The sequence below is a fragment of the Streptomyces sp. NPDC004732 genome (assembly GCF_040609235.1).
Lineage (GTDB): Bacteria > Actinomycetota > Actinomycetes > Streptomycetales > Streptomycetaceae > Streptomyces.
The window spans coordinates 1-53990 of the sequence record NZ_JBEXJR010000025.1; the positions used below are offsets into that span (position 1 = coordinate 1).

Annotated in this window: 56 protein-coding genes and 1 pseudogene; 25 read left to right on the top strand and 32 right to left on the bottom strand. The window is 73.2% G+C overall.

Features of this window, described 5'->3' with window-relative positions; translation table 11 throughout:
* The 7 genes from ABZV77_RS41295 to ABZV77_RS41325 form a co-directional block, all read right to left on the bottom strand.
* Window positions 1–113 (bottom strand): SDR family NAD(P)-dependent oxidoreductase (locus ABZV77_RS41295; protein WP_356268450.1); only part of this gene is annotated, 113 nt, incomplete at its 3' end.
* A gap of 13 nt (window positions 114–126) precedes the next feature.
* Window positions 127–414, bottom strand: a complete 288-nt coding sequence (locus tag ABZV77_RS41300) for an acyl carrier protein (RefSeq protein ID WP_356268318.1) — start codon at window positions 412–414, stop codon at window positions 127–129.
* Window positions 415–480: 66 nt separating this feature from the next.
* Window positions 481–1692, bottom strand: a complete 1212-nt coding sequence (locus tag ABZV77_RS41305) for a ketosynthase chain-length factor (RefSeq protein WP_356268320.1) — start codon at window positions 1690–1692, stop codon at window positions 481–483.
* Window positions 1689–2960, bottom strand: a complete 1272-nt coding sequence (locus tag ABZV77_RS41310) for a beta-ketoacyl-[acyl-carrier-protein] synthase family protein (RefSeq protein WP_356268322.1) — start codon at window positions 2958–2960, stop codon at window positions 1689–1691. Before ABZV77_RS41310 ends, ABZV77_RS41305 begins: the two co-directional genes overlap by 4 nt.
* Entirely contained in the window at window positions 2957–3286 is a 330-nt protein-coding gene (locus ABZV77_RS41315; protein ID WP_356268324.1) for a TcmI family type II polyketide cyclase, read from the bottom strand. The genes ABZV77_RS41310 and ABZV77_RS41315 overlap by 4 nt, the downstream gene beginning before the upstream one ends.
* Window positions 3287–3441: 155 nt before the next feature.
* Window positions 3442–4137: an antibiotic biosynthesis monooxygenase gene (locus ABZV77_RS41320; protein ID WP_356268326.1), complete on the bottom strand. Its 696-nt coding sequence runs from the start codon at window positions 4135–4137 to the stop codon at window positions 3442–3444.
* Window positions 4138–4188: 51 nt separating this feature from the next.
* A complete protein-coding gene (locus ABZV77_RS41325) occupies window positions 4189–5655 on the bottom strand; it encodes an FAD-dependent monooxygenase (RefSeq protein ID WP_356268328.1) in 1467 nt (488 codons plus the stop codon).
* Window positions 5656–5830: 175 nt separating this feature from the next.
* Here ABZV77_RS41325 and ABZV77_RS41330 point away from each other — a divergent pair, with 175 nt between their 5' ends.
* On the top strand, window positions 5831–6298 hold the full coding sequence (locus ABZV77_RS41330; RefSeq protein WP_356268330.1) for a nuclear transport factor 2 family protein: 468 nt from the start codon (window positions 5831–5833) through the stop codon (window positions 6296–6298).
* A gap of 20 nt (window positions 6299–6318) precedes the next feature.
* Here ABZV77_RS41330 and ABZV77_RS41335 read toward each other — a convergent pair whose 3' ends face one another.
* Together ABZV77_RS41335 and ABZV77_RS41340 are read right to left on the bottom strand one after the other, a co-directional pair.
* Window positions 6319–6735 carry a PPOX class F420-dependent oxidoreductase gene (locus ABZV77_RS41335; protein ID WP_356268332.1) on the bottom strand — a complete coding sequence of 139 codons (417 nt, stop codon included), beginning with the start codon at window positions 6733–6735 and terminating at the stop codon, window positions 6319–6321.
* Window positions 6736–6841: 106 nt separating this feature from the next.
* Window positions 6842–6970 (bottom strand): hypothetical protein, encoded by a 129-nt coding sequence (locus ABZV77_RS41340; RefSeq protein WP_356268334.1) that lies wholly within the window; start codon window positions 6968–6970, stop codon window positions 6842–6844.
* Window positions 6971–7233: 263 nt separating this feature from the next.
* On the opposite strand from ABZV77_RS41340, the gene ABZV77_RS41345 reads away from it, so the two are divergent.
* Window positions 7234–7473: a DUF6059 family protein gene (locus tag ABZV77_RS41345; RefSeq protein ID WP_356268336.1), complete on the top strand. Its 240-nt coding sequence runs from the start codon at window positions 7234–7236 to the stop codon at window positions 7471–7473.
* 18 nt (window positions 7474–7491) lie between these two features.
* Here the strand turns inward: ABZV77_RS41345 and ABZV77_RS41350 are convergent, their stop codons facing one another.
* The 12 genes and pseudogenes from ABZV77_RS41350 to ABZV77_RS41405 all read right to left on the bottom strand — a co-directional run bounded on the left by ABZV77_RS41350 (window position 7492) and on the right by ABZV77_RS41405 (window position 20684).
* The gene (locus tag ABZV77_RS41350) at window positions 7492–8475 is read right to left on the bottom strand and encodes a ParB N-terminal domain-containing protein (protein ID WP_356268338.1); all 984 of its coding nucleotides are present in this window, start codon (window positions 8473–8475) and stop codon (window positions 7492–7494) included.
* A gap of 287 nt (window positions 8476–8762) precedes the next feature.
* Complete coding sequence (locus ABZV77_RS41355) at window positions 8763–9644, bottom strand: ABC transporter permease (protein WP_356268340.1); 882 nt, start codon at window positions 9642–9644, stop codon at window positions 8763–8765.
* Window positions 9631–10419: an ABC transporter ATP-binding protein gene (locus ABZV77_RS41360; RefSeq protein WP_356268342.1), complete on the bottom strand. Its 789-nt coding sequence runs from the start codon at window positions 10417–10419 to the stop codon at window positions 9631–9633. The genes ABZV77_RS41355 and ABZV77_RS41360 overlap by 14 nt, the downstream gene beginning before the upstream one ends.
* 45 nt (window positions 10420–10464) lie before the next feature.
* Window positions 10465–11580 (bottom strand): aliphatic sulfonate ABC transporter substrate-binding protein, encoded by a 1116-nt coding sequence (locus ABZV77_RS41365; RefSeq protein ID WP_356268344.1) that lies wholly within the window; start codon window positions 11578–11580, stop codon window positions 10465–10467.
* Window positions 11568–12893, bottom strand: coding sequence for a GTP-binding protein (locus ABZV77_RS41370; protein WP_356268346.1), 1326 nt, complete (start codon window positions 12891–12893; stop codon window positions 11568–11570). Before ABZV77_RS41370 ends, ABZV77_RS41365 begins: the two co-directional genes overlap by 13 nt.
* Window positions 12893–13840: a sulfate adenylyltransferase subunit CysD gene (gene cysD, locus ABZV77_RS41375; protein ID WP_356268348.1), complete on the bottom strand. Its 948-nt coding sequence runs from the start codon at window positions 13838–13840 to the stop codon at window positions 12893–12895. The genes ABZV77_RS41370 and cysD overlap by 1 nt, the downstream gene beginning before the upstream one ends.
* A pseudogene (gene cysC / locus ABZV77_RS41380) lies at window positions 13837–14394 on the bottom strand (adenylyl-sulfate kinase); the annotation flags it as partial. The gene cysD and the pseudogene cysC, both read right to left, overlap by 4 nt.
* A 30-nt stretch (window positions 14395–14424) precedes the next feature.
* A complete protein-coding gene (locus tag ABZV77_RS41385) occupies window positions 14425–15933 on the bottom strand; it encodes an FAD-dependent monooxygenase (RefSeq protein WP_356268350.1) in 1509 nt (502 codons plus the stop codon).
* 2 nt (window positions 15934–15935) lie between these two features.
* Window positions 15936–17456: an FAD-dependent monooxygenase gene (locus ABZV77_RS41390; protein ID WP_356268351.1), complete on the bottom strand. Its 1521-nt coding sequence runs from the start codon at window positions 17454–17456 to the stop codon at window positions 15936–15938.
* Window positions 17457–17627: 171 nt separating this feature from the next.
* On the bottom strand, window positions 17628–19166 hold the full coding sequence (locus ABZV77_RS41395; protein WP_356268353.1) for an alpha/beta fold hydrolase: 1539 nt from the start codon (window positions 19164–19166) through the stop codon (window positions 17628–17630).
* 281 nt (window positions 19167–19447) lie between these two features.
* A complete protein-coding gene (locus tag ABZV77_RS41400; RefSeq protein WP_356268355.1) occupies window positions 19448–20155 on the bottom strand; it encodes a sulfotransferase family protein in 708 nt (235 codons plus the stop codon).
* Between the two features lie 82 nt (window positions 20156–20237).
* Window positions 20238–20684: a carboxymuconolactone decarboxylase family protein gene (locus ABZV77_RS41405; RefSeq protein WP_356268356.1), complete on the bottom strand. Its 447-nt coding sequence runs from the start codon at window positions 20682–20684 to the stop codon at window positions 20238–20240.
* 320 nt (window positions 20685–21004) lie between these two features.
* Here ABZV77_RS41405 and ABZV77_RS41410 point away from each other — a divergent pair, with 320 nt between their 5' ends.
* The 5 genes from ABZV77_RS41410 (at window position 21005) to ABZV77_RS41430 (ending at window position 25911) form a co-directional block, all read left to right on the top strand.
* Window positions 21005–21733: an SDR family NAD(P)-dependent oxidoreductase gene (locus tag ABZV77_RS41410; protein WP_356268358.1), complete on the top strand. Its 729-nt coding sequence runs from the start codon at window positions 21005–21007 to the stop codon at window positions 21731–21733.
* A gap of 119 nt (window positions 21734–21852) precedes the next feature.
* Window positions 21853–22179 carry a non-heme iron oxygenase ferredoxin subunit gene (locus ABZV77_RS41415; protein ID WP_356268360.1) on the top strand — a complete coding sequence of 109 codons (327 nt, stop codon included), beginning with the start codon at window positions 21853–21855 and terminating at the stop codon, window positions 22177–22179.
* Window positions 22180–22191: 12 nt separating this feature from the next.
* The gene (locus tag ABZV77_RS41420; RefSeq protein ID WP_356268362.1) at window positions 22192–22935 is read left to right on the top strand and encodes a gamma-glutamyl-gamma-aminobutyrate hydrolase family protein; all 744 of its coding nucleotides are present in this window, start codon (window positions 22192–22194) and stop codon (window positions 22933–22935) included.
* 176 nt (window positions 22936–23111) lie between these two features.
* Window positions 23112–24890: an FAD-dependent monooxygenase gene (locus tag ABZV77_RS41425; RefSeq protein WP_356268363.1), complete on the top strand. Its 1779-nt coding sequence runs from the start codon at window positions 23112–23114 to the stop codon at window positions 24888–24890.
* A 154-nt stretch (window positions 24891–25044) separates the two neighbouring features.
* Window positions 25045–25911, top strand: a complete 867-nt coding sequence (locus ABZV77_RS41430) for an NmrA/HSCARG family protein (RefSeq protein WP_356268365.1) — start codon at window positions 25045–25047, stop codon at window positions 25909–25911.
* Window positions 25912–25991: 80 nt separating this feature from the next.
* On the opposite strand, the gene ABZV77_RS41435 is transcribed toward ABZV77_RS41430, so the two are convergent.
* A complete protein-coding gene (locus ABZV77_RS41435; RefSeq protein WP_356268366.1) occupies window positions 25992–26768 on the bottom strand; it encodes an alpha/beta fold hydrolase in 777 nt (258 codons plus the stop codon).
* A gap of 313 nt (window positions 26769–27081) precedes the next feature.
* Between ABZV77_RS41435 and hemG the strand changes: the two genes are divergently transcribed.
* From hemG to ABZV77_RS41450, 3 genes are all read left to right on the top strand, one after another.
* On the top strand, window positions 27082–28545 hold the full coding sequence (gene hemG / locus ABZV77_RS41440) for a protoporphyrinogen oxidase (protein WP_356268367.1): 1464 nt from the start codon (window positions 27082–27084) through the stop codon (window positions 28543–28545).
* A 47-nt stretch (window positions 28546–28592) separates the two neighbouring features.
* On the top strand, window positions 28593–29201 hold the full coding sequence (locus tag ABZV77_RS41445; RefSeq protein WP_356268369.1) for a DsbA family protein: 609 nt from the start codon (window positions 28593–28595) through the stop codon (window positions 29199–29201).
* A 135-nt stretch (window positions 29202–29336) separates the two neighbouring features.
* Window positions 29337–29783 (top strand): YdeI/OmpD-associated family protein, encoded by a 447-nt coding sequence (locus ABZV77_RS41450; protein ID WP_356268371.1) that lies wholly within the window; start codon window positions 29337–29339, stop codon window positions 29781–29783.
* Between the two features lie 134 nt (window positions 29784–29917).
* Here the strand turns inward: ABZV77_RS41450 and ABZV77_RS41455 are convergent, their stop codons facing one another.
* A complete protein-coding gene (locus ABZV77_RS41455; RefSeq protein WP_356268373.1) occupies window positions 29918–30664 on the bottom strand; it encodes an SDR family NAD(P)-dependent oxidoreductase in 747 nt (248 codons plus the stop codon).
* A 142-nt stretch (window positions 30665–30806) separates the two neighbouring features.
* Between ABZV77_RS41455 and ABZV77_RS41460 the strand changes: the two genes are divergently transcribed.
* A complete protein-coding gene (locus ABZV77_RS41460; RefSeq protein ID WP_356268374.1) occupies window positions 30807–31406 on the top strand; it encodes a TetR/AcrR family transcriptional regulator in 600 nt (199 codons plus the stop codon).
* Between the two features lie 272 nt (window positions 31407–31678).
* Here the strand turns inward: ABZV77_RS41460 and ABZV77_RS41465 are convergent, their stop codons facing one another.
* The 3 genes from ABZV77_RS41465 to ABZV77_RS41475 are packed head-to-tail and all read right to left on the bottom strand — an operon-like array spanning window position 31679 to window position 34128.
* Window positions 31679–32455 carry an ABC transporter permease gene (locus ABZV77_RS41465; protein ID WP_356268376.1) on the bottom strand — a complete coding sequence of 259 codons (777 nt, stop codon included), beginning with the start codon at window positions 32453–32455 and terminating at the stop codon, window positions 31679–31681.
* On the bottom strand, window positions 32452–33429 hold the full coding sequence (locus tag ABZV77_RS41470; protein ID WP_356268378.1) for an ATP-binding cassette domain-containing protein: 978 nt from the start codon (window positions 33427–33429) through the stop codon (window positions 32452–32454). The genes ABZV77_RS41465 and ABZV77_RS41470 overlap by 4 nt, the downstream gene beginning before the upstream one ends.
* A 30-nt stretch (window positions 33430–33459) precedes the next feature.
* On the bottom strand, window positions 33460–34128 hold the full coding sequence (locus ABZV77_RS41475) for a DUF4097 family beta strand repeat-containing protein (RefSeq protein WP_356268380.1): 669 nt from the start codon (window positions 34126–34128) through the stop codon (window positions 33460–33462).
* A gap of 268 nt (window positions 34129–34396) precedes the next feature.
* Between ABZV77_RS41475 and ABZV77_RS41480 the strand changes: the two genes are divergently transcribed.
* From ABZV77_RS41480 to ABZV77_RS41505, 6 genes are all read left to right on the top strand, one after another.
* On the top strand, window positions 34397–35158 hold the full coding sequence (locus tag ABZV77_RS41480; protein ID WP_356268382.1) for a helix-turn-helix domain-containing protein: 762 nt from the start codon (window positions 34397–34399) through the stop codon (window positions 35156–35158).
* Between the two features lie 89 nt (window positions 35159–35247).
* Entirely contained in the window at window positions 35248–35403 is a 156-nt protein-coding gene (locus ABZV77_RS41485; RefSeq protein ID WP_356268384.1) for a hypothetical protein, read from the top strand.
* A 58-nt stretch (window positions 35404–35461) separates the two neighbouring features.
* Complete coding sequence (locus tag ABZV77_RS41490) at window positions 35462–36121, top strand: DUF6629 family protein (RefSeq protein ID WP_356268386.1); 660 nt, start codon at window positions 35462–35464, stop codon at window positions 36119–36121.
* Between the two features lie 71 nt (window positions 36122–36192).
* Window positions 36193–36357 (top strand): DUF5993 family protein, encoded by a 165-nt coding sequence (locus ABZV77_RS41495; protein WP_356268388.1) that lies wholly within the window; start codon window positions 36193–36195, stop codon window positions 36355–36357.
* A complete protein-coding gene (locus tag ABZV77_RS41500) occupies window positions 36357–36995 on the top strand; it encodes a disulfide bond formation protein B (protein WP_356268389.1) in 639 nt (212 codons plus the stop codon). The genes ABZV77_RS41495 and ABZV77_RS41500 overlap by 1 nt, the downstream gene beginning before the upstream one ends.
* Window positions 36996–37056: 61 nt before the next feature.
* Window positions 37057–38043, top strand: a complete 987-nt coding sequence (locus ABZV77_RS41505; RefSeq protein ID WP_356268391.1) for an MBL fold metallo-hydrolase — start codon at window positions 37057–37059, stop codon at window positions 38041–38043.
* Window positions 38044–38064: 21 nt separating this feature from the next.
* On the opposite strand, the gene ABZV77_RS41510 is transcribed toward ABZV77_RS41505, so the two are convergent.
* The gene (locus tag ABZV77_RS41510) at window positions 38065–38808 is read right to left on the bottom strand and encodes a class I SAM-dependent methyltransferase (RefSeq protein WP_356268393.1); all 744 of its coding nucleotides are present in this window, start codon (window positions 38806–38808) and stop codon (window positions 38065–38067) included.
* Window positions 38809–39111: 303 nt separating this feature from the next.
* On the opposite strand from ABZV77_RS41510, the gene ABZV77_RS41515 reads away from it, so the two are divergent.
* The gene (locus tag ABZV77_RS41515) at window positions 39112–40020 is read left to right on the top strand and encodes an ANTAR domain-containing protein (protein ID WP_356268395.1); all 909 of its coding nucleotides are present in this window, start codon (window positions 39112–39114) and stop codon (window positions 40018–40020) included.
* On the opposite strand, the gene ABZV77_RS41520 is transcribed toward ABZV77_RS41515, so the two are convergent.
* Complete coding sequence (locus tag ABZV77_RS41520; protein WP_356268396.1) at window positions 40017–40556, bottom strand: cupin domain-containing protein; 540 nt, start codon at window positions 40554–40556, stop codon at window positions 40017–40019. The genes ABZV77_RS41515 and ABZV77_RS41520 overlap by 4 nt on opposite strands.
* An 81-nt stretch (window positions 40557–40637) precedes the next feature.
* Here ABZV77_RS41520 and ABZV77_RS41525 point away from each other — a divergent pair, with 81 nt between their 5' ends.
* From ABZV77_RS41525 to ABZV77_RS41545, 5 genes are all read left to right on the top strand, one after another.
* Window positions 40638–41516: a LysR substrate-binding domain-containing protein gene (locus ABZV77_RS41525; RefSeq protein ID WP_356268398.1), complete on the top strand. Its 879-nt coding sequence runs from the start codon at window positions 40638–40640 to the stop codon at window positions 41514–41516.
* Between the two features lie 97 nt (window positions 41517–41613).
* Window positions 41614–41862, top strand: a complete 249-nt coding sequence (locus ABZV77_RS41530; protein WP_356268400.1) for a DUF6332 family protein — start codon at window positions 41614–41616, stop codon at window positions 41860–41862.
* Between the two features lie 107 nt (window positions 41863–41969).
* A complete protein-coding gene (locus tag ABZV77_RS41535) occupies window positions 41970–42536 on the top strand; it encodes a 2Fe-2S iron-sulfur cluster-binding protein (RefSeq protein WP_356268402.1) in 567 nt (188 codons plus the stop codon).
* Window positions 42533–43540, top strand: coding sequence for a xanthine dehydrogenase family protein subunit M (locus tag ABZV77_RS41540; protein ID WP_356268406.1), 1008 nt, complete (start codon window positions 42533–42535; stop codon window positions 43538–43540). The genes ABZV77_RS41535 and ABZV77_RS41540 overlap by 4 nt, the downstream gene beginning before the upstream one ends.
* Window positions 43541–43602: 62 nt before the next feature.
* Complete coding sequence (locus tag ABZV77_RS41545; RefSeq protein WP_356268408.1) at window positions 43603–45699, top strand: xanthine dehydrogenase family protein molybdopterin-binding subunit; 2097 nt, start codon at window positions 43603–43605, stop codon at window positions 45697–45699.
* Window positions 45700–45704: 5 nt separating this feature from the next.
* Here ABZV77_RS41545 and ABZV77_RS41550 read toward each other — a convergent pair whose 3' ends face one another.
* Window positions 45705–46733 (bottom strand): PHP domain-containing protein, encoded by a 1029-nt coding sequence (locus tag ABZV77_RS41550; protein ID WP_356268410.1) that lies wholly within the window; start codon window positions 46731–46733, stop codon window positions 45705–45707.
* Between the two features lie 193 nt (window positions 46734–46926).
* On the opposite strand from ABZV77_RS41550, the gene ABZV77_RS41555 reads away from it, so the two are divergent.
* Complete coding sequence (locus ABZV77_RS41555; protein ID WP_356268412.1) at window positions 46927–48435, top strand: SDR family oxidoreductase; 1509 nt, start codon at window positions 46927–46929, stop codon at window positions 48433–48435.
* A 258-nt stretch (window positions 48436–48693) separates the two neighbouring features.
* On the opposite strand, the gene ABZV77_RS41560 is transcribed toward ABZV77_RS41555, so the two are convergent.
* Window positions 48694–50022, bottom strand: coding sequence for an aspartate aminotransferase family protein (locus tag ABZV77_RS41560; RefSeq protein WP_356268414.1), 1329 nt, complete (start codon window positions 50020–50022; stop codon window positions 48694–48696).
* Between the two features lie 88 nt (window positions 50023–50110).
* On the opposite strand from ABZV77_RS41560, the gene ABZV77_RS41565 reads away from it, so the two are divergent.
* Window positions 50111–51061, top strand: a complete 951-nt coding sequence (locus ABZV77_RS41565) for a LysR family transcriptional regulator (RefSeq protein WP_356268416.1) — start codon at window positions 50111–50113, stop codon at window positions 51059–51061.
* A 210-nt stretch (window positions 51062–51271) separates the two neighbouring features.
* Here the strand turns inward: ABZV77_RS41565 and ABZV77_RS41570 are convergent, their stop codons facing one another.
* Window positions 51272–52111 (bottom strand): response regulator transcription factor, encoded by an 840-nt coding sequence (locus ABZV77_RS41570; RefSeq protein ID WP_356268418.1) that lies wholly within the window; start codon window positions 52109–52111, stop codon window positions 51272–51274.
* 235 nt (window positions 52112–52346) lie between these two features.
* Window positions 52347–53654 (bottom strand): KR domain-containing protein, encoded by a 1308-nt coding sequence (locus tag ABZV77_RS41575; RefSeq protein ID WP_356268420.1) that lies wholly within the window; start codon window positions 53652–53654, stop codon window positions 52347–52349.
* Window positions 53655–53990 lie beyond the last annotated feature (336 nt).

The following is a 53990-nucleotide window of genomic DNA, read 5'->3' on the forward strand; positions in this document are numbered from 1 at the left end:
CGGGCACCGAGGAACACCCGGTGGCCCTGCCCGGCCAGCAGCCGGGCGGTAGCCAGACCGATACCACTGGTCGCACCGGTGACGAGTGCGACGCGGGGGGTGGGCTGTGTCATGTCGGATGTCCTTTCAGGCCACGTGGGCGGCGGCCAGCCGCTCGTTGACGGTGTGGATCAGTTCCCGGGGGGTCAGGGCGTCGGTCAGCGTGTCGTCGTCCAGCGAGATGCCGTACTCGCGCTCGATGCAGCCGCCGGTCTCCAGCAGCGCCAGCGACTCGTAGCCCAGCAGGCCGAACGTGGTGTCCAGGATGTCGCCGTCCAGGGCGGCGGCCTCATCCGCGCCCGCGGCCTCGATGAGGATGCGCCGCAGGTCGGCGAGGGTGAAACGGTGCTCCGTGAGGTCGGCCGTATCAGTCATGTCGGTCTGCTTCCTTCGTCTCGGGCGTCTCGGGCTCGGTCGGCGCTGCGGTGCGGCGCGGGCGGTTCACTGCCCGGCGCGCACGACCAGCGCGGAGTTGAACCCGCCGTGGCCCCGGGCCAGCACCAGCGCGCTGCGCAGCGTGGCCGGGCGCACCTGGTAGAGCACCAGGTCCAGGTCGTACTCGGGGCAGGGGTCGATGTGGACGGTGGGCGGGATGACGCCGGCCCGCATCGACAGCAGCGCGCAGGCCACGTCCAGCGGTGCGGCGCCGGAGTGCAGGCGGCCGGTCATCGTCTTGGGCACGGTCACCGGGACCCGGCCGGAACCGAAGACCTCACTGATCGCCTCGGCCTCGGCGCGGTCCAGTTCGGGCACGCCCGCGCCGTCGGCGAAGACCACGTCGATGTCGCCGGGGGCGGCGCCCGCGTCGTCCAGAGCGATGCGGATGGCGGTGCGCAGGGTGGAGCCGCGGCCGCTGGCGGGCGGCGGGTCGAACGTCGCCCCGTACCCGGCCAGTTCGCCGTAGACCGTGGCGCCGCGGGCGCGGGCCGCATCCGCGGACTCCATGATGAAGATCGCCCCGCCCTCGCCGGGCACATAGCCGCGGGCGTCGCGGTCGAAGGGCAGGTAGGCGCGGGCCGGTTCGTCGCTGTCGCTCATCCGGCCGCCCGCGAGCTGGGCCACCCAGCCCCACGGGCAGACCGAGGCGTCCACCGCGCCGCCCACGATCAGCGGCGTGCCCTTGCGCACCAGCCGCCTGGCCTGCGCCAGCGCGTCCAGGCCGCCGGCCTGGTCGCTGACGACGACACCGCTGGGCCCCTTCATGCCGTGCCGGATGGAGATCTGGCCGCTGTTGACCGCGTAGAACCAGGCGAAGGACTGGTAGGCGGAGACGAACTGGCTGCCCTTGGCCCACAGTTTCTGCAGCTCGTCCTGGCCGAACTCGAAGCCGCCCGCGTGGCTGGCGGTGACGACGCCCATGTCCAGCGGGTCGAACGTCTGCGGGTCCACACCGGCGTCCGCGAGCGCCCAGTCCGCCGCGGCCAGCGACAGCCGGGTGACCCGGTCCGTCTGCGGCAGCAGCCGCCCGGGCAGGTGCTCCGCGGCCTCGAAGCCGGGGATCTCCCCCGCCAGTTGGGCCGGGTAGCCGGAGGGGTCGAAGCGGGTGATGCGGCCGATGCCGCTCTTGGCGCCGAGGGTCGCCGCCCAGTAGTCGGCCGTGCCCAGGCCGTTCGGGGCGGCGATGCCCATGCCGGTGACCGCGACCGGGGTCATACGGTGCTCCTTTGCGCGCAGGTGAGCACCATGGCGCTCTGGAATCCGCCGAAGCCGCTGCCGACCGTCAGCACGGAGTCGACCCGCTGGTCACGGGCCGTCAGCGGGACGTAGTCCAGGTCGCATTCGGGGTCCGGCGTGTGGAGGTTGGCGGTGGGCGGCACGACGTCGTACTCCATCGCCAGGGCGGAGGCGGCGATCTCGATGGAGCCGATGGCGCCCAGCGAGTGCCCCACCATCGACTTGATCGAGCTGACCGGGGTGCGGTAGGCGTGCTCGCCCAGCGCCCGTTTGAACGCGGCCGTCTCGTGCCGGTCGTTCTGCTTGGTGCCCGAGCCGTGGGCGTTGATGTAGTCGATCGCCTCGGGGTTCAGCCGGGCCTCGTCCAGGGCCAGCCGGATGGCCTCGGCCATCTCCGCGCCGTCCCGGCGCAGTCCGGTCATGTGGTAGGCGTTGGAGCGGGTGGCGTAGCCGGCGATCTCGGCGTAGATGTGCGCGCCCCGGCGCCGGGCGCTCTCCAGTTCCTCCAGGACGAAGAAGGCGGCGCCCTCGCCGAGCACGAAGCCGTTGCGGGTGCTGTCGAAGGGCCGTGAGGCCTGCTCGGGCGCGTCGTGGCGCGGCGTGGTCGCCTTGATCGCGTCGAAGCACGCCATGGTGATCGGTGAGATCGGCGCGTCCGACGCCCCGGCGACCATGACGTCGACGGAGCCCTCCCGCACCAGCTCGACGGCGTAGCCGACCGCGTCGATGCCGGAGGTGCAGCCGGTGGAGACGACCGTGGCGGGTCCCTCGGCGCCGACCGCCCAGGCCACCTCCGCCGCGAACGAGCTGGGCACCAGGTAGTTGTACAGGTGCGGCACGGCGTAGCGGTGGTCGACCAGGTCGAGGCGGCCGCCGTCGCTGACGACGCGGTACTCGTTGTCCAGGCCCATGGTGGCGCCCACCGCGCTGCCGACGACCACACCGATCCGGTGGCGCTCGTAGGCGTCCAGTTCGGCGCCGCTGTCCTGGACCGCGCTGCGCGCCGTGACCACGGCGAACTGCGCGGCCCGGTCCATGCGCCGCACCTCCTGCGGGCTGAGCCCGTGCTCCAGGCCGCAGAAGTCGGCCTCGGCCGCCACCTTGGAGCGGAACGGAGCGGGGTCGAAGAAGGTGATGCCCCGGGTCGCGGTGCGGCCCTCGCTGATGAGCTGCCAGAACTCCTTGCGGCCCAGGCCGCCGGGGGCGAGGACCTCCAGGCCGGTGATGGCGACGCGGCGCTGCGTCATGCGCCGGCCTCCCAGGAGTAGAAGCGCTTGGCCATGGCGTCGGCCGGGGAGCGCCAGGTCGCCGGGTCGTAGGCCTCGATGTGCGGCTTGAGGTCCTCGCTGATCCGGACGAAGCGCGGGTCGTCCTTGGCCAGCTCGATCCGGGCGCCTCCGTCGTCGGAGTCGAAGTCCTGGAGGTGGAAGTACAGGCCGCGGTAGGCGAAGAGTTGACGGCGCCGGGTGCCCATCCGGTGGGGCATGTCGGTGGCGTCGAAGTCGGTGAACAGGTCGGCGACGCTGGCGCTGGAGTCGATCGCCATCCGGGCCACGATCAGCGTGCTGTGCATACCTCGCTCCTTGCGGTGGGCGCCGGGTGCTGGGCACGACGGGGTCGGGACCGGCGGGCCGGTGTCGGGCGTGCCGGGGCCGGGCGGGGCGCCCGGCCCCGGCAGAAGTCCGGGCGCTGTGGGTGCCCGGCGGGGTGCGTGCGGCCGGGCAGGGATCACACAGCGGCGGCGCGGCTGTGGATCACCCGGTAGGAGTTCCAGTCGCTCTCGGTCTTCAGGGCGTTGATGCGCGCCTCGGACTTCTGGCGGGTCTCGGACTGCTGCGCGGCGGGCTGGTTGCGGTGGGCGTCGTACTGCTCCTTGCTCGCCCACTGCGAGTAGACGACGGCGAAGGGGCCGTCCAGGAAGCGGGCGCGCAGTCCCTTGAAGACGCTGTGCGAGCGGTAGCCGGGCACGTCCACGAGCCAGGACTGGCCCTCGCCCAGCTCCGCGATCAGTTCGTCCTGGTTGCTTTCGGAGACCTTGAAGATCTCGATGACGGTGTGGTCGTCGCGGTCGGGCGAGACCTCGGTCGACTCGCCCTGGGAGGGGTGGCGCTGGGTGTGGACGATCTCGCTCTGCAGCAGCCGGATCGAGGTGGTGATGTCCTGGAAGACCGGCAGCGTGCGGTGCTTGAACTCCTCGCCCGCATACCGCTTCTCCAGGTCCTCGCCGCTGCGCCACTGGATGAAGTTGGCGGTGCCGGGGCTGTCCTGGCCGGCGTGCACGGTGGAGGAGATCCAGCCGTCGAAGGCCGCGGTGTCGACGATCTTCCGCATCTCCTGGATCAGCTGGTCCTGCTTCTCCGGCCGGTCGGTGGTGAACAGGTTGAGGACGGTCAGGTGCTTGTCCTGGGTGGAGATGTAGGGCATGGCGTGGTTTCACTTCCTGTCAGGAGTGGATGCGCGGCGTGCGGTGCGGGTTCAGGCGGCGGGGCCGAACCAGCGCTCCAGGGCCCGGGGCAGGGTGCCGGCGCCCGGGTCGGGCGAGATCCAGGCGATGTAGCCGTCGGGGCGCAGCAGGATCGCGTCGGCGTCGGGCAGGTCCTGGCCGCGCTGTGCCTCGACGATGTCGACGCGGTCCGACCAGGCCTTGGCGGTCTCCAGCAGCGGGTGTTCGCCGCCGAAGTCGAGCAGGACGCCCCGGCCGCCGGCCAGCAGGGTGTAGAGGGTGGTGGGCTGCCCGTCGCGGGTCAGCGGGCCGTCCTCAAGGCGGCGGCCGAGCAGGGGGTGCTCCCCCGGTCCGACGTCGTGGCGGATGTCGAGTCCGGTGACCATGCCGACGAGGTGGCGCTGCACCGGCTCGTACTGCGTGAGCTCGGTGAAGACGTCGAGCAGCGGGGTGATCTCGTCGCCGCCGAGGTAGAGGATGCGCTGGGCCAGGGTGTTGGTGAGGATGCGGGCGCCGACCGGGTGCCGCTCGGCGTGGTAGGTGTCGAGCAGCCCGTCGGGGGCCAGTCCTTGCAGGGTGAGGGCCAGTTTCCAGCCGAGGTTGACCGCGTCCTGCACGCCGGCGCTCATGCCCTGGGCGCCGATGGGCAGGTGGATGTGGGCGGCGTCGCCCGCCAGGAACACCCGGCCGTGCCGGTACTGGGCGGCCTGCCGGCTCACATCGGTGGTGGAGCTCACCCACAGCGGGGTGGCCGCGTGGATGTCCTCGCCCGACAGCTTCTGGAAGGTGTCGGCGACCTCGTCGAAGGTGATCGGGTCGGTGCTCTCGCGCAGCGGCTCGGTGCGGTCGTAGTAGATGATGCGGCAGCGGTCCGGGCCCAGCGGCAGCACCATGATCATGCCGTCGGGCACCCGTTCCCCGGCGAACCGGGGCCGCAGCCGCACCCCGGCGATGTCGGCGAAGCGCAGCTCGATGGCCGGGTCGGTGCCGGGGAAGTCGATCCCGGCGGCGGAGCGCACCGCGCTGCGGGCGCCGTCGCACCCGATGACGTAGCGCCCGCGCAGCTGTTCGCCGCCGTCCGGCCCCGCGACCTGCAGCGTCACCCCGTCCGCGGCCTGGACCAGGCCGGTGACCTCGACGGGGCGGCGGATGCGGGCGCCCTGTTCGGCGGCCCAGCCGGCCAGCATCGCCTCGGTGCGGGACTGGGGGATGCCGCGGGCGCCGTAGGAACCGCCGCTGAGCACCCGGTAGTCCAGCGGCACCCCGCCGAAGTGCCCGGCGGGGATGACGTCGACCTCGCCGAGGCGGGACAGCAGGCCGCGCTGCCCGAATTCCTCGATGGTGCGCGCGGAGAATCCAAGAGCGCGTGACTGCTGCATCGGCTCGGCAAGCCGGTCGACCACGAGAACGGAAATTCCGTGCAGGCCCAACTCCCCGGCCAGCATGAGTCCTGTGGGGCCCGCACCTACGATGATCACGTCCGCGTCATAATTGTCCATCGTCGCCCATCCGCCCTCTTCTGGTTGATGTTTTACGAGTATGGACAGCGCCGGACCGGGCGGTAAAGAGACATCGGTACAGGGCTTCTACAGCCCACTACAGAAACGTGCGGAGAACGTCAGATCTTCTACAGGCGGGGTTGGTCGGGGCGTCTTTGTGGGCGCATTCTCAAGCATGACCTCGACTGAAGCTGAATCCTTCACTCCGGACACGGCCATGGCGGACGCCTTTACCGTGCGCGGGCTACTGGACCGCTATCTCCTGGCGTTGGACACCGAAAAGCTGGACGACGTGTGGGCGCGCAGTCTCTTCACCCGGGACGCCGTCGTCGCGTTCCCGCTGAGCCGGTACGAGGGAATACACGGGCTCGCGGAATGGCACCGCAACGCGCTGGAGAATTTCGCCCGCACCCAGCATCTGAATTCGCCCGCGGTGGTGGACTGCGCGGGCGACGAGGCGACGCTGCGCGCCAACCTCGTCTCCACCCACGTGCATCATCCCGGCGGTGCGGGGCCCGAGTTGTTCACCACCGGCACCTCGGTGAGCGGTGCGGCGCGCCGCACTCCGGACGGCTGGCGCCTCACCCGGCTCTCGTTCGGGCTGATCTGGGTGGACGGGGTGCCGCCCGGCGCCCGCGGCTGATGCCCGCCAGGCCCGCGGCCTCAGCAGTTGAGGCTCAGCACCCGGTCGACCGTGATCTCCACGACCACGCGGCCCGGCGGGTTCGGCGGCCCGGAGAAGTAGCGCTCGGTGTAGCGGCGGACCCCTTCGGCGACGCGTTCGGGGCTCTCGAAGACGCGGGCGGTGCCCTCCAGGACGACCCAGGAGAAGCCGTCCACCTGGCAGAGCGCGACGCGTGCCTGCGGCGCGGCCAGCACGTTCTTGACCTTGCGTGTGGTGTTCACGGTCAGGACGCGGGCGAGGTGTGCCTGGGCGTCCCAGGTGAACCGCACCGGTGTCAGGTGGGGCGAGCCGTCGGGTCTGAGCGTGGTCAGCACGGCGGTGAAGGGCGCTTGCAGGAACTTGCCGGCCGAGGGGGACAGCGCCGTCGTGCCGGCGCGCTGCGGGGAGAGCGTCATCTCTTGGATTCCTCTTTCGGTCACCGGCGCAACGCGCCCTGGCACCCCACCGTCGCGGCTCGCGGGCCGAAAGGGCAGGGGTGCTCGGTCAGTCGGTCCCGCTCGGTCAGTCGATCCCACGGACCACGTTCGGCTCGCCGGGGTCGTCCTCGTCGTCGTCCACCCCGGCGAGATGGAGCACCGGCGCGGCTCCTTCGGCGCCGCGTGCCTGCCGCTCACGTTCGGCCTCGTCCATGGGCCTGTCCTCCCGTGACCGTGCGCCCCGCGGGGCTGCGGAGCCCGGTTGCTCCACCCGGACACGTTGGCAAGGCGTTCTTGAGGCCGGGCGGAGGGGCGGCTCGAGTCCGCCTCGACACCGCGTCGACCGCGTCGGCGGGAGGTTCCCGTGCCGCTTGAGTCAGTTTCGAATCCGGTTCGACCAGTGGCCCGCACAGTGACGGCTTCCGGCGCACCCGCAGCCACCGCAGCCCCCGCGGCCACGCCATCGGAGGGATCCCCATGGCCAGCTTGATCAGGCGTTTCTGGCGCGAGGTGTACGCAGCCCTGCAGGCCTACGGCGCCATCTACGTGTCGGGGGCCTGGGTGCCCCCGGGTGCCCCGCCGCAGGCCCCGCCCCGCGCCAGCACGCCGCCGGGGCTGGCGGGTCCGCCCACGGCCCATCCGGAGCGGCTGTGCCCGGAGGTCGCCCTGACCCCGGTGGAGCGCGCGCTCAACCGGCAGCTGAAGGCCGGGTCCTGACGGCCCGGCCCGGCGGCCTCACACCGCTTCCTGGCGGCTGCGGAGCCGCTCGGCGAACAGGCTCCATTCCTTGCTGACGCTCTCCGCGATGGGGGCGATGACGCCCAGCCAGTGCGCCGGGACGGCGCCGACGAGGTCCTGCCAGCCGTCCGGGTCGCTCGCGTGCAGCGCCATCCACTGCAGGAACTCCTTGCCGCCCGCGGTGTAGCGCACGCACGGGTCGTTGGCGACCTTGGCGGCGACCGTCTCCCAGGCGGGCGGCGTCTCGGCCGGGCCGGTGCGCCGCAGGGGCGTGCCCTCGGCCTCCGGCGCCGGGGGGTGGCCGGTGTCCTGCGGGGCGTCCGCGGGCCGCTCGGCGGGGTGCAGGGCCAGCCGGGCGCCGGGCCCGCGCAGCCCGTTGCGCTCGGGGCTGACACCGCGGCGCAGCCGGGCGCTGACGTCGTGGACCGTGCCCAGGGACACCTCGGTCTCCCGGGCGACTTCCCGCAGCGTGGCGTCGGGGTGGGCGGTGAGGTAGGCGGCGGCGCGGCGGCGGCCCTCGCCCGCGCCGACCGTGCGCAGTTTGCCGTCCAGGCCCAGGCGTTGGCCGCCGGGCGGGGTGGTGCACGCGGAGCGGTCGCGCAGGGACGCGATCGTCTTGGCGCTCAGTCCGGTGACGCTCGCGATGGCGCGGTCGGACCATTCGGGATGGGCCACCAGCACGCGTTCGGCGCCGCCCATGCGGTCGGCCCTCGACAGCGGCAGGCCGTGCGAACTGTTGGCCTTCATCGCGATGACGAGAGCTTCGGCGTCCGTGCAGTCGATGAGGCGCGCTTTTATGCTGTGGTCGCCGCAGAGCTTTGCGGCCTCCAGTCTGTGCAGCCCGTCGATAATCCGCCAGCCGTCTTTCTGGACGAGTACGGGCGGCAATTGTGAACGGCCCGAGGCGTCGATGAGCAGTTGGAGGTACGCGGCGTTGATGCCGCCCTGGCGCAGATGCAGTCCGGGCGACAGTGCATGCACCGGGAGTTCCTGCGCCGGTGTCTTCTCGATGTTTTCGGGACCGATTCCGGGACCGATTCCGGGACCAATTCCTGGGCCGGTTCCCGGGCCGCTCGGGTCACCGGCCGCTGATTCTTTGCACGTTGTTTTGGCGGAGCTCAAACCGTCTGCGATCACCGTAGCCCGCCCGTCATTGAAAGCCATCCGGTGTGCCCTTTCTGCTGCCATTCCGGATGAGCGTCGCAGCGGTGTCTCTAGCCGCAGTCGAGGGTGAGTTGACGGTCATCGGACCGCGGATGTGCGGGGTTTCAGTGCTTGATCAGCAGGCCGCGGCTGCGCAGGACCCAGCGCTCCAGGGGGCTGAAGATGAGCAGGTCGATGGCGATGCCGACCAGGAGGATGAGCAGGATGGCCTCGAAGACCATGGCCATGTCGCTGGCGTTGCGGCCGTTCTCCAGGAGCTGGCCCAGGCCCAGGCCGAGGTCGGGGAAGGACGCGATGATCTCGGCGGCCATCAGCGAGCGCCAGGAGAACGCCCAGCCCTGTTTGAGGCCGGCGACGTAGCCGGGCAGGGCGGCGGGGAGCACGATGTGCCAGGTGTGCCGCAGGCCCGTTGCGCCGAGCGTGCGGCCCGCGCGCAGGAACAGCGGCGGCACCTGGTCGACGCCGGAGACCAGGCCGTTGGCGATGGAGGGCACGGCGCCGAGCAGGATCACCGCGTACATCATCTGGTTGTTCAGGCCCAGCCAGATCACCGCGGGCGGCACCCAGGCCACCGAGGGCAGCGACTGCAGGCCGGACAGGATCGGGCCGATCGCCGCGCGCAGGAACTTCAGCCGGGCCACGAGCAGGCCCAGCGGGGTGCCGATGAGCAGCGCCAGGCAGAAGCCGAGCAGGCCGCGCGAGGCGGACGTCCAGATGTAGCCGAGGAGTTCGCCCTCCAGCCACGCCTGGTGCGCCACGTCCCACACCGCGCCCGGGGAGGGCAGTTTGCTGGGGTCGTCGACGATCTCGAAGGAGACCAGTGCCTGCCACACCGCCAGGACGAGCGCGATGGCGGTGACGGGCGGCAGGACCTTCTCCCGCAGGGTCAGCGTGAGCGGCTTGCGGATGTGCTGCGGTGTCTCCAGGGCGTCGAGGCCCGCGAGGTCGTTGCCGTCCTTGGCGGCGGGCGTCTCAGTACTGGCCATGCCGGCGGATCTCCCCCCGTAGTTGTTCGGTGATCTCGATGGACAGTTCCGCCACGGCGGTGTCCTCGATGCGGCGCGGCTGCGGGATGTCCACGGCCCACTCGCGGGCGATGCGCCCGGGGCGGGAGGACAGCAGGATGACGCGCTGGGCCAGGCGCGCGGCCTCGCGCACGTTGTGGGTGACGAACAGCACCGACAGCTGGGTCTCGCGCCAGATGCGGGTCAGCTCGTCGTGCAGCACGTCCCGGGTGATGGCGTCCAGGGCGGCGAAGGGCTCGTCCATCAGCAGCAGGCGGCTCTCCTGGGCCAGGGCGCGGGCCAGGGCGACCCGCTGGCGCATGCCGCCGGACAGCTCGTGCACCCGTTTGCCGTGGGCGCCTTTGAGGCGGACGAGTTCCAGGAGTTCCTCGGCGCGTTCGCGGCGCCCCTGGGGGGCGATGCCGCGGAGCCTGAGGGCGAGTTCGATGTTCTTGCCCGCGGTCAGCCAGGGGAACAGGGCGTGTTCCTGGAACATCAGCGCGGGCCGGCCGTCGGTGGTGATGTCGCCGCCGGTGGGCTCGTCGAGTCCGGCGACGAGGTTGAGCAGGGTGGATTTGCCGCAGCCCGAGGCCCCCAGGAGGGTGACGAACTCGCCGGGTGCGACGTCGAGGCTGATGTCGTCCAGGACGAGCTGGGGACCGGCGGGGCCCGGGAACGACTTGGAGACGTGCTCGATGCGCACGGCGTGGCGGGCCGTCGCGGTGCCCTCACCGCTCTGGGCGCGGGTCGTGGTCATGGTCGTCACCTCCGGGGAACGCAGCGGGGAACGCAGCGGGGCGGGTCACCTGACACCGAGCTTCGCGTCGTCGGCCGGCGGGCGCCCTGCCGCTTTGAGGACCTTGTTGAGCAGGGTCAGGTCGTAGATGCCGCTCAGGTCGGGCGCATCGAGCAGCCCGGCCTTGACGGCGTGCGTCGCCTCGGCGCGCAGGGTGGCGGCCAGCGGGTCGTCGGTGAAGTCGATCGACCGCCATGCCGGGTCCAGCACCTGCTCGGGCAGGGCCTTGCCCGCGTCGGCCGCCAGCTGCTGGTTGGCGGCCGCCTTGGCGCGGGCGGGGTGGGCGCGGATCCACCCGTTGGTGTCCACCGATGCCTTCAGCACGGCCTGGACGACCTGGGGGTGGGCGGTCAGGAACTTCTGCGACACGATGATGTTCGTGATGACGAAGGTGCCGCCGGGCCACAGCGTCTTCTCGTCCAGCAGGACCCTGCCGCCCTCGGCGACGATCTTGGAGGCGGTCGGCTCGGGCACCCAGGCGCCGTCGAGGGAACCGGCCTTGTAGGCGTCCGGGGTGACCTTGTTGTCGCTGCGCACCACCGAGACGTCACCCTTGCCGCTCTGCGCGTCGACCTTCCAGCCCTGCTCGGCGATCCAGTTGAGGAAGGCCACGTCCTGGGTGTTGCCGAGCTGCGGGGTCGCGATCTTCTTGCCCTTGACGTCCTTCAGGGACTTGATCTTCTCCGGGTTCACCACGAGCTTCACGCCGCCGGAGGCCGAACCGCCGATGATCCGCAGGTTCTTGCCCCGGGACTTGGTGAACCCGTTGATCGCCGGTGACGGGCCGATCCAGCCGATGTCGAGGGAGCCGGAGTTCAGCGCCTCGATCTCGGAGGGGCCCGCGTTGAACGTCGCGTACGTCGCCTTGGTGGCGCCCAGCGCCTTCTGGAAGAACGCCTGGTGGCGGCCCACCAGCGCGGTGGCGTGGGTCAGGTTGGCGAAGTAGCCGATCCGCACGGAGTCCAGGCCCTCGATCTTCTGTGCGCCGGGCGCGACCCGCGCGGTGTCCGCATCCTTGGCGGCCTTGGCCTGGGAGCCGTAGCCGCAGGCGGCGGGGGCCAGCAGGCACAGTGCCGCCAGCGCCAGGGCCGGTGCGCGGCGGCGCGGGCTCAAAAGTCCCACCCCTCGTCCTTGGCCCCGGTCCCGGCCGGGTCCGGGGAGGCGAACGACTCGCCGACCATGCCCGCGGTGAGCGTGGTGCCGTCCGCCGGGTCGATGAGGATGAACGAGCCGGTGCGCCGGGAGTCGGCGTAGGAGTCGATGGGCAGCGGCTCGGCGGTGCGGATCCGCACCCGGCCGATGTCGTTGGCGACGAGGCGGCCGGGGTGCGGGTACGGGGAGAGGTCCTCGAGCGTGAGGCGGGAGGGGATGTCCGTGACGATCGCCTTGACCGTGCGGGTGCCGTGCTTGAGCAGCACCCGGTGTCCGGCGGTCAGCGGCTGGTCGGCGACGTGGCACACGGTCGCCTCCACCTCCCGGGTGGCGGCCGGGGCGTCCTTGCTCGGCACGATCAGGTCGCCGCGCGCGATGTCGATGTCGTCGGCCAGCAGCACGGTCACCGACTGCAGGGCCCAGGCCGTGTCCACGGGGCGGCCCAGCCGTTCGATCCCGGTGATCGTGGAGGTGCGGCCGGAGGGCAGCACGCGTACCTGCTGTCCGGTGCGGAAGGTGCCCTCCGCGATGCGGCCCGCGTAGCCGCGGTAGTCGGGCTGTTCGGGGGTCTGCGGGCGGATCACGTACTGCACGGGCAGCCGGGCGGAGCAGGGCGCCAGGTGGTGGCTGACCGGCACGGTCTCCAGGTGTTCCAGGACGGTCGGGCCGCCGTACCAGCCCATGTGCGCGGAGGGCTCCACGACGTTGTCCCCGGCGAGCGCGGAGATCGGGATGACGGTGACCTCCGGGCCGCCCAACTCCTTGACGTAGGCGGTGTATTCCTCGGCGACGGCGGCGAAGACGGACTCCTCGTAGCCGACGAGGTCCATCTTGTTGACCGCCAGGACGACGTGCGGGACGCGCAGCAGCGCGGCGATGGCGGTGTGGCGGCGGGTCTGCTCGACGACGCCGTTGCGGGCGTCGACCAGGATCACCGTCAGCTCGGCGGTGGAGGCACCCGTCACCATGTTGCGGGTGTACTGCACATGGCCCGGGGTGTCGGCCAGGATGAACCGGCGCCGGGGCGTGGCGAAGTAGCGGTAGGCGACGTCGATGGTGATGCCCTGCTCGCGTTCGGCCCGCAGGCCGTCGGTGAGCAGCGCCAGGTCGGGGGTGGCCTGGCCGCGGTTGCGGGAGGCCTGTGCGACGGCCTCCAGCTGGTCGGCGAGGACCGACTTGGAGTCGTGCAGCAGGCGGCCCACCAGGGTGGACTTGCCGTCGTCCACGGAACCGGCGGTGGCGAAGCGCAGTGTGCCCACGGTGCTGTCGCTCAGAACGGTCATCAGAAGTACCCCTCGCGCTTGCGGTCTTCCATGGCGGCCTCGGAGAGCTTGTCGTCGGCCCGGGTCGCGCCGCGTTCGGTCAGCCGGGACGCGGCGATCTCCGTGATGACCCGCTCGATGGTGTCGGCGTCGGAGTCCACGGCGCCGGTGCAGGACATGTCGCCGACGGTGCGGTAGCGCACCCGGCGCTTCTCGGTTCGCTCGCCGCCCCCCGGGCCGCCCCACTGGCCGGCGGTCAGCCACATGTGGTTGCGGCGGAACACCTCGCGTTCGTGGGCGTAGTAGATCTCGGGCAGTTCGATGCCCTCGCGGGCGATGTACAGCCACACGTCCAGCTCGGTCCAGTTGGACAGCGGGAAGACACGGACGTGCTCGCGGGGCAGGTGGCGGCCGTTGTACAGGTTCCACAGCTCGGGGCGCTGGCGGCGCGGGTCCCACTGGGAGAACTCGTCGCGCAGCGAGAAGACGCGTTCCTTGGCACGCGCCTTCTCCTCGTCCCGGCGCCCGCCGCCGAACACGGCGTCGAAGCGCTGCTGCTGGATGGTGTCGGTCAGCGGCCGGGTCTGCAGCGGGTTGCGGGTGCCGTCCGGGCGTTCCTTGAGAATGCCGCGGTCGATGTAGTCCTGCACCGAGGCGACGTGCAGGCGCAGCCCGTGCCGGGCCACCGTGCGGTCCCGGAACTCCAGGACCTCGGGGAAGTTGTGCCCGGTGTCCACGTGCAGCAGTGCGAAGGGCACCGGCGCGGGCGCGAACGCCTTGAGCGCCAGGTGCAGCATGACGATGGAGTCCTTGCCGCCGGAGAAGAGCACCACCGGGTTGTCGAACTCGCCCGCCACCTCGCGGAAGATGTGCACCGCCTCCGACTCCAGCGCGTCGGGGTGCGAGAGGGCGTACGGGGTGTCCCTGCCCCCGTCGCCCCCCGTCACCGGGTCGGCGGTCGGCGTCATAACAGGCCCCTTTCGGTGAGCACGGCGTACACCGCGGCGGCGGACTCCTGGACGGTCTGGTGCTGCGACTCGATGCGCAGGTCCGGTGCGGCGGGCGCCTGGTAGGGGTCGTCGACCCCGGTGAGGCCGGTCAGCTCTCCGGCGGCCTGCTTGGCGTAGAGGCCCTTGACGTCGCGGGCGCTGCACACCTCGAGGGGGGTGGCGACGTGCACCTCGAGGTAGGGGGTGTGGTTGCTGTCGTGGCGTTTGCGCACCGCCTCCCGGCTGTCGGTGTACGGCGCGATCACCGGGACCAGCGCCAGCATGCCGTTGCGGGCCAGGAGTTCGGCGACGAAGCCGATGCGCTGCACGTTGGTGTCGCGGTCGGTGCGGGAGAAGCCGAGGCCGGCCGAGAGCGCCTCGCGGATCTCGTCGCCGTCCAGGACTTCCACGCGGTGGCCGTCCGCGCGGAGCCGGGCGGCCAGCTCATAGGCGATGGTGGTCTTCCCGGCGCTCGGCAGGCCGGTGAGCCAGACGGTGACTCCGGTCCTCACGTGTGTCTCCTGGGGGTTGGTGGTCGTCGTCCGGGCGGCGGCGGGTGCGCGTCAGACGGTCCGGGCGGTGGCGTGGCCGGTGGCCTGGGGGGTGCCGAACCAGTGGCCCAGGACGTCGGTCAGGTCGCTGTCGCTGCCCGGGGAGGTCCAGGCCACGTAGCCGTCGGGGCGGATGAGGACCGCCTCGAGGCCGTCGTCCGGGCCGTCCGTCCAGGTGCCGGTGACGATGTCGATGCGGTCGGCCCAGTCCTCGGCGAGCCGGGCGGCCTTGGCCGCGCCGTCGGTGGCGTCGGTGGCTTCGGTGGCGATGAGCACGCCGCGGGCGGGGTGCAGCAGGTCGGCGACGCGGGTGCGGCCGCCGCCGGGCAGATCCAGCTGGCGGGCGGGCGGCATGCGGCGGCCCAGCAGGGGGTGCTCCCCCGGCCCCAGGTCGTAGCGGATACCCAGGCCGCTGAGGACGCCCGCCAGGTGTTCGGCGGCGTCCTTGTGTGTCAGGAGTTCGCCCAGGACCGCGCGCAGCGGGGCCATCTCCTGGCCGGTGAGGCGCAGTTCGATGGCGGCGCGGGCGTTGCGCGCCAGTTGCTGTCCGATCGGGTGGCGTTCGGCGTGGTAGGTGTCGAGCAGGCGCTCGGGGGCCCGCCCGGCCAGCACGGCGGCGAGCTTCCAGCCGAGGTTGACCGCGTCCTGCACGCCCACGCTCAGGCCCTGTGCCATCGCCGGGGGCTGGACGTGGGTGGCATCGCCCGCCAGGAACACCCGGCCGCGCCGGTATTCGGCGGCCACCCGGGAGGCGTCGGTGAAGCAGCTGATCCAGCGGCACTGTCCGTGGTGGATGGACTCGCCGGTCAGGCGCTGCCAGGCGTCGGCGAGTTCGGCGTACGACAGGGCGTCGCGGTCCTTGGGCCGCATGCCCCGCTCGTAGGCGACGACGCGGGTGACGCCGTTCTCCAGGTCCATCGCCATGACCATGCTGCCGTCGGGGAGGTTCTCGCCGATGCGCCGGCGGCGGGTCTCGATGCCGGTCACGTCCGCCGTGTAGAAGCCGCGGGTGGGCTCGGGGCCGGGGAAGTCGATGCCGACCAGCTTGCGGACGGTGCTGCGGCCGCCGTCGCAGCCGATGAGGTAGCGGGCGCGTTCGCGGCCGGGTCCCTGGGGCCCGGTGAAGTCCACGGCGACGCCGTCGGGTTCCTCGCGCACGCCGGTGACCTCGTATCCGCGGCGCACCGGCACCCCGAGTTCGCCCGCCCAGTCCTCCAGCATCCGTTCGGTGCGGAACTGGGAGACGCCCCGGGCGCCGCTGTGGTCCTGCGCCAGCGGGCCGAGGTCGATCGGTACGCCGCCGAAGTGGCTGTCGGCGGGTTCGGTCGGGCCGAGCCGGCCCAGCAGGCCCCGCTGGTCGAAGCTTTCGGCCGCGCGCCGGGTGAGGCTGGCGCCGCGGGATTCCCGTGCCGGGGCGGGCAGCTTCTCGTAGACGACGACGTCGACGCCGCCCAGGCGCAGTTCGCCGGCCATCATCAGCCCGACGGGACCGGCGCCGACGACTATCACGTCCCTGGTCATGCTCACGCTCCTGTTCGGTGGGTGGCGCCGCGTGCGGGCGGGGCGGTGGTGCGGGGGGCGCCGAACCAGTCGCCCAGGACGTCGGTCAGGTCGCTGTCGCTGCCCGGCAAGGTCCAGGCCACGTAGCCGTCGGGGCGGATCAGGACCGCCTCGGGGCCGTCGTCCGGGCCGTCCGTCCAGGTGCCGGTGACGATGTCGATGCGGTCCGTCCACGCCTCGGCGAGCCGGGCCGCCTTGTCAGCGCCGTCGGTGGCGTCGGTGGCGATGAGCACGCCGCGGGCGGGGTGCAGCAGGTCGGCGACGCGGGTGCGGCCGCCGCCGGGCAGGGCAAGGCGGCGGTCCAGCGGCATGCGGCGGCCCAGCAGGGGGTGCTCCCCCGGGCCCAGGTCGTAGCGGATGCCCAGGCCGCTGACGATGCCCGCCAGGTGTCCGGCGGCGTCCTTGTGCTCCATCAGCTCGCCCAGCACGCCGCGCAGCGGGTCCATGTCGGCGTCGCCGAGGTAGAGCATCGACGCCGCCTGGGCGTTGCGGATCAACTGCTGTCCGACCGGGTGGCGTTCGCCGTGGTAGGTGTCGAGCAGGTGCGCGGGCGCCCAGCCGGCCAGGACCGCGGCGAGCTTCCAGCCGAGGTTGGCGGCGTCCTGTAGGCCTGCGCTGAGGCCCCAGGCGGCCAGCGGCGGCATGGCGTGTGCGGCGTCGCCCGCAAGGAGCACCCGGCCGCGCCGGTACTCCTGGGCCAGGCCTGCCGCGTTGCCGCAGGCCCACATCCACTGGGCCTCGGCCTGGTGGATGGACTCGCCGGTGAGCCGCTGCCAGGCGTCGGCGATCTGCGGGAACGTCAGTGCACCGGGGTCCTGTTGCGGGGGCAGGCCCTTGTCGTGGACGACGATGCGGAAGCGGCCCTCGCCCAGCGGGGTGCACACCACCATGTGGCCGCCGGGCAGGCGTTCGCCGATGGGCCGCGGGCGCAGCTTCACCCCGGTGATCTCCGCGGTGTACATGCCGCGGGTGGCCTCCCACTGCCGGGCGGGGATGCCGGCCGCGGTGCGGACGGTGCTCTGCGGGCCGTCGCAGCCGACCACGTACCGGGCGCGTTCCTCGCCGGGGCCCTGAGGCCCGGCGAAGTGCACGACGACGCCGTCGGGTTCCTCGCGCACGCCGGTGACCTCGTATCCGCGGCGCACCGGCACCCCGAGTTCGGCCAGTCGGGCGCCCAGCATGTCCTCGGTGCGGGCCTGGGACAGTCCCAGGACGCCGCTGTGGTCCTCGTCCAGCATGCCGAGGTCGAAACGGACCCCGCCGAAGTGCCCCATCGGGCCCCACCGGAATTCACCGAGCCGGGGCAGCAGTCCGCGCTGGTCCAGTGATTCGGCGGCCCGCCGGTTGAAGCCGAGTGCGCGGGATTCTCCGGACGGGGCGGGGAGCTTGTCGAAGACGGTGACATTCACACCGCCCAAGTGGAGTTCGCCGGCCAGCATCAATCCGACCGGCCCGGCACCGACAATTATTACGTCAGTTTCCATTGTTGACCTTCCACGCGGGACGGCTGAGGAATTGTCGATGTCAAACTACACATCGCCATGTTCGGCTGCAATGACGGTCCTGAATTCATAAGTCGGGCCGCTCGCCCGGGCGTTCAACCGCGGATTTCATGCGGTTGAACGCGGCGGGCAACGGCATAAATCCGGCGGCTGCTACGGGGTGGGCACCGGCGCCGGGTTGGCGTCGCAGGCGGCGTCGGCGCCCTTGCCCGCGGCCGGGCGGCTGCCGTCCTTGAGGTAGGCGCCGACATGGCCGTTGATGCACGTGTTGGCGTTGCGGGACAGCGACGTCTCGTGCTCGTAGCCGTTCCGCTCCACCAGCAGCCGGGAGTTGGGGAAGCGCCGGTGGATGTCGTAGGCGCCCGCCAGCGGGGAGCCGGCGACGTGCTCGCCCTGCACCACCAGGACGTTCACGTTCTTGGCGCCGACCTTCTGCGGGCTGCCCGCGGGGGCCGGCCAGAACGCGCACGGCGCGTTATACCAGGCGTTGTACCAGGTCAGGAAGGTGTTGCCGGTGCGGTACTGGCGGGTGTAGTCGTCGTGCCAGCGCTGCCAGTTGCGCGGCCAGGGCGCGTCGGTGCACTGGACCGCGTTGTACATGGCCTGCTTGTTCTGCGTCGGGTAGCCCGGGTCGTTGAAGTTGGCCTTCAGGCCCGCGGGGTCCCCCCGCAGCACCCAGTCGGCCAGCGCCTTGCTGTGGCCCACCCAGGAGGAGCGGCGGTAGAGGTTGACCAGGAACACCTCGGTGTATTCGGCCGGTCCGATGCGGCCCTCGACCGGCGCCTTGCGGAGCATCTCCATGCCTTCGTAGTACTTGGCCTCGACCGCGGCCCGGGTGGTGCCCAGGTGGTAGGTCGCATCGTTGCGGGCGATCCAGGCGAAGTAGTTCTCGGCGCTCTTCTCGAAGGTCACGTTCTGTTCGAGGACGTCCTTGTACCAGCCGTCGGCGGGGTGCACCACGGTGTCCAGGACCATCCGGCGCACCCGGTGCGGGTACATCGAGGCGTAGACGGAGCCGAGGTAGGTGCCGTAGTCCCAGCCGAAGTAGGTGAGCTGCTCCTGGCCGAGGGCCTGGCGGATGCGGTCCAGGTCGCGGGCGGTGTCCTTGGTGCTCAGGTGGTTGAGGGTGTCGCCGTGGGTGCGGCCGCAGCTGTCGGCGAAGGTGCGGGCCCTGTCGCGCCAGGCGCGTTCCTCGGTGGCGGTGGCGGGCACCAGGTCGGCGCGGGCCTTGCCGGGCCAGACGTAGGTGGGCTCGCAGGTGATCCGGGGTTCGCTGGCGCCGGTGCCGCGCGGGTCGAAGCCGATCCAGTCGTAGGTGGCGCCGACGGCCGGGGAGAGCCCGGAGGTGCCCTTGGCGAACCGGGTGGGCAGGTCGCGGCCGAACTGGCCGGGCCACTGGCCGCGGTTGAGCAGCACGATGCCCTGGTACTGCTCGTCGGGTGCGGTGTGTCTGGCGCGGGTGAGCGCCAGTTCTATCGTCCGGCCGTCGGGCCGGGCGTGGTCGAGCGGGACGTCGAGCGTGCCGCACTCCAGCCCTTTCAGCAGGCCCCCGACGACGGGGTCGTTGTCCGGGCAGGGCGACCAGGCGATGCCGGTTGCCGGCCGGTCGGCCGAGGCCTTCGCCGGTACCGCGGCGATCGTTCCCGCCAGGGCGGTGGCGGCCGCCGCCGTAATTGCCAGAAACTTCCTCACGTATTCCCCTTCTTGAGGCAGGTCCGCCGCCGGGCCGGTATTTCGGGCAGGCCGGCGAAGCCGATTTTCACGGGCAGGTCCAGGGGGCGGCGCGAGACTATCGGGTGAGGGAAGTGGCGTGAAAACAACTACGGTTGAACAATGACCGCCGGTGGAGCGGGCCTTGAATTGCGGTATCGGGGTACGGCATCGGGCCGGTTCCGTAAACGCAAAAACCCCCGCGGAGCAGCCGTCAATTCGGCTGTCCGCGGGGGGAAATGAAGGAAAAAGAGCGGGCGGTGTTACTGCGCCCCGCCGGGGGCCCCGCCGGGCGCTGCGCCGGGTGCGCCGCCGGGTCCGGGCGGGCCGCCGGCGGCCATCTGCTGCATCCGCTCGCGCATGTTCGCGGTGGTGTTGGCGTGCGGGAATGCGGTGGTCGGCGCGTCGGCGCCCAGGAACGCGCACAGCGGTTCCCAGCCCTGCTGCACGTCGTAGACCAGGAGGTTGTCCGCGGGAACGGCGTCGATGATCTCCTGGTTGCGGCGGCGGTAGACCTCGATGGCGTGGTCCTTGTCGGAGAACCGCCCCTTGAACAGCCCCTCCCAGGTCATGACGTTGGTCATGCGGTAGACCCGGGCCTGCCTGGTCCCCTCCTCGGGCGGGGTCTCCTTGTTCTTCAGGACGAACTGGTACAGCGTGTTGTACGTGCTCTCGTACCAGCCGTCGGCGTCGCGCACCGTGAGGACGACCTTGGCGTCGGGGAACGCCTGCAGGATCCGGTCGTAGTAGAAGGAGGGCGGGCCGTCCACCGCGGAGTTGTACCCCTCGAACACCGCCTTCCAGTCGGGCTGCCGGCCCTCGCAGACGATGCGTTCCCACTGCTCCAGACGCTTCTCATCGCCGACGATGTCGAACATGTGGTAGCAGGGGCCGTAACCCAGCTGTTCCAGCGCCACCTGCAGTGACGTGGTCCCGGTCCTGCCTAAACCGGCGTTGATGAGCTTCAACACAGTGCGGTTCCTTCCCTGCGGCTGGGTGTGGTCCCGGTCGTCACTGCTATGACGCCCGGCGGCGCAAAGATGTGACAGGCGCTCAGCGCCAGGCCGCCGGGACCTGCCGGGTGGCGACGTTGATGCGGTTCCAGAGGTTGACCAGGCCGATGTGGATGACCAGCGAGGCGAGTTCCTCCTCGGTGTAGAGCCCGGCCGCCTCCTGCCAGACCTCGTCGGGCACCGCGTCCTCCCGGCCGGTGAGCTCGGTGGCGTCCTCGGCCAGCGCCAGGGCGGCGCGCTCGGCGGGGCTGAAGCAGGTCGCCTCGCGCCACTCGGCCACCTGGGGCAGGCGCTGGTCCGCCTCGGCGGCCTGCCCCAGGTCGTCGGGGATCGTGTAGATGCGGCCGTTGATCTGGCTCACCCGCAGCCGGATGAGGTCGAGTGTCTGCTGCGGGACGCCGACCTTGCCGATGACCTTGGTCAGGTCGAGCAGCGGCTGCAGGGCGTCGGGCACGACCAGCGAGGGGTTGTTCATCCGGGGTGGCATCGGGGCGTCTCCTGTGAGTCGGGCCCGCACCGACGTCGCTCGGCGCCGCCCGGCACGGAGCACGGGGGCGGGCGGGAGCGCGGGGGCGGGCAGCGGCGATTGCCGGTGCACCAGGCTGCCGTCGCGCTGTCCGCCGTGCAAGTGAGGTGCCGAACGGCGCGGTGCGCCACCGGTGTTCGACCGCGAAGTTCCCGCGGTTGAACAGCTCGGGCGTTCACGGCGGCCCCGGGTGCGCCGCCCGAACTGTGTGAGTCTTCGGTGGGTTCCGACGCGCGAGACCCACCCCCCTTAATCCCCCCTCTTACGAAGGGACCACCGACGTGCCGGTCGAGAAGATCGCGCTCATCACGGGCGCCAACAAGGGCATCGGGCAGGAGACAGCACGGCAGTTGGGCGAGCGGGGAGCCGTCGTCCTGATCGGTGCCCGGGACGAGGTGCGCGGCAAGCAGGCGAGCGCCGTGCTCGCGGACCGCGGCATCACGGCGGTGCCGCTGCGCATCGACGTGCGGGACGCGGCCGGTGTGGCTGACGCCGCGGCCCTCATCGAGAAGCGGTACGGCCGCCTGGACATCCTGGTCAACAACGCGGGCATCGCCGGAGGGTTCGCCGGGGCGCCCAGCGAGGCGGCCGCGGGCGACCTGCGGGAGGTGTACGAGACCAATGTCTTCGGCGTGGTCACCGTGACCAACGCGATGCTGCCGCTGCTGCGCCGCTCGGCGGCCGGGCGCATCGTCAACATGTCCAGCCACCTGGGCTCACTGGCCCTCAACGCCGATCCGGCCTCCCCCATGGCGCACGTCAACATGCTCGCCTACCAGTCCTCCAAGACCGCGCTCAACGCGCTCACCGTCGCCTACGCCAAGGAGCTGCGGGGCACCCCGATCAAGGTGAACGCGGCCCATCCCGGCGTGGTGGCCACCGACATCAACGGCCACCGGGGGCAGCGCACCCCCGCCGAGGGCGCCGTGATCGCGGTCCGGCTGGCGCTGCTGGATGCCGCCGGGCCCTCGGGGGCCTCGCTGTCGGAGGACGGCCCGGTGCCCTGGTAGCGGGCTCCGATGAACCTCGTCTTCTGCTCGGCTCATCCTCAAGAGCCCGGGCGGAGCGTGACTCCCGGCGCGTGAGATCCGGGAGATGCCGGACCCGATGCAGGAGGAGAGCTGGAGCGATGAGCTTCGTCAGAGTTTGCCCGGTGGACAAGATCCCGGCCGAGGGCGCGATCGCGGTGGAGGTCGAGGACGCACCGGTCGCCCTGGTGCGCAGGGACGACACCGTGTACGCGGTCAGCGACCTGTGCTCGCACGCCGAGGTCTCCCTCGCCGAGGGGGAGGTCTACGGCACGACGATCGAGTGCTGGCTGCACGGGTCGTGTTTCGACCTGCGCACCGGCCAGCCCGTCAACCCGCCGGCCACCCGGCCGATCGCCACCTACCGGGTGAAGGTCGAGGACGGCTTCGTCTATGTGGCGCCGCGCGCCGAGGACGCCGAGGACTAGGGACAGGTGGTCATGAAGTCAGCGAAGTCAGCGTCCACGCCCGCGGGTTCGGCCCGCAGGCCGGTGATCGGGATCGCCGCGCGGACGGTGCCGGTCACCCTGCAGGGCAGTGCCATGGTGGTGAGCCTCTCGCTCCAGTCGCACGTGGACTTCCTCGCCGCCGCGGGCTGCGTCCCGGTGGTGCTGCCGCTGCGGCCCGGCGTCGAGCAGCTCGTCGGTGATCTGCAGGGGCTGCTCGTGCCGGGCGGCCCGGACGTCGATCCGGGACTGTACGGGCAGGAGCGGCACCCCCTGACCCGCGGCGGCAGCCCGGAGATGGACCGCGCCGAACTCGCCCTGCTGGGTGCGGCGCTCGGGGCGGGCCTGCCCCTGCTCGCCATCTGCCGCGGCATGCAACTGCTCAACGTGCAATGCGGCGGCACCCTGCACCAGCATCTGCCGGAGATCACCGGCAATGACACCCACCGCCCGCAGGCCGCCGGTTTCGAGTTCGGGCGGCACGTCCTGGACCTGGCGGCCGACAGCCACATCGCCCGGATCTTCGGCGACGACACCCCCAAGACCGCCTGCCACCACCACCAGGCCGTCGACCGGGTCGGCACCGGACTGGCCGTCACCGCCCGGACGCCGGACGGCGTCGTGGAGGTGGTCGAGGCGGCCGGTCACCCCTTCGCGGTCGGCGTGCAGTGGGAGGCGGGGCAGACCGAGGACGACCGGCTGCACCGGGCGCTCGCGGACGCGGCCCGGCGCAGCTGAACCACCGGCGGGGATCCACCCGTCGTTGACCGGGACTAAAGAATGCCTGGTCATGCTTCGAAAGCATCTTCAATCAGAATGCACAGCCCTGCACGACACATTCCGTGTCGCTTTCATTCCCGGCACATTCGGCAGTCCCCGTGAGCGTGAGACTGTCACCTTCCGGAAGGACGAAAATGGGAGCAGTCGAGGTTCCGGTTCTTATCGTGGGCGGTGGCGGATGCGGTCTTGCCGCCTCCAACTTCCTGTCCGACCACGGTGTGGACCACCTGCTCGTCGAACGGCACGCGGACACCGCGCACGTGCCGAAGGCGCACTACCTCAATCAGCGCACGATGGAGATATTCCGCCAGCACCAGCTGGACGGGCCGATGGTCGAACAGGGGGCGCCCCTGGAGCTGTTCGGGAAGCTGCGCTGGCTGACCTCGCTCGCCGGCGAGGGGCCGATGGACGCCCGGCAGATCCACGAGATAGACGCCTTCGGCGGCGGCTCGCTGCGCGAGCGGTACGCGGCGGCCGGTCCCGTCATGCCGGTCAAGCTGCCGCAGGTCCGCCTGGAGCCGATCCTGCGGCGCACCGCCGAGGAACGTAATCCCGGACGCATCCTGTTCGGCCACGAGATGACCGGCTTCACCGACGAGGGCGACCGGGTGGTCGCCGAGATCCGCGAGGTGGCCACCGGGGAGACGACCACGGTCACCGCGCGCTACCTGATCGGGGCCGACGGCGGCCGCACGGTCGGCAGCGCCCTGGGCATCGAGATGCAGGGCGTGCCCGGCCTGCTGGACGTGACGACCGCGTACTTCAGCGCCGACCTGTCGCAGTGGTGGCAGGAGGGCACGCTGCTGACCCACTTCCTCAACGCCCACGACCCGGACCTGTGCAGCAACCTCATCGAGATGGGGCCCAGCTGGGGCAAGGCCTGCGAGGAGTGGGTGCTGCACTTCCCGCCGATGGACGCCGACCGCCTCGACGAGGAGTCCGTCAGCGCCCGGGTCCGCGAGCTGCTCGGCCTGCCCGAGCTGGAGCTGACCCTGCATCACGTGACGAACTGGACGGTGCAGGCGCTGGTCGCCGAGCGGTACCGCAAGGGGCGGGTGCTGCTGGCCGGGGACTCCGCGCACCGCCAGCCGCCCACCGTCGGCCTCGGCCTGAACTCCGGCATCCAGGACGCCCACAACCTGGCGTGGAAGCTGGCCGCGGTGCTCGGCGGCCGCGCCGACGACGCCTTCATGGACACCTACGAGGCGGAGCGGCGGCCGGTGTGCCAGCTCAACGTCGACTGGGCGGTCTCGGCGGCCTCCCACCACCAGGCCGTCCTGGACACCGTGGGCCTTGGCCCGCACGCCCCGGCCCAGCGCAGGCAGCGGATGTTCGCCACGTACTTCGACCCCTCCCCCATCGGTGCGGTGGTGCGGGCCAGGACCGCGGAGATCCTGGACACCCACCGGGCCGGCTGCCAGGCGCACGACTTCGAGATCGGCTTCAACTACGAGCAGGGCGCGGTCGTCCCCGACGGCAGCCTGCCGCCGGCGCGCGTGCCCATGCGTGACGTGTACCAGCCCACGACCCGGCCCGGGCACCGGCTGCCGCACGCCTGGCTCGAGCAGGACGGCCGGCGCCTGTCCACCCACGACCTGACCGGCTCCCCGGCCGGATTCGTGCTGCTGACCGGCGTGGACGGGGCCCCGTGGGCCGAGGCGGCCGCGCAGGTGGCGGAGAAGCTGTCGCTGCCCCTCCACGCGGTCCGCATCGGCCCGGGCGCGGAGTTCGCCGACATCGACGGCGGGTGGGAGAGCGTCCGCGAGGTCGCCGGGGACGGCGCCGTCCTGGTGCGCCCCGACAATCACGTGGCCTGGCGCAGCATGGGCGCCGGTGAGAATCCGGCGGAGATACTGGCGAACGCGGTCACCCGCATTCTCGATCAGCGTGTCACTGAAGGTTCCGCTTCCTGATTGCGAAACAGGTGAAATGGGCGGCGCTCCTGTGCGGTTGCGGCCGGGTCGATGGAATTGACCGGGCCTTGGGCGGGAGCCCGTCCTTTTCACGGCACCCCCCGGGCAGGCCGGGACACCATATCGGCGAGGAAATGGACGACGGAGGAATACGGTGGCGGTAGACGGAGCGGTCCTGGTGCTGGGCGGAACCGGCCGGCAGGGCGGCGCGGCGGCCCGCGAGCTGCTGCGCCGGGGGCGGGTCGTGCACGCCCTGGTGCGTGACCCGCAGGCTCCCGCGGCGCGCGCGCTCGCCGCGGCGGGTGCGGTGCTCGTGCGCGGGGACCTGGAGGACAGGGCGTCGCTGCGCGCGGCGATGCGGGGGGTCCAGGGCGTGTTCAGCGTCCAGACGTTCCGGGGCCCGGGCGGGGTGGACGCGGAGGAGCGCCAGGGCAAGGCGGTGGCGGACGTGGCCGCCGAGGCGGGCGTGGCCCACTTCGTGTACAGCTCGGTGGGCGGCGCGGACCGGTGCGAGGTCATCCCGCACTTCCGCAGCAAGTGGAACATCGAGCAGCACATCACCAAGCTCGGCCTGCCCGCGACGGTGCTGCGGCCGACCATGTTCTACGACATCCTGCTCGACCTCGGCCCCCGGCTGGTCGACGGCGAGCTGGTGCTGGGCCTGTGGCTGCGCCCGGAGGTCCCGGTCCAGATCATTGCGACCAGCGACATCGGGGCGTTCGCCGCGGATGCCTTCGAGGATCCGGCGGCGTGGCTGGGCCGCCAGGTCGAGATCGCCAGCGCCGAGCTGACCGGGCCGCAGATCGCCGGGGCGTTCGGGCGGGTGGCCGGTGTCCCGGCGCGGTACGAGCAGCGGTCCTTCGAGCCGCTGCGCGCGGCCCGCGCGGACCTGGCCGCCATGTTCGACTGGCTGGACACCGAGGGGTACAGCGCCGACATGGCGCAGCTGCGCCGCATCCGGCCCGCCCTGGTCGGCCTGGAGACGTGGCTGCGCGGCAACTGGACGGTCCCGCAGGCCTAGCCGGCGGGACAGCAGCGGGCGCCGGGTCCTGGCCGAGGTGGCCGGGGCCCGGCGCCGTGGTGGGCCGGTGGGCGGTGTGTTCAGGTGGTGGCGAAACCGGCCAGGACCCGGCCGAGGATGTCGGTGTCGATGCGGTGCCACGAGCCGGGCAGCTGCATCCCCCAGCCGTGGGGCAGCGCGGTCGCGGTCGCCCGGGCCGCGTCCCGCAGCCAGTCGCCGGTCGCGTCGCTGTTGACGACCAGCGTCGGGGTCTGCAGGGTGGCGAGCCGCTCGGCGGGCACCTCGAAGTCGTCGAGGATGACCGTGTCGTAGACCAGGGTGTGGGCGTTGGCCTCGTTGGTCGCCCACAGGGGCGCCTGCCGCCAGTCGGCGATCATCTCGGGGCGCAGGCCCAGCAGTTCGCGCAGCCAGTACTCCGCGGTCTCGCCGCGCCTGCCCTCCGCCAGCAGCGCCCGCAGGGTGTCCAGGCAGTCGGCCGGGGGCTTGGGGTGGGGGGCGATGCGGAAGTACGGCTCGTGCAGCGCGAGTTTGGTGATCGGGACACCGGCCAGGGCCGCCTCCAGCGCCAGGTTCGCGCCGGTGGAACCGGCGAAGACGACCGCCTGCCCGCCCGCGTCGTCGATGAGCGCCGCCAGGTCCTCGATCTCGCGCTCGACGGCGTACTGGGGAGAGTCGCCGCTCTGCCCGCGCCCCCGGCGGTCGTAGACGTGGACGGTGCAGTGCGGCGCCAGCTCCGGGACCAGCGCGTCGAAGATGGTGTGATCGCGGAACGCGCCGTTCATCAGCACGATCGGCGGGCCCTCACCGGTGCTGCGACAGGCGATCGTTGTGCCGTCCTGCGAAACGACCTTCCGCATGCCACCACTCTCCTCATGTTCCATGGGTGTGTTGTCGCAGCGGTAATGTCCAGCGATCCGGTCGATGGCGGGTTGAGGATGAATCGGGTGCGGCGCCGGGGCGCAGGCCCAGACGACGGCCCCGGACGGCAGCCCCGGACGACGGCGCCGGGCGGCGGCCCCGGAGGGCGGCGGCAGGGGGTGCGCGCGGGGGCTGCGGGCGCCCGAAATGCCCCTTGGCCGGGCCGGATTGAGGATCCACTCCCGCTCAACCGAGACTATCGGCACCCCTTCAAAACTGATGCGACACCGTATCCATGAAGGAGCAGGTCCTATGGCGGACAACGGAATGGCCCGGGCGGGCGCGGCTGCGCATGTGGTGGTCGTCGGGGGCGGCGTCGCGGGTCTGGCGGCGGCGTTCTTCCTGCGCGACGAGCCGGTGCGGGTGACCGTCCTGGAGGGCGCCTCCCGGCTGGGCGGGCAGCTGGCCGTCTCGGAGCTGGCGGGCGTCGTCATCGACGAGGGGGCCGAGTCGACGTACGCCCGGCGTCCCAAGACCGCCCGGCTGCTCAAGGCGGCCGGTCTGGAGGACCAGGTGGTGGCGGCGGGCACCAAGTCGATGGCGCTGTGGAGCGGGAACCAGCTGCGGCCGCCGCTGGACCGTCAGTTCATGGGCGTGCCCTGCGACATGGACGAGCTCGCCAAGTCCGGGATCCTGTCCGAGGCCGGGACGGCCCGGGCCCGCCAGGACCTGACGCTGCCGCAGACCGGGCGGGAGGCGGACGCCTCCGTCGCGGACGTCGTCGGGGAGCGCCTGGGCCGGGAGGTCGTGGACCGCCTGGTGGACCCGTTCCTGTCCGACGCCTACTTCGGGCGTGCCGACGAGCTGTCCTTCCAGGCCACGCTCACCCCGCTGGTCTCCGCCGCCCGCCGGCGCGCGTCGCTCGCCGAGGCGGCCGGGGCGCTGCTGCCGGAGCCGCTGCCGCCGGGGCAGCAGCCCACCACCGGCATCTCCACCCTGACCCGCGGTCTGGGCTCGCTGCCCCAGGTCCTGGCGGACGGCCTGCTCGCCGCCTCGCCGGACTCGGCGGTGCGCACCGGGACCACGGTGCGCGCCCTGGCCCGCCGCGAGCACGGCTGGCGGGTGACCGTCGGCAGCGCCGCCGAGCCGGAGCACATCGACGCGGACGCCGTCATCGTCGCCGTGCCCGCCGCCCAGGCCGGGCCGCTGCTCGCCGGGGTGCCCGGCAGCGGCCAGGCCACCACGGCACTCGCCGAGATCCCCTACGCCGGATCCGTGATCATCACGCTCGCCTTCCCCCGCGAGGCGCTCACCGCGCTGCGCGCCCTGGGGCACAGCGGCTACCGGGTGCCGGCGGTGGACGGGCGGGCGCTGAAGGTCGTCACGTTCTCCACCATGAAGTGGCCGCACCTGGCGGGCGAGGTGGACATCGTGCGCTGCCAGGCCGGGGGCAGCGGCGCCGAGGACCTGCTGCGGCGCGACGACGCCGACCTCGTCGCGCTGGCCTGCTCCGAGGTCGCCGAGGTCACCGGGGTGCGCGGCGCTCCGCTGGCCGCAAAGGTGAGCCGGTGGGGCGCGGCGGTGCCGCAGTACACGGTCGGGCACCAGGACCGGGTGGCGCGCATCCGGGCGGGGGTCAGGGCCCGGCCCGGGCTGGCGGTGTGCGGCGCCGCGTACGACGGTGTCGGGGTCGGCCAGTGCGTGGCCAGTGCGCTCAAGGCCGTCGAGGAGGTGCTCGGCGCGGTGCGCGCGGACACCGCCGCCCCCTCCGCATGAGGGGGCCGCACCGCGGACAGGACAGGATCTCTGCAGAGGAGGCTGAGGTGTCTCAGGGCGATGTGACCACCGTCGACTTCTGGTTCGACCCGCAGTGCCCGTGGGCGTGGATCGCGTCCCGGTGGATCCACGAGGTGCGGGCGCAGCGGCCCCTCACCGTCCGCTGGCACGTGATGAGCCTCGCCGTCCTCAACGAGGGGCGCGACGTGCCGCACAAGTACCGCGTGGGGCTGGGCTTCGCGCCGGTACGGGTGTGCGTCGCCGCCGAGCAGAAGTACGGCCCCGAGGTGCTCGACCGGCTCTACACCGAGCTGGGCACCCGCTACCACCACGAGAAGGCGCCCAAGGACCGGGCCACGATCGAGGCGGCGCTGACGGCGGCCGGTCTGGACGTGGAGCTGGCCGCGGCGATGGACTCCACCGAGTACGACACCGTGCTGCGCGCCTCGCACCACGCCGGCATGGACCAGGTCGGCTACGACGTCGGCACCCCGGTCATCGCCGTGGACGGCAACGCGTTCTTCGGCCCGGTGGTGACGCCCGTGCCCCGCGGGGAGGCCGCGGCCAGGCTCTGGGACGGCGTGCTGCTGGTCACCGCGACGGACGGGTTCTTCGAGCTCAAGCGCACCCGGGACCGCAAGCCGGTGTTCGACTGACGCGTCCCGCCACACGGATGGCGCCGATCCCCGCCCCCGGGGCGCCCGCCCCCGTCAGGATGTGACACAGCACGGTCACCGGCGGACGGACGTGACCGCCCGCCGCGAGCCGACACACCCTGACAGGAGCAGATGATGAAGTTCCGAACCTACGTCGAGCCTCCGGAGCCCATGCGGGGCCTGGAAGTTCCTCCGGAGGTCGTGGAGAAGCTCGACGGAGGCAAACGACCGGCCGTGACCATCACGGTCAACGGGCACTCCTGGAACAGCCGGCTCGCCATCATGCGGGGCCGCCACCTGATCGGCTTCAGCAAGGCCAACCGGGAGGCCGCCGGGGTCGAGACCGGCGAGGAGGTCGAGGTGGACCTCGCCCTGGACACCGAACCCCGTGTCCTGGTCGAACCGGCCGACTTCACCGAGGCCCTGGACGCCGACCCGATCGCCCGCAAGGTCTACGACCGGCTGTCACCGAGCCGCAAGCGGGCGCACGTGCACGCCATCGAAAGCGCGAAGAAGCCCGAGACGCGCCTGCGGCGGATCGAGAAGGCGGTGGCGGCGCTGCGCGACGAGCCGTTCGCGTAGGGACACCCGCGGCTTTGCTTCCCGCCCTCGGCGTTCCGGCATCGCACCTGCGCCGGAACGCCGGGGGCGTTGAGGACGCCGAGGACGCCGGGGACGCCCAGGACGCCGAGGGCAGAGCGCCTGGGGCCGGATCCTCACCAGGGCACCGGCTCGCCGTGGCGGTCCAGGAACTGCAGGCCCGGGGCGCCCGCCTGGGCCTCGATGACGTCGGCGACGGGCGGGATGCTCTCGTGGGGGGCCAGCGGTGCGTCGGGTCCGCCGAGCCGGGTGCGGTTGTGGCCGGGGTCGATGAGCAGCTTGGTCTGTCCGTCGGCGCCGTGGCGGGTCGCGTAGCTGCGCATCAGCTGGTTGAGGGCGGCCTTGCTGGCCTTGTAGAGCTCGTAGCCGTCCTCGGTGTTGAGGGTGATGCTGCCCTGCTCGGAGGACATGACCGCCACGGTTCCGCCGGGGGCGACGAGGTCGCGCAGGGCCTCCAGGGTGCGCAGCGGGCTCAGCGCGTTGGTGACCATCACCTCGGTGAACATGTCGGTGGGGACGTCGCCGATCGGCAGGTTGCCGCGGTCGATCGCGGCGTTGACGAAGAGCAGGTCGAGCCGACGGCCCGTCAGGCGCTCGCGCAGCGCGGCGAGTTGGCCGGGGCTGGTCATCTCCAGCGTCTCCGGCTCCAGGCGTCCGCCGTGGGCCTGCGCGCGGGTCTGCAGGTCGCCGCCGGTGCCGCGGGCCGTGGCGATGACGTGCCAGCCGCGTCCGGCGAGTTCGTCGGCCAGAGCGAGCCCTAAGCCGCGGGAGGCTCCGATGACCAGGGCCTGGCGCGGGGCGGCGGGCGTGGCGGGCGCGGTGGCCGAAGCGGGCGCGGTGGTGGGCGTGTTCGGGGTGGGCATGTTCGCTCCTTGGCGGCGGGGTGGCACGGCCCGTGGGTGGCGGGGCGGCGCGGCTCGGCGGCGGTGCGGCCGACGCATTTACCCTAGACGCACCGTCGCGTCTAGGCAATGTTCCGGGGATCACCCCGGGTATCGTGTCCGCATGCCCGCCCCGCCCTCCCGGCCCCGCAGACCCCACTCCGGCAGCCGGCGCGACGAGGCCGCGCGGCTGGCCGTGCTGCACGCCGCGGACGATCTGCTCGTCGAGCACGGCTTCGGCGCCCTGACCATCGAGGCGATCGCGCGCCGCGCCGGTGTCGCGAAGCAGACGATCTACCGCTGGTGGCCCTCGAAGGTCGAGATCCTCCTCGACACGCTCATCGAGGACAGCGAGAAGCGCCTGCCCGTCCCGGCGGAGCAGGCCACGGCGGCGGGCATCCGCGGCTATCTGCGCGCCTACGCGCGGTTCCTCACCCGCGATCCCGCGGGCCAGGTCCTGCTGGCGCTCCTCGCCGAGGCGCAGCACCATCCCGAGACGGCCGAGCGCCTGCACGAGCGGCACCTCGGCCCGCGCCGGGCCCGGGAGCGCGAACTGCTCGCGCGCGCGGTCGAGGCCGGTGAGATCTCCCCCGGGCTCGGCCCCGACGCCGTGCTCGACGCGCTGGTCGGCCCGCTCGTCTACCGGGCGCTGACGGGGGCGGGCATCCCGCGCACCCTGGTGGACACCCTCGTCGAGGACCTGCTCAGGCCCCGTGCGGGCTGAGCCGCGGGGCCGGGACGCGGAAGGGGCGGCGTACGGCCGACGTGGTGTCGGTGTACGCCGCCCTGGGCGGGGTGCGTGGCGGGCGGTGGTCCGCGCCGGCACGGCGGTTAGAGCCTGTGTCATAACCCCGGCCGGATCAGTGGGCGTCGTCTGGTGCGTGCGATCGCAAGGCGCCGGGACGTCCTTGTAGCGGAGCTACTAGGACGTTTCGGCAACGCGGCGAGCGTGCGTGCCAGGCGGCGCCCACCCGGCCGGGGTTATGACACAGGCTCTTACCGGGGGTCGCGGTTGAACTGCGCCATGGACCAGCGGTAGCCCAGCGCGGCCAGGCCCAGGCACCAGGCCAGCGCGATCCACCCGTTGTTGCCGATCCCGGTGCCCAGGAGCAGGCCGCGCAGGGTCTCGATGGCGGGGGTGAAGGGCTGGTACTCGGCGATCGGGCGGAACCAGCCCGGCATCGAGTGGAGCGGGACGAAGGCGCTGGAGATGAGCGGCAGCAGGATCAGCGGCATGGCGTTGTTGCTGGCCGCCTCGGCGTTGGGGCTGCCCAGGCCCATGCCGACGGCGATCCAGGTGAAGGCCAGGGCGACCAGGGCGAGCAGCCCGAACGCCGCGAGCCACTCCAGGGCGGTGGCATCGGTGGAGCGGAAGCCCATGGCCACGCCGACGGCGCCGACCAGGACGACGCTGAGGAGGATCTGCAGGACGCTGCCGACGACGTGGCCGAACAGGATGGAGCCGCGGTGGACGGCCATGGTGCGGAAGCGGGCGACGATGCCCTCGTTCATGTCGGTGGAGACCGAGACGGCGGTGCCGATGACGGTGGAGCCGATGGTCATCAGCAGGATGCCGGGCACGATGTAGGCGATGTAGGCGTCGCGGCCCGCGCCCGCGCTCATGGTGTCGCCGAAGATGTAGACGAACAGCAGCAGCATCATGACCGGGGTCATCAGCAGGTTCAGGGTGAGCGAGGGGTAGCGGCGGGCGTGCAGGAGGTTGCGGCGCAGCATCGTGGAGGAGTCGCGCACGGCGAGGGAGAGGGAGCTCATCGGACGGTCTCCTTGGGCTGGTTCGGCTGGTTCGGCTGGGCGGGCACGGTGGTGGCGCCGGCGGTGAGGGCGAAGAAGACGTCGTCGAGGTCGGGGGTGTGCACGGTCAGTTCGTCGGCCTCGATGCCGGCGGCGTCCAGCCGGTCCAGGACGGCGCGCAGGTCGCGCTGGCTGCCGTCGCTGGGGAGTTGGAGGGTGAGGGCCTCCTCGTCGCGGGCGGCCCGGGGCAGGGCCGCGGCGGCGGAGCGGTGGGCGGCGGGGTCGGAGAAGCGCAGGCGTACGTGTCCGCCGGGGACGAGCCGCTTCAGTTCCCGGGCGGTGCCCTCGGCGGCGATCCTGCCGTCGTGCAGGACGGCGATGCGGTCGGCGAGTTCGTCGGCCTCTTCCAGGTACTGGGTGGTGAGGAAGACCGTCACCCCGCCGGTGACGAGTTCGCGGATGATGCCCCACATGGTGTGGCGGGAGCGGGGGTCCAGGCCGGTGGTGGGTTCGTCGAGGAAGATGATGCGGGGGCTGCCGACCAGGGTCATGGCGATGTCCAGGCGGCGCTTCATGCCGCCGGAGTAGGTGGAGGCGGGTTTCCTGGCGGCCTCCACCAGGTCGAAGCGCTCCAGGAGTTCGGCGGCCACCCGGCGCCCCTCGCGCTTGGGCAGGTGGTGCAGGTCCGCCATGAGGAGCATGTTCTCCTCGCCGGTGATCAGGCCGTCGACGGCGGAGAACTGGCCGGTGACGCCGATCGCCGCGCGGGCGGCCTGCGCCTGGTCGGCGAGGTTGTGGCCGCCGACGTACAGGTCGCCGGCGTCGGCGGTGACGAGGGTGGAGAGGATCTTGACGGCGGTGGTCTTGCCGGCGCCGTTCGGGCCCAGCAGGGAGAAGACGGTTCCCTGCGGGACGTTCAGGTCGATGCCGTCCAGGACGGTCTTGTCGCCGTAGGACTTGCGCAGCCCGTGTGCCGCGATGGCCAAGCCGGTCATGGGGTGAACTCCTTCGGGGGCTGCGGGGATTCAGAGGCTGCGGGCGGTGATGTCGCCCTGGGCGACGGTCGCCTTGATGGACAGGTCGGGGGTGCCGCCGGTGCTGCGCAGTGCGTTGTCGATCCGGCCGAGTGCGGTGCCGGCGTCCAGGGCGGCGCTGACGCCGCGGGCGGCGACGACGGTGATGTCGCCCTGCTGGGTGCTCAGCGCGAGCGTGCCGGCCGCCGCCTCGGCGATGTGCACGTCGCCCTGCAGGGTGCTGATCTCGCCGGGGCCGGTCAGCCGGCCGACGGTGATGTGCGCGTCGAGGCCGGTCAGGTGGGCGCTGGCGGCCTCGTCGAGCTTGACCGAGCCGTGGCCGCCGTCGAAGGCGACCTTGCCGAGGCGGCCCACGCCGCGGAACTCGGCGGCGGCCGACTTCGCCCGGACGTCGGATCCTGCGGGCAGCTGGACGGTGACCTCCAGGGAGCCGGTGGTGCCGATGAGGCGGTTCTTCGCCTCGGGGGCCTGGATGTGCAGGACGCCGTCGGCGTAGGTGACTTCGGTCTGCTCGGCGGCCTGCACGTCGCGGCCGCGGGCCGGGTCGGCGGGCCGGACCTCGACGGTGGTGTCGCTGCGGTCGGCGGCGATGAACTGGATGCGTCCGGCGGGGATGTCGAGGACGGCCTGGACGGCGGCGGGGGTGTCGAACTTCTGCATCGTGTGCTCCTTCATCCGGTGTCGCTTGCCCTTGCGGCCCGCGCTTTCCGATGACAGAAACGCTACGTTGCATTCACAGAACTGACAACACACTTGTTGCGTTGGAAACCAATAACAGCAGGTGAATACAGGAAAGTTGATGCAATGGCCTCAGGCTTAACGCAACAACACACCCCTCGGACTGTTGCAATGAGTTGGACGTGAACGCTATAGTCGGCGCACCGACCGCCACCGGGCCGCCCCGGCCCGGGCCACGAAGGAGACCGCGATGCCGGGAGGCAGGCTCACCCAGCAGGAACGCCAGCAGATCGCACTGGGACTGGCCGACGGCCTCGCCTACGCCGAGATCGCCCGGCGCCTGGAGCGGCCGACCTCGACGATCACGCGCGAGGTGACACGCAACGGCGGCCCGGCCGGCTACCGCGCCGAAGTGGCCCAGCGCGCCACCGGACACCGCGCCCACCGCCGCAAACAGAGCGCGCCCCGGGACCCGCGGACGCCCCCGCAGCCCCACGGCCGCGACGCCGGCGAAGTGCGCGCCTACGAGGAGGTGTTCACCACCGTCATGATCGCCTCGGGCATGCCCACGATGATGTCCCGGGTGGCGGCCTGCCTCATCCTCACCGACTCCGGCAGCCTCACCGCGGCCGAACTCGCCGGGCACCTCCAGGTCAGCCCGGCCGCCATCTCGAAGGCGATCGCCTTCCTGGAGAGCCAGGGTTTCGTGCGCCGGGAGCGCGGCGAGGGAAGACGCGAGCGCTACGTCGTCGACGACGACGTCTACTACCAGTCGATGATGGCCACCGCCCGCGCCACCGCCCAGGTCGTCGCCACCGCCCGCCAGGGCATCCCCGTCCTGCGCCCGGGCACCCCCGCCGCCACCCGCCTGGAAAACATCGCCCGTTTCCTCGACTTCGTCTCCGAAAGCACCGCCCGCGCCGCCGAACAGGCCCGCGACATCCTCCACACCAAGCCCACCACCGCCCCGGACACCGCAGCACCGGACACCGCCACACCGGGCGGCAGTTGATGTTTGGTGGTGCAAAAAGTGGTCAGGCGTACCGGAGTTGACCTAGGGGGTGCATGTTGTTTCCCAGTCCGGGACAGAACGGCCAGTGGGTGCGCACACGGACGGAGGCCGACGCCAAGGCCTTCGTCGCGGAGAAGCACGCGGAACAGGAAAACGCCCTGCACACGGGCACCGGCACGCTGATCCTGACGGGCGTCGTCGTGCTGCTCGTCGCCGCCGCGGCCCTGTACAGCTGGCTCGGCTGACGCGGGCGCCGCGGCGTCCGGCGCGCTGCCGCGCCGCGGCGGCCGTAGCGTTGGGATCATGTGCTGGAGTGCAACGGCCGACCTCGTGGCGGGCACGGGCATCGCGGCCGTGGGAGCCGTATCGGTGACCCTGGCGGCCCGCCGCCCGCGTGATCTGCCGCTGGCCGCGCTGCCGCTCCTGCTGGGCGCCCACCAGATCGTGGAGGCCCTGGTCTGGCACCACGGCGGCGGCACCGGCCCCGCCACCCTTACCTGGGCCGCCATCGCGCTCCCGCTGCTGGCGCTGTGGGTACCGGCGGCCGTGCTGTGCGCCGCGCCGCCGGGCGCCCGCCGCCGCCTGCTGGTCCCGCTGGCGGCGGGGGCCGCGACCGCGGCGGTGCTCGCCCACGCGCTGGCCACCCGCACCGTGAGCGCCGAGATCCGCGGGCACACCGTCGGATACTCCCTGGGGCTGCCGCACACCGGGCTGGTCGTGGCCGGCTACCTGCTCGCCACCGTCGGCTCCCTGCTGCTGTCCGGCGACCGCGGCCTGGTCCTGTTCGGCGTCCTGGTCACCGCCGGGGCCGCGGTGTCCCTGCTGCTGTGGCGCCGGGAGTACATCTCCACGTGGTGCGCGTCCGCCGCGGTCTGCTCGGTGGCCCTGGCCTTCTGGGTCCACCGGCGCCGCCCGGCGCCCGGCCCGCAGCAGGGGGTGCGGGCCTGGTCCGTTGGGAGGTAGTTGGCAGGCAACGGCGCCCGCCCCGCGCGTGGCGCCGGGCGGCCGCGGGGGCTGTTCCTACGATGCGCGCCATGGACACCCTGATCTTCGGTGGTCTGCTGGTCGGCCTGGCCGCCCTGTACCGGGAGCGTTCCCCCGCGCTGGTGCTCGGGGTGTGGTGGGCCGTTCTGGCCGCCACCGTGCTGCTCCTGGCGCACCACATCACCAGCGGCCTCTCGCTCGGGCTGAACTACTGATGGCCACCGCGCAGCACCCGGCACCGGCCCGCGGCGGCGCATCGCTGCTGGGGCAGGCGCAGTTCTGGTTCGCGTGCGTCTTCGCGGCCGGCTGGACGGGCGTGGTCTGCGGCGGCCTGGCCGTGCAGTTCGGCTCCTGGGACTATCCCTGCCCGCTGTGCATGGTGCAGCGGATGTTCATGCTCCTGGCCGCGCTGGGGGCGCTGCACGTGGTCCGCGCGGGCCTGCGCGGGACGATCACCGGCCGCGACTACATGACGGGCTGGGGGCTGGCCCTGGTGGCCTGCATGGCCGGCGGGTTCACCTCCTGGCGGCAGACGATGCTGCACATCCTGCCGGGCGACGAGGGATACGGCGCTCCGGTGCTCGGCCTGCACCTGTACGTCTGGGCGTGGATCTTGTTCATGGCGTCGGTGCTGGCCATCGGCATCCTGCTGGCCTTCGCGCCCTGGACGGCCGCACCGGGCCCCGCCGCCCCGGTGGGCAGGCCCGCGGGGCGGCTGGTGTTCGGGTTCGTGGCGCTGGTCACGGCGGTGAACCTGGTCGCGGTGTTCCTGCTGGAGGGCTTCCACTGGTTCCTGCCCGACGACCCCGCCCGCTACCAGTTCTTCTACGACGTGGGGATCCTGAAGAAGTGACCGGCCCGCACCGCGGGGGCGCCGTGTTCGGCCGGGCGTCCGGTTCGGTCAGAATGCGCCCATGATTCTTCAGAGCACGCCCGTGACGCTCCCCGCCCGGCTCACCGAAGTGCCCGGCGCCGACGGGCTCTTCCTGTGGGCCCCCCGAAGCACGGGCCACTGGGGGTACGCCAACTGCTTATGGGTCATCTCCGGCCCCGACGCGGCAGTGATCGACACTCCCTATGACGGGCCGACGACCCGGGCGATGATCGACGCGGCCCGGCCCCGGCTCGGCCCGCGCACCGTCACGACGGTGGTCAACACCCACGCGAACGGCGATCACACCTTCGGCAACCACCTGTTCCCCGGGGCGGAGATCATCGCCACCCGGGCGGGCCAGGACCACCTCCCCCACGAGCCGACCCCCCAGCACATGCACGCGCTGGTGCACCAGTCGCCGCCCGGCACCGCCCTGGGCCGCTATCTGCGCGAGCACTTCGGCCACTTCGACTTCGCCTCCGCCCGCCTCACCCCGCCCACCGTGACCTTCCGCGGCCAACACGCCTTCCCCGTCGGGGACCTCGAGGTGGAGCTGTACGAGGTGGGGCCCGCACACCACGCAGGCGACCTGGTGGCCCGCATCGGGGACGTGGTGTGCACCGGCGACATCTTCTTCCACGGCGACCACCCCACCCACTGGGCGGGCCCCCTGCAGAACGTCATCAACGCCTGCGAACTCGTCCTGGGCCTGGGCCCGCGGGTCGTCGTCCCCGGCCACGGGCAGCCCACCGACCGCGCCGGACTCGAGGAACACCTCACCTATCTGCGCACCGTGCAGCGCGAGGTGCATGCACGCTACGAGGCCGGACTGAGCCCCGAGAAGGCGATGGACGACCTGTTCCGCCGGGACTTCTACCCCCGCCTGGGGCTGCCCGAGCGCCTGATGATCGTGCTCTCGGTGGAGTACAGCCACCTCGCGGGCGACCCGGCGGTGCCGCCCATGGTCGAACTCGCCGACCGGGCCGCCGTGTGGTCGTCCCGGCGCACCGCCGCACTCCCGCGCTGACTGCCCCTCCCCCGGCGGGCATCAGGCGCGGCAGCGCAGCATCTCCAGCGGCGGGTTGGCGTGGAAGTCCGCCCAGAAGTCCGCGCCGAACGCACGCGTGCCGGCCGGTGACACCGTCAGCGCGACCCAGGTCACCTCGCTGAACCCGGCCGCGTGCAGGCACTGTTCGTACACCTCGCGGCGCGGCCGGTTGGCGACGAAGGAGACCGGCGGGTCCAGGAGCGCCGTGATCCGCACCTGCGGTCCGGTCTCGGCCTCCTGGCCGGTGAGCTCGCTGCGAAAGCCGTACTTGTCCGGCCCCGGGCCCTCGAAGGAGAAGTCGGGCGACTGGTTGAGCACGAAGAGTTCACCGCCGGGCCGCAGGCTCCGGTGCACGGTGCGGCACATCCGCTCGGTGGTGGCGGTGTCCGGCGCGTAGCTGAGCAGCTGGACGGCCGTGGCGATGTCGAAGCGCCGCTCCAGCGCGACCGGTTCGGCCACGTCGGCGACCCGGTAGCGCACGCCCAGCGGCTGCCGCTCCTCCAACTTGCGGGCCACGGCGACCATTTCACCGGAGATGTCGATGCCCAGCACGTCCGCGGCGCCGCGCCGCTTGAACTCCCTGCTGTAGAAGCCGGTGCCGGAGGCCAGGTCCAGCACCGTGCGGCCGCGCACGTCCCCGACCATCGCCAGGAAGCTGGGCACCGCCGCGTACTGCTCCAGCGGCAGCGCCTTGAACCCCTCGTAGGCCTCACCGATCTCGTCGTACTGCTGCTGCGCGCTCATGGTGGTGCATCTCCCCGTGGTCGGCGTGACGGCGTGTCGGCAGTCTCCACGGGCCCCGGCCCCCGGCCGCACTGGCAGAACCCACAAAGATCAGGGCCCGGTCCCGGCCTCCCCTACAGCCGTACGCGGGTGCCGGGCAGGTCATGACACCGGGCGGCGGGCGGGATACGGTCGCGGCAGTGGGTGAGGAGCAGCGCCTGCCGGGAGGATCCGGACGGGGCCGGGTCCGGGGCCGGCGCCGCGGCCACTGCGGCTCACCGATCGTAGAGGAGGCCGGAGCAGGATGCGGCCAGGGGAGACAGCTTGACCACCCTTTCGACCCCGTCATCGTCACCGTCATCGTCGCCGTCGCCGGAGGAGCAGCCGCCCCCGCCCGCGCGGCCCTCCTCGCTCCAGGAGGAGACGGAAAGCCTGCGGGCCACCGCCGAGCAACTGCGCGCGCAGGTGGCCGAGCTGGAGGTCCGGGCGCGGGCGCGGCCCAGGATCGCGCTGGCCGAGGGCATCCTGGTCGAGCGCTACCGGCTGGCACACGCCCAGGAGGCGTTCCTGCTGCTGCGCCTGGCCTCGCAGCGCGCCAACATCAAGCTGCACCAGCTGGCCGCCGTGGTGGCCCGCACCCCCGGCCCCGCGCCGGGCGCCGCGGTGTGGCTCACCGGGCGGGCCCAACATCCGCGGCCCAGCCTGGCCGCGCTCGGGGCCGGGCCGCTCGACGCGACGAACCAGGGCGAGGTGCTCGGCGCGGCGCTGCGCCGCGTGCTGGCCGTCACCGGCACGGACATGGGCAACGTGCAGCTGCTCGAGGACGATGTGCTGCGCATGGCCAAGCACGCCGGTCTGCCCCGGCACTTCACCGACTACTTCGCCTTCGTCGAGGGGAACACCTCCTGCTCCCGGGCGGCCGCCGCGGGCAGCCAGGTCACCGTCAAGGAGGTGGCCTCCTCGGCCGGGTTCGACGACGAGACGCGCCGGGTGATCCTCACCTCCGGCAGCCGTGCCTGCCACAGCATCCCGCTCGTCGACGACCGGTCGGCCGTCCGCGGCGTCATCTCCTCCCACCACGCCCGGCCGCTGACCGGCTTCACCCAGGCCCAGCTCCAGGCGCTGCGCACCACCGGCCGCACCCTGGGCGAGTGGATCAGCTGGCATCAGGACACCGTGCTCCTGGACGCGCTGGAGGACCTGCACCAACTCGCCCTGGCCCCGCGCCCTTAAGAACCTGGCCGGTGGGCGGGCCGGGTGGCGTAGCGGCTCATTGTGCGCACGTTGTCCGCGGGCGTCGGGGCCCGGCCGTCGGCGAGCGTGTCCTGCAGGTCCCGGAAGTACTGCACGTACAGGTCCGGGGTGAACATGCTGAGCATGACGGCCGGTTGGCCGCCGGTGTTGGCGAAGGTGTGCGGGGCGCCGGCCGGGACCATCACGAAGGTGCCCGCACCGGCCTCGTGGTCCTCATCCCCGACCGTGAACCGCACCGTGCCGGACAGGACGTAGAAGCCTTCGTCGTGCCGGGCGTGGCGGTGCTGCGGGGGGCCGGGGGTGTGCGGGGCCAGGACGGACTCGGTCAGGCCCAGCCGGTGGGCGGTGTGGCTGCCGTCCTCCAGGACGCGCATGCGGGTGGTGCCCAGGGCGATCGTCTCGCCCTCGCCGGGGCGGACCACCACCACGGCGGGCCCGGCGGCCTCTGCCTCGGTGCCTGCCTCTGTGCCTGTGCTGTCTGTGGTGCCTGTGCCGGTGTTTGCTGCGTCGGTCATAGCGACGATTGGACCGCCGGGGTGCGGGCGGCGTCCAAGACCTGTTCCGGGGCGCCGATACCGGCTGGGTATCGTGGCGTGATGGAGCTGCGGACGTTGCGGTATTTCGTGGCGGTCGCCGAGGAACTCCACTTCGGCCGGGCGGCCGTGCGGCTGCACATAAGCCAGCCGCCGCTGAGCCGGGCCGTCAAGCAGCTGGAGACCGAGGTCGGCGCCGTGCTGCTGGACCGCTCACCGGGCGGGGTCACGCTCACCGCCGCCGGAGCGGTGCTGCTGGACGAGGCGCGCGCCCTGCTGGAGCGGGCCGCACTGGCGCGGGAGCGGGTGGCCGCCGCGGCCGGGACCGCGGCCATCACCGTCGGGGTCCTGGGCGACGGCGCCGATGCCGGGCTGGACCGGCTGGCCGGTGCCTTTCGCCGACGGCATCCGGGCGTGGAGGTACGCGTCCGGGAGGCCGACCTGACCGACCCCACCTGCGGACTGCACGCCGGCCGGGTCGATGTCGCGCTGACCCGCGGTCCCTTCCAGGAGACGGGTCTTTCGGTGCGGGCGCTGCGGGCCGACGCGGTGGGGGTGCTGCTGCGGGCCGACGACCCGCTGGCGCGGCGCGCGAGCCTGCGGCTGGCCGAGCTGGCCGGCCGGCGCTGGTTCAGCTTCCCGCAGGGCACCGACCCGCTGTGGCAGTCCTACTGGGGCGGCGGACAGCACCGCGAGGGGCCGGTGGTGCGCGCGGTCGTGGAGTGCCGGCAGGCCGTGCTGTGGAACGCCACCGTGGGCATGACCCTGGCGGACCACGCGCCGGGGCCGGGACTTGCCGTGGTGCCGCTGAGCGACATGCCGCCCAGCCCGCTGGTCGCGGCGTGGAGCACGGGGGACGCCAGCCCGCTGGTCCGCTCGTTCGTGCAGGTCGCGGCCGACGTCCACCGGGAGCGTCCGGGCGCACGGCCGTGCGGGACGTAACCCGGCGGGACGCGGGCGTGCGGCGGCGTTCCCGGGGCGCGGCGGGACTTGGGGAACGCGGCGGGGCGCCGCGCGGGGCTGGGTACGCTCTGCGGTCATGGGGACAAACCGCCGCAGCCAGGCCCAGCGGGACGAGATGACCGTGGAGATCGGCTACGCGCTGCTCAGCGCCTGCTTCCTGGGGGCCGTGGCGTTCGGGGTGATCGCCGGTCCGGCCGCGGTCTGGCGGCTGCCGCCCGGCGCGGAAAGGTTCCTGCTGGTCGCGGGCGCCTCGGTCGGCTCCGTGCTCGCGGTGCTGCGCGTGGTGCACGTGCTGTGGCGGTACGCGGGAGCCCGGCCCCGCTGACCCGGCCCGCGGCCCGCGCCGTTCGGCATGCCGGAACGGGCGTCCTGTCCCAGGCTGGAGTGGCGACGACGGCACGGACCACGCCCGGGACGAGGGAGCAGAGCGCCATGGGGACCGATGTGTTCCATTCGGAAGTGCCCCTGCGGGTGAACGGCAGGACCCACCGCCCTGTCGTCGATCACCGCGCCACGCTGCTGGACGTCCTGCGGGAGCAGCTGGACCTGACCGGGGCCAAGAAGGGCTGCGACCACGGCCAGTGCGGGGCCTGCACCGTCCTGGTGGACGGGCGCCGGGCCAACAGCTGTCTGCTGCTGGCGGTCGCCGTCGAGGGCTGCGACATCACCACGGTCGAGGGGCTGCACGGCGCCGACGGACTGAGCCCGCATCCCCTGCAGCGGGCCTTCGTGGAGCGCGACGCCTTCCAGTGCGGGTACTGCACGCCGGGGCAGCTCTGTTCGGCCCTGGGGATGCTGGCCGAGGCCCGGGCGGGCGAGGCCTCGCACGTGACGGAGCCGGGCGCGGCGGACGGGGCGGGCGGGGCGCCGGTGCGGCTGAGCCGGGAGGAGATCCGGGAGCGGCTCAGCGGCAATCTGTGCCGGTGCGGGGCCTATCCGCACATCGTCGAGGCCGTCGAGGCGGCAGCGGCTGCCGGGGAGGGGGGCGTGGTCCGGTGAAGTCCTTCATGTATGTGCGGGCCCACAGCGTGGACGAGGCGACCGCGGCGCACGCCGGGCGGCCCACCTCCCGCTACCTGGGTGGCGGAACCAACCTCGTCGACCTGATGAAGCTGGGCGTGGAGCGGCCCGAGACGCTGGTCGATGTCAGCCGGCTGCCGCTGGATGGCGTCCAGGAGCTCGCCGACGGGTCCCTGCGCGTGGGCGCGACGGTGCGCAACAGCGACCTGGCCTCCCACCCGCTGGTCCGCGCCCGCTACCCGGTGCTGTCCCAGGCGCTGCTCGCCGGTGCCTCGGGCCAGCTGCGCAACGTGGCCACCACCGGCGGCAACCTGCTCCAGCGCACCCGCTGCCCCTACTTCCAGGACGTGGCCAAGCCGTGCAACAAGCGCGAGCCCGGCTCCGGCTGCGGTGCGCGCGAGGGCGTCCACCGCGACCACGCCGTGCTGGGGCACTCCGCGCAGTGCATCGCCACCCACCCCTCCGACCTGGCGGTCGCGCTGGCCGTGCTGGACGCGCAGGTCGAGCTGCAGGGGGTGCGCGGTTCGCGGACGGTGCCCGCCGCCGAGTTCCACCGGCTGCCGGGCGAACGGCCGCAGGCGGACACCGAGATCACCCATGGCGAGCTCATCACCGGGGTGCTGCTGCCGCGGCCGGTGCCGGGCGCGGTCTCGGCCTACCGCAAGGCGCGCGACCGCGCCTCGTACGCCTTCGCGCTGGCCTCGGTGGCGGTGCTGCTGGCCGCCCGGGACGGGGTCGTGGAGGAGGTGCGGATCGCCTTCGGCGGGCTGGCCCACCGGCCCTGGCGGGCCCGGCGCGCCGAGGAGGCGCTGCGGGGGGCCGCGCCGACGGGCGAGGCGTTCGCGCGGGCACTGGACGCCGAGCTCGCCGCGGCCGAGCCGTTGCGGGACAACGCCTTCAAGGTGCCCCTCGCCCACCGGCTGGCCTGCGACGTCCTGCGCCGCCTGACCGACCCCGGCCCGGCGCCGGGCGCCGGGGCCTGAACGCCCCGCCCGCCCCAGCCCCCCTTTCGTATTCGTACGCATCCGCCTGCAGGGAGAACGCCATGCCGCAGACCGCCGACGCGCTGGGGGCGGACCTCGAGCGCCGGGAGGGCCTCCACAAGGTGCGGGGCAGCGCCCGCTACGCCGCCGAGCACACCCCCGAGGGGTGCGCCTACGCCTGGCCGGTGGCGGCCACCGTGGCGCGCGGCGAGGTACGTGCCGTGGACGACGCGGCGGCCCTGGCGCTGCCCGGCGTGGTGACCGTGCTCCACCACCGCAACGCGCCGCGCCTGGCCGCGCCGGACGATGCCACCCTCGCCGTGCTGCAGGACGCCCGCGTCCCGCACCGGGGCTGGTACGTGGCGCTGGTGGTCGCCGACAGCCTGGAGTCGGCCCGCGAGGGCGCCGCGGCCGTGCGGGTCACCTACGCCCAGGAGCCGCACGATGTCACGCTGCGGGCCGGGCACCCCGGCGCGTACGTGCCCAAGGACACCGACGGCACCTCGGGCGAGCATGTGCGCGGCGATGCGGAGGCGGCGTTCGCGGCCGCGCCGGTGCGGGTGGACACCGGCTACCGGGTGCCGCCGCTGCACAACCACCCGATGGAGCCGCATGCGGCCACCGCCCACTGGCAGGACGGGCGCCTGCACGTGTACGACTCCAGCCAGGGCGCCACCACCGTCCGCAATGTGCTGGCCGGCCTGTTCGGGCTGTCCAGGGACCAGGTGACGGTCGTCTCCGAACACGTCGGCGGCGGGTTCGGCGCCAAGGGCACGCCCCGCCCGCACGTGGTGCTGGCCGCCATGGCCGCCCGCCGGACGGGCCGGCCGGTCAAACTCGTCCTGCCGCGGCGGCAGTTGCCGGCCGTGGTGGGGCACCGCTCGCCGACCCTGCACCGGGTGCGGCTGGGCGCCGGGACGGACGGCACGCTGACCTCGGTGATCCACGAGGTGACCGCGCACACCTCCCGCATCAAGGAGTTCGTGGAGACCGGGGCCGCCGCCACCCGCGTCATGTACGCCTCGCCGCACGGGCGCACCACCCAGTGGGTGGTGCCGCTGGACGTGCCCAGCCCGTCCTGGATGCGGGCCCCGGGCGAGGCCCCGGGCATGTACGCGCTGGAGTCGGCGATGGACGAACTCGCCGAGGCGCTGGGCATCGACCCCGTCGAGCTGCGGCTGCGCAACGACACCGGCCACGAGCCGGACAGCGGCAAGCCCTTCAGCAGCCGCCATCTGGCCGAGTGCCTGCGGGAGGGGGCGCGCCGCTTCGGCTGGGCCGGACGCGACCCGCGGCCCCGCACCGGCCGGGCGGGCCCCTGGCTGGTGGGCAGCGGCGTCGCGGCGGCCACCTACCCGGTCATCGTCGCGCCGTCCCGGGCCTGCGCGCTGGCCTGCCCGGACGGGACGTTCGTGGTCCGGATCAACGCCACCGACATCGGGACCGGCGCGCGCACCGTGCTCGCGCAGGTCGCCGCCGACGCGCTGGGCGTGCCGGTGGAGCGGGTGCGCACCGAGATCGGCAGCAGCGACCTGCCGTCGGCGTCGCTGGCCGGCGGCTCGTCCGGCACCGCCTCGTGGGGCTGGGCCGTGCACGAGGCGTGCACCCAGCTGGCCGGGCGCCTGGCCGGGCGGCCGGCGGGGCCGCTGCCGCCGGAGGGCGTCAGCGCCACGGCCGACACGGCGGGCCGGGCCGACGCGGACAGCGACTACGCCCGGCACGCCTTCGGCGCCCATTTCGCCGAGGTCGGGGTGGACACGGTCTCCGGCGAGGTCCGGGTGCGGCGGCTGCTGGGGGTCTACGCCGCCGGGCGCATCCTCAACTCCCGTACCGCGCGCTCGCAGTTCATCGGCGCCATGACGATGGGGCTGGGGATGGCGCTGATGGAGGGCAGCACGATGGACGCCGCCTTCGGGGACTTCGCGGAGTGCGATCTGGCGGGCTATCACGTGCCGGCGCACGCGGATGTGCCGGAGATCCAGGCGCACTGGATCGAGGAGGACGACCCGCACCTCAACCCCATGGGCAGCAAGGGCATCGGGGAGATCGGGATCGTCGGGACGGCCGCGGCCATCGGCAACGCGGTGTACCACGCGACGGGGGTGCGGCTGCGTGAACTGCCGCTCACCCCGGACCGGGTGCTGGCAGGCGCCGGGTGAATCCGTCAGGTGGTGCGGGCCCGGCTCTCCCGGGTCCAGGAGAGCAGTTCGGGCGCCGTCCAGGTGGTCACCACACGCTCGGCGGGCACCTGGCACTCCTCGGCCCGTGCGCAGCCGATGAGCTGCCAGTCGAGCTGGCCGGGCGCGTGCGCGTCGGTGTCGACGGCGAACAGCACGCCCGCCGCCACCGCCCGGCGCAGCAGGGGGCGGGGCGGGTCGAGGCGTTCGGGGCGGCTGTTGATCTCCACCGCGGTGCGGGCGGCCGCGCACGCGGCGAACACCTCGTCCGCGTCGAACTGTGAGGGCGGCCGGCCGCGGCCGGTGACCAGGCGGCCGGTGCAGTGCCCGAGCACGTCGGCGCGCGGGTTGCTCACCGCGGCGACCAGTCGGCGCGTCATCGCGGCCGCGTCCATGCGCAGTTTGGAGTGCACCGAGACGACCACGACGTCGAGGCGGTCCAGCAGGGCGGGTTCCTGGTCCAGGGAGCCGTCGTCCAGGATGTCGCACTCGATGCCGGTCAGCAGCCGGAAGGGCGCCCAGCGTTCGTTGAGGGCGGCCACCGCCTCCAGCTGGTCGCGCAGCCGCTCGGGTGACAGGCCGCGGGCCACCGTGAGGCGGGGCGAGTGGTCGGTGAGCACGGCCCATTCGTGGCCGATCTCCTGGGCGGCGCGGCCCATCGCCTCGATGGGGCTGCCCCCGTCGGACCAGTCGGAGTGCAGATGGCAGTCGCCGCGCAGCAGGGCCCGCAGCCGGGTGCCCGCGCCGTCGGCCAGCGGCGCCCGGGCCTCCTCCTCCAGGCCCCGCAGATAGCCGGGCATGGTGCCGGCCAGCGCTTCACGGATCACGGCGGCGGTCTTGGGGCCGATCCCCTTGAGGGACTCCAGGGTGCCGTCGGCGGCGCGGCGCGCCACCTCCTGGTCCGCCAGGGCGGTGACCACCTCGGCCGCGGTGCGAAAGGCCCGCACCCGGTAGGTCGGGGCGCCGCCCCGCTCGAGGAGGAAGGCGATGCGTTCCAGTGCCTCCACGGGCTCCATGGCGCCTCCGGGCGGGGGGATCGTGCGCGCGGGGATGCGCGGCCGGGTTCCAGGCTGGCGCAGGCAGGCGGGCGCGGCATGTCGCGGCCCGGGCCGCGGCGGGTGAGACTTCCAGGGGGGCCGGGGCCCCGACCTGCCGCGCCCGGCGCCCCTGGCACCGATATCCCGGCACCGAAACGAGGCGACAGCGCACGTGAGTGACAGCAACGACTCCTCCCCCGGGCGGCACGTCCTGGTGACCGGGGCCACCGGCTACATCGGCGGCCGGCTGGTGCCCGAACTGCTGGCGGCGGGGCACCGGGTGCGGTGTCTGGCCCGCTCGCCGGAGAAGCTGCGCGATCATCCCTGGGCCGGGCAGGCGCAGGTGGTGCGCGGCGATGTGACCGACGCGCGGTCGCTGGCCGCGGCGTTCGAGGGCATCGAGGTGGCGTACTACCTGGTGCATGCGCTGAACACCGGGGCCGGTTTCGAGGACACCGACCGGCGGGCCGCCCGCACGTTCGCCGAGCAGGCCGAGGCGGCCGGGGTGCGGCGCATCGTGTATCTGGGCGGGCTCACCCCGGCCGGGGTGGCCGAGCGGGAGCTGTCCGCGCATCTGCGCTCGCGGGCCGAAGTGGGCCGTATCTTCCTGGACTCGAAGGTGCCCAGTGCGGTGCTGCGGGCGGCGGTCATCATCGGGTCGGGCTCGGCGTCCTTCGAGATGCTGCGCTATCTCACCGAGCGGCTGCCGGTGATGGTGACGCCCAGCTGGGTGCACACCCGCATCCAGCCGATCGCGGTCCGCGACGTGCTGCGCTATCTGGTGGCCGGGGCCGCGCTGCCCGCGGAGGTGAACCGCGGCTTCGACATCGGCGGTCCGGACGTGATGACCTACCGCGACATGATGCGGGCCTACGCCCGGGTCGCCGGTCTGCCGCACCGGCTGATCGTGCCGGTGCCGCTGCTGTCGCCGGGGCTGTCCAGCCACTGGGTCGGTCTGATCACGCCGGTGCCCCGTCAGATCGCCCGGCCGCTGGCGGAGTCGCTGCGCCATGAGGTCGTCTGCCAGGAGCACGACATCGCGGCGTACGTGCCCGACGGGCCGGGCCGCCCGCTGCCCTTCGCCCAGGCGCTGCGCCTGGCCCTGCAGCGCATCCAGGACGCCCAGGTCACCACCCGCTGGTCCTCGGCCTCGGTGCCCGGCGCGCCCAGCGATCCGCTGCCCACGGACCCCGACTGGGCCGGGGGCAGCCTCTACACCGACCGCCGCACCCTGGTCGTGGATGCCTCCGCGTCGGCGCTGTGGCGGGTCATCGAGGGCATCGGCGGCGACAACGGCTGGTACTCCTTCCCGCTCGCGTGGGCGGTGCGGGGCTGGCTGGACCGGCTGGCGGGCGGGGTGGGGCTGCGCCGGGGGCGGCGCGACGCGCACCGGCTGCGGGTGGGTGACTCGCTGGATTTCTGGCGGGTGGAGGAGATCGAGGCAGGTCGGCTTTTGCGGCTGCGGGCCGAGATGCGGCTGCCCGGTCTGGCCTGGCTGGAGATGCGGGTGGAACAGGACGACTCGGGCCGCACCCGCTACCGCCAGCGTGCGCTGTTCCATCCTCGCGGGCTGGCCGGGCACGCCTACTGGTGGTCGGTGGCGCCCTTCCACGCCGTGGTCTTCGGCGGGATGGCCCGCAACATCGCCGAGGCGGCGGGGCGGGAGCCCGAGGCGGGCTGATCGGCCGAGTCGGGCTGATCCGTCGTCCGTGCGGGTCGGCCTCCGTGCGGGGGATGCAGGGGTACGCGGTGGGCCGCTGAATCGTCCGTCCGTCTGTGGGTGCGGGGCCGCGGGGGGATGTACGTACTCGCCATCCCTGCGGCCTGGTTCGATGTTTCTGGGCGTCCGGGTTTGCTCGGTGCTCCGTGCGCACATCCCCCCGCGTCCCCTCGTGTCTCGTACGCGGCTGACCGGTGGTGCCCCTGGCGTCCGGGGCGGTCACAGGGGCGTGCGGGCCTCGCCGATTGCCTGGTCCAGGATGGTCAGGCCGAGTTCCAGTTCGTCCTGGGTGGCGGTCAGTGGGGGTGCGATGCGGAAGACTCCGCCCATGCCGGGGAGCTGGACGATGTTCATGTGCAGGCCCAGTTCCAGGCAGCGCCGGGTGACCTGGGCGCCCAGGGCGTCCGAGGTCTGTTTCGTGTCGCGGTCCACGACGAGTTCCAGGCCCGCCAGCAGGCCGCGGCCGCGGATGTCGCCGATGACCTCGTGCCGGGCGGCGAGGTCGGTCAGGCCCTGGCGCAGGAACGCGCCCAGCCGGCGGGCCCGTTCATCGAGCCGGTCCTCGGCCAGGACGTCCAGGACGGTGTTGCCGACCGCGGCCACCAGCGGGTCGGCGACGTGCGTGGTGAAGAACAGGAACCCGCGCTCGTACGCCTCCTGCTCGATGGCCTCGCTGGTGACCACCGCCGCCAGCGGCAGGCCGGCGCCGAGCGTCTTGGACAGCGTGAGGATGTCGGGGACGACCCCGTCGCGCTCGAAGGCGTACCAGGTCCCGGTGCGGCACAGCCCGGTCTGGGCCTCGTCCAGGATCAGCAGCATGCCGCGCTCGCGGCACTTGGCCTGCAGCGCCGCGAAGTATCCGGCGGGCGGCTCGATGATGCCGCCGGAGCTGAGGATGGGCTCGACCAGGCAGGCGGCCAGGCTGCCGGTGGACTGTGCGTCGATCAGGTCGAAGGCCAGGTCCAGTTGGCGGCGCCAGTCCAGCGCGCCGTCCGCGGTGGTGATGTCGGGCCGGTAGGTGTTGGGGACGGGGATGGCGAAGTTGCCGGGTGCGGCCGGGCCGTAGCCCTTGCGTCCCGCGCTGTAGGTGGCCGAGGCGGCGGCCTGGGTCATGCCGTGCCAGGAGCGGGCGAAGGAGACGACCTCGTGCCTGCCGGTGACGAGCTTGGCCATCCGCAGGGCGGCCTCGTTGGACTCGGCGCCGGTGGTCAGCAGCAGTGTCTTGGTCAGCGGTGCGGGCAGCGTGCCGGCCAGCCGGCGGGCCAGGTCGACCACCGGGCGGCTGAGCATGCCGCTGTAGAGGTGGTCCAGGCGGGCGACCTGCTGCTGGACGGTGGTGACGATCCGCGGGTGGGAGTGGCCCAGGATCGCGCTCATCTGGCCGGAGGTGAAGTCGAGGATCTTGCGGCCGTCGGCGGTGAACACGAAGCTCCCGGCGGCCCGGTCGATGATCTCGCGGGTGAACTCGCCGCCGTAGCGCACGAGATGCTCCTCGGCCTGGGACCAGAAGGCGGCGGTGGACGGTGCGGCGGTGGTCGTGGCAGCCATGGCGCCGACGGTAGGGCGCCCGCGAGCGACGCGTCCATCGCACATTTGTGGCTGTCCTGTTCGGCGGATCCGCACAACAATGGGGGGTGTGATGAATCCCTGGAGGCTGCGGCTGCTGTGCCGTCTGGAGACGCTGGGCACGGTGCGGGCGGTCGCCCAGGCCGTCCACATGAGCCCGTCCAGCGTGTCCCAGCAGCTCGCCGTGCTGGAGAGCGAGACGGGCACGCGGCTGCTGGAGCGCACCGGCCGCCGGGTGCGGCTGACCTCGGCCGGGCTGATCCTGGCGCGGCGGGCGCGGGCGCTCTTGGAGCAGATGGACGGCGTCGAGGCGGAGTTGCGCGGGTTCGGGCAGGAGCCCGCCGGGCTGGTGCGGCTTGGCACCTTCCAGAGCGCGATCCACACCATGGCGGTACCCGCGGTGCAGGGTCTGGCGCACGCGCATCCGCACCTGGAGCTTGAGGTGCTGCAGCTGGAGCCGCACGAGAGCATGCCCGCGCTGCGCGGCGGCGACGTGGACCTCATCATCACCACCACCGACTTCGGCGAGCTGCCGCTGGGCGACGACCTGGACCTGGTGCCGCTGGCCACGGACCCGGTGCTGCTGGTGGTCCCGCCCGGCCACCGGGCGGCCGGGCGCGGGCCGGTGGACCTGGCGGCCTGCGCGGACGAGCCGTGGACGCTGGACATGCCGGACTCCTACATGGCCCATCTCGCGCTGCGGCTGTGCCGCCGGGCCCGGTTCGAGCCGCGGGTGGTGGCCCGGTTCGGCAACTACCTGATGACGCTGCAGCACGTCGAGGCCGGCCTGTCGATCGCGCTGCTGCCCGCCCTGGCCGTCGATGCCCGCTACCGCGTCGCCACCCGCGAACTGGCCACGCCGGTGACCCGCACCATCACCGCGGCCACCCGCCGCGGCGCGCCCCCGCGGGCGGCGGTGCGCGCCGTGCTGGACGCGCTGCGCCGCCAGCCGGGCCCGCCGTCCACCGGGCCCGTCCCCGGCCCGGCGGAGCCGGGCGCGCCGGGCAGAGCCCGTCTGTGAACCCCCGTCGTCCGTGCGGAGCGCGGGCGCAGCGGCGATCGGTGCGTGCGATCGGTGTGCGGCGGCGTCCCCGGTCACGTGGCGGAGCCACCTGTCCGGGGACGCCGTGCGGCATGGGGTCCCCCCTGCTCGAGCGCAGCCGAGAGCTCGGGGGGGGGGGAGGGCGTGCCGGGCGTCGGGGCGCAGGCGGGGGGGGTCGAGGACGGGCTTTCAGCCCTCCAGGGCCGAGCACAGGACGGCGGCCGGGACGGTGAGGCGGTAGCCCACGCCGCGCACCGTCTCGATCCAGTGCGGCGAGCCGAGCTTGCCGCGCAGCGAGCCGACGTGGACGTCGAGGGTGCGGGTGGAGCCGAACCAGTTCTCGTCCCACACCCGGGCCATGATCTCCTCGCGGCGCAGGACCGTGCCGGGCTCCTCCAGGAGCATCGCGAGCAGGTCGAACTCCTTGCGGGTGACGCGCACTTCGTCGTCGTACAGGTGGACCTTGCGGGTGCGGGCGTCCAGCCGCAGCGGGCCCGCGCTCAGGTGGCGCGGCCCGGGGGCGGCGGGCTCCGGCTCGGGCCAGGGGTCGGGGGCGGGGTCGCTCGCGGTCTGGCCTGCGGGGTCGGGGGCGGGGCGGGCCGGGGGGCGGCGCTGGGCGGGCACCAGGGGCAGCGGCACCGGGTCGGCGATCGCGCCCGTGCCGTGCAGCAGGCAGCCCGCGCCGCGGCGCAGCACCGCGCCGATGCGGGCGAGCAGTTCGTGGTGGCCGAACGGTGTGGGGACGAAGTCGTCGGCGCCGGAGTTCAGGGCCAGTACCTGGTCGAGTTCGTGGTGGCTGCCGCTGAGCACGATGACCGGTACGCAGGAGTGCTCCCGGATGCGCCGGCACACCTCGTGTCCGGCCAGGTCGGGCAGGACCAGGTCGAGCAGCACCAGGTCGGCGTGGGGCAGTTGGTCCAGTGCGTCGGTTCCGGTGCGGGCGTGCCGGGTGGTGTAGCCGTGCATGCCCAGCATCTGCCGCAGTGCCTCGGCCATCGCGTCGTCGTTCTCGACGATCAGTACGTTCATGAATCTCGCAGGCCTTCCCGAGGAGTCCGTGGATGGGACCGGAGGGCCCGAGCCTTGCGAGGCGGCGCGCGCAGCGTCAACGCGCGCCGCGCCCGGCGGGCAAGACGGGGGCGGGAAGACGGGATTCCTGCCCGCCTCCTGCCATGGCGGGGAGCGGGAGGCGGGGGGTTGTCATCGGGCGGGCAGGGCCGGTGGCGGACCTTGTCATACGACTGGGGGGCCGGGTGCGGCGGGGTCAGTGTGCGGCGGGGTGCACGGTCAGTTCGCTGTGGCCGTCGGCCAGCGCCCGGTTCAGGGCGTCGGGGGTGGGCGGGCCGGTGCGGTCGGGCCGGCACAGGGCGAGGGAGAGGCCGCGGCGCAGGCCGGCCCGGGCCAGGTGGGCGCGGCTGGCGGCCAGGGCGCCCAGGGCGCGGGCCGTGGCGGCCGGCAGGGCGGCGCCGGTGGCCGTCCGATAGGCGGGGGCCGCGGTGGTCAGCGCGAAGAAGTCCAGGGACAGTGCGGCGGTGGCGTCGTCCAGGTGGGCGGCGCCGGTCACGGCGTCGGCCAGGACCTGGCGGGCGGTGGCCGCGGACAGCTGGGACAGGGGGCGGCCCTCGGCGTGTCCGGCGCAGTGCAGCACGCCGTCCAGGGAGCCGAAGTGGTGCAGGGCCACGCGGACGGCGGCCCGGACGTCCTCGGCGCGGGAGAGGCGGCCCGCGACGTGGGTGATGCGGGGGTCGGCGGGGGCCGGGCCGCACTCCGGTGCCAGCAGCACGATGCGGGCCCGGTGGGTGCGGGCCAGGGCCAGGGCCAGGCGGGCGCCGTCGCCTTCGCCGGTGTCGGTCAGCAGGTAGCGGCCGCCGGGGCGCAGCGCGGCGCGCGGGGTGCCGGGGCGGGGTGCGGGGGCGGCGCGCAGGACGCGTACCTCGCGGCCGGTGGGGGTGTAGCGGACCTCGGCGAGTTTGGGGCGGGGCAGGGCGAGTTCGCCGAGCGCGGTGTGCAGGGGGTCCCGGGCCCAGGGCGGCAGGGTCTGGACGGCGAGGGAGACGGCGTGGATGCGGCCGTCCTCGGCGCCGGCCTGCTGGGCGATCGCGCCGAAGGCCGCGGCGAGTTCGGGCCGGGCCCGCCCGGTGACGAGGAAGGCCACGTGCAGGGGGGTGCGGCGGGTGGAGCAGCACAGGGCGCGCAGCAGCGGCAGGGTCAGGTCGGCGGCCCGCTCGGGGCTGGTGGTGGCGGCGGGCAGGTCGAAGACGAGGGTGCGCGGGGCGTGGCCCTGCTGGTGGAGGGCCTTGAGGTAGGAGGTCCAGGCGGGGGCGCTGCCGGAGAGGTCGCGGCCCACCCGGACGGTGCGCACGCCCAGCGGGGCCCAGGCCCGGCCGGTGTCGCGGCTGTCGACGACGAGCAGGCTGGTGGCGGGGGTGAAGGCGGGCGGGTGGTGGGGGCCGGTGGCGGCGGGCACCCACAGGGGGGTGTGGTGGGGCGGGTGGCCGGGCCGGGGGCCGCGGACGGCCGGGTCCGGTGCGGGCCGGTGGGCCGCGGTGGTGCCCAGGGTACTGACCTTCATCGCTTCCACCCCGTCGTCGTCCTGCCGTGGCCGGTGGTGCCGGCCCGTGGTGCCGCCCAGCATGGGTGAGGGTGCGCCAGCGCGGCGCCAGGCTCGGGTCAGCCGGGGTGCACCGGTGTGTCAACAGTGTGCGCAGGAGGGCCGGTCGGGGGTGCTGGGGCGGGCGGGGGCCGGAGGGGTGGGCGGGCACAGTCCAGTGGCTGTCTTGGCCTGGTGCTGACCCGGGGCTGGCACGGGGTTCCCTACGGTGGCCGAGATCCCACCCCCGGCACGCGGTCGCTTTCGGGACAGTCCGCAAGGAGCACCGCGCGGCACGGCGGGGGTGGCGGGGGCCGG

What these genes read in the sequence shown, in the direction of transcription:
- ABZV77_RS41575 (WP_356268420.1), bottom strand. Translation starts at nt 53,654, where the DNA reads ATGAAGGTCAGTACCCTGGGCACCACCGCGGCCCACCGGCCCGCACCG.
- ABZV77_RS41405 (WP_356268356.1), bottom strand. Translation starts at nt 20,684, where the DNA reads ATGCCACCCCGGATGAACAACCCCTCGCTGGTCGTGCCCGACGCCCTG.
- ABZV77_RS41360 (WP_356268342.1), bottom strand. Translation starts at nt 10,419, where the DNA reads ATGACCACGACCCGCGCCCAGAGCGGTGAGGGCACCGCGACGGCCCGC.
- ABZV77_RS41495 (WP_356268388.1), top strand. Translation starts at nt 36,193, where the DNA reads ATGGACACCCTGATCTTCGGTGGTCTGCTGGTCGGCCTGGCCGCCCTG.
- ABZV77_RS41450 (WP_356268371.1), top strand. Translation starts at nt 29,337, where the DNA reads ATGAAGTTCCGAACCTACGTCGAGCCTCCGGAGCCCATGCGGGGCCTG.
- ABZV77_RS41530 (WP_356268400.1), top strand. Translation starts at nt 41,614, where the DNA reads ATGGGGACAAACCGCCGCAGCCAGGCCCAGCGGGACGAGATGACCGTG.
- ABZV77_RS41510 (WP_356268393.1), bottom strand. Translation starts at nt 38,808, where the DNA reads ATGAGCGCGCAGCAGCAGTACGACGAGATCGGTGAGGCCTACGAGGGG.
- ABZV77_RS41355 (WP_356268340.1), bottom strand. Translation starts at nt 9,644, where the DNA reads ATGGCCAGTACTGAGACGCCCGCCGCCAAGGACGGCAACGACCTCGCG.
- ABZV77_RS41415 (WP_356268360.1), top strand. Translation starts at nt 21,853, where the DNA reads ATGAGCTTCGTCAGAGTTTGCCCGGTGGACAAGATCCCGGCCGAGGGC.
- ABZV77_RS41345 (WP_356268336.1), top strand. Translation starts at nt 7,234, where the DNA reads ATGGCCAGCTTGATCAGGCGTTTCTGGCGCGAGGTGTACGCAGCCCTG.
- ABZV77_RS41475 (WP_356268380.1), bottom strand. Translation starts at nt 34,128, where the DNA reads ATGCAGAAGTTCGACACCCCCGCCGCCGTCCAGGCCGTCCTCGACATC.
- ABZV77_RS41490 (WP_356268386.1), top strand. Translation starts at nt 35,462, where the DNA reads ATGTGCTGGAGTGCAACGGCCGACCTCGTGGCGGGCACGGGCATCGCG.
- ABZV77_RS41305 (WP_356268320.1), bottom strand. Translation starts at nt 1,692, where the DNA reads ATGACCCCGGTCGCGGTCACCGGCATGGGCATCGCCGCCCCGAACGGC.
- ABZV77_RS41385 (WP_356268350.1), bottom strand. Translation starts at nt 15,933, where the DNA reads ATGACCAGGGACGTGATAGTCGTCGGCGCCGGTCCCGTCGGGCTGATG.
- ABZV77_RS41340 (WP_356268334.1), bottom strand. Translation starts at nt 6,970, where the DNA reads ATGGACGAGGCCGAACGTGAGCGGCAGGCACGCGGCGCCGAAGGAGCC.
- ABZV77_RS41335 (WP_356268332.1), bottom strand. Translation starts at nt 6,735, where the DNA reads ATGACGCTCTCCCCGCAGCGCGCCGGCACGACGGCGCTGTCCCCCTCG.
- ABZV77_RS41500 (WP_356268389.1), top strand. Translation starts at nt 36,357, where the DNA reads ATGGCCACCGCGCAGCACCCGGCACCGGCCCGCGGCGGCGCATCGCTG.
- ABZV77_RS41460 (WP_356268374.1), top strand. Translation starts at nt 30,807, where the DNA reads ATGCCCGCCCCGCCCTCCCGGCCCCGCAGACCCCACTCCGGCAGCCGG.
- ABZV77_RS41325 (WP_356268328.1), bottom strand. Translation starts at nt 5,655, where the DNA reads ATGGACAATTATGACGCGGACGTGATCATCGTAGGTGCGGGCCCCACA.
- ABZV77_RS41535 (WP_356268402.1), top strand. Translation starts at nt 41,970, where the DNA reads ATGGGGACCGATGTGTTCCATTCGGAAGTGCCCCTGCGGGTGAACGGC.
- ABZV77_RS41520 (WP_356268396.1), bottom strand. Translation starts at nt 40,556, where the DNA reads ATGACCGACGCAGCAAACACCGGCACAGGCACCACAGACAGCACAGGC.
- ABZV77_RS41425 (WP_356268363.1), top strand. Translation starts at nt 23,112, where the DNA reads ATGGGAGCAGTCGAGGTTCCGGTTCTTATCGTGGGCGGTGGCGGATGC.
- ABZV77_RS41300 (WP_356268318.1), bottom strand. Translation starts at nt 414, where the DNA reads ATGACTGATACGGCCGACCTCACGGAGCACCGTTTCACCCTCGCCGAC.
- ABZV77_RS41570 (WP_356268418.1), bottom strand. Translation starts at nt 52,111, where the DNA reads ATGAACGTACTGATCGTCGAGAACGACGACGCGATGGCCGAGGCACTG.
- ABZV77_RS41545 (WP_356268408.1), top strand. Translation starts at nt 43,603, where the DNA reads ATGCCGCAGACCGCCGACGCGCTGGGGGCGGACCTCGAGCGCCGGGAG.
- ABZV77_RS41315 (WP_356268324.1), bottom strand. Translation starts at nt 3,286, where the DNA reads ATGCACAGCACGCTGATCGTGGCCCGGATGGCGATCGACTCCAGCGCC.
- ABZV77_RS41465 (WP_356268376.1), bottom strand. Translation starts at nt 32,455, where the DNA reads ATGAGCTCCCTCTCCCTCGCCGTGCGCGACTCCTCCACGATGCTGCGC.
- ABZV77_RS41455 (WP_356268373.1), bottom strand. Translation starts at nt 30,664, where the DNA reads ATGCCCACCCCGAACACGCCCACCACCGCGCCCGCTTCGGCCACCGCG.
- ABZV77_RS41435 (WP_356268366.1), bottom strand. Translation starts at nt 26,768, where the DNA reads ATGCGGAAGGTCGTTTCGCAGGACGGCACAACGATCGCCTGTCGCAGC.
- cysD (WP_356268348.1), bottom strand. Translation starts at nt 13,840, where the DNA reads ATGACGCCGACCGCCGACCCGGTGACGGGGGGCGACGGGGGCAGGGAC.
- ABZV77_RS41320 (WP_356268326.1), bottom strand. Translation starts at nt 4,137, where the DNA reads ATGCCCTACATCTCCACCCAGGACAAGCACCTGACCGTCCTCAACCTG.
- ABZV77_RS41370 (WP_356268346.1), bottom strand. Translation starts at nt 12,893, where the DNA reads ATGACCGTTCTGAGCGACAGCACCGTGGGCACACTGCGCTTCGCCACC.
- ABZV77_RS41525 (WP_356268398.1), top strand. Translation starts at nt 40,638, where the DNA reads ATGGAGCTGCGGACGTTGCGGTATTTCGTGGCGGTCGCCGAGGAACTC.
- ABZV77_RS41550 (WP_356268410.1), bottom strand. Translation starts at nt 46,733, where the DNA reads ATGGAGCCCGTGGAGGCACTGGAACGCATCGCCTTCCTCCTCGAGCGG.
- ABZV77_RS41330 (WP_356268330.1), top strand. Translation starts at nt 5,831, where the DNA reads ATGACCTCGACTGAAGCTGAATCCTTCACTCCGGACACGGCCATGGCG.
- ABZV77_RS41310 (WP_356268322.1), bottom strand. Translation starts at nt 2,960, where the DNA reads ATGACGCAGCGCCGCGTCGCCATCACCGGCCTGGAGGTCCTCGCCCCC.
- ABZV77_RS41390 (WP_356268351.1), bottom strand. Translation starts at nt 17,456, where the DNA reads ATGGAAACTGACGTAATAATTGTCGGTGCCGGGCCGGTCGGATTGATG.
- ABZV77_RS41420 (WP_356268362.1), top strand. Translation starts at nt 22,192, where the DNA reads ATGAAGTCAGCGAAGTCAGCGTCCACGCCCGCGGGTTCGGCCCGCAGG.
- ABZV77_RS41480 (WP_356268382.1), top strand. Translation starts at nt 34,397, where the DNA reads ATGCCGGGAGGCAGGCTCACCCAGCAGGAACGCCAGCAGATCGCACTG.
- hemG (WP_356268367.1), top strand. Translation starts at nt 27,082, where the DNA reads ATGGCGGACAACGGAATGGCCCGGGCGGGCGCGGCTGCGCATGTGGTG.
- ABZV77_RS41470 (WP_356268378.1), bottom strand. Translation starts at nt 33,429, where the DNA reads ATGACCGGCTTGGCCATCGCGGCACACGGGCTGCGCAAGTCCTACGGC.
- ABZV77_RS41560 (WP_356268414.1), bottom strand. Translation starts at nt 50,022, where the DNA reads ATGGCTGCCACGACCACCGCCGCACCGTCCACCGCCGCCTTCTGGTCC.
- ABZV77_RS41505 (WP_356268391.1), top strand. Translation starts at nt 37,057, where the DNA reads ATGATTCTTCAGAGCACGCCCGTGACGCTCCCCGCCCGGCTCACCGAA.